We start from the raw sequence: 57,671 nt of genomic DNA on the forward strand, positions 1-57,671 counted from the left end.
CGTCCCCTGCATGGTTTGCGTGACTGATGCATCCCCTTCCTTTATTCTGCGGACTTCTGAACGAAAGGATAGACGGACCGGTGAAAAGTTTTCAATGGTGGTACAGATCAGGACCAAGTCGTCATACCGCGCGGGCGCCACGTAACTGCATGTCAAATCCACTACCGGTAAAAGCATTCCCTGTTCTTCGATTTTTTTGTATGGATAACCGAAAAAACGGATCAGCTCGGTTCGTCCAATCTCCATCCATGTTACATAATTACTATGAAAAACAACGCCCATCTGATCGGTTTCCTGATATCTCACCCGAAGCGGATGCAAATGCCACAGCTTGTCCGGTCGGTTCTCTGTCAATGTAATCATGTAATCACAACCTTTTTTACGTTGTTGAACTGCAAAAGGTAACAATTATCGAATGATCGCTGCAGGCCAAGCATAGGCCCAGTTTAACCTTTCTTCCAGTTAAACAAAAGCGATGGTGCCTGCGCACCATCGCTTTTTCTTTAAGTTCCTATATATAACAGATTTTAAATTTACAGCACCTTCGCCTGACCGGAGTAAATTACGCCTACCTCGGCATAGACGGTTACTTCCATGCCATCATGCAGCGTCTCCAGAGCATTATGGACACCAAGAATTACCGGAAGTCCAAGGTTGAGGGCCACGATGGCCGCATGGCTGGTTACGCCGCCTTGCTCGGTAATGACAGCTGCCGCTTTCTGGATGGCAGGCATATATTCCTTATCCGTCGAAACGGTGACCAAAATGGAGCCTTCTGTCGTTTTGGCGATCGCCTCCTGTGGTGTGCGCGCCGTAACGACTTTACCGGTTGCGCTCTGGCTGCCGATTCCTTGTCCTCTGGCCAGCAGCTCGCCAACCGTATGGATTTTGATCAGGTTCGTGGAGCCGGAACGTCCTACCGGCACACCGGCCGTAATGACGACCGTATCGCCCAGCTTAACCAGCCCGGAATCGATTCCGCCGCGAACGGCGATATCGAACATGCCGTCAGTCGTTGTGGCGGGAGTTCCTTTGACAGGGATGATGCCCCAAGTGAGCGATAAGCGCCTCAGCACCTGCTCAATAGGCGTAACGGCAATAATCGGTGATTTCGGACGATATTTGGATACCATTCTTGCCGTATAGCCGCTCTCCGTCGAGGTAATGATCGCTTTGGCATTCAAGTCCAGCGCCGCATTGGCCACAGCCTGGCTGATCGCCTCTGTAACGGTTGTTTGCTGTGCATTAGCCTGTTTGGTGAACATTTCGCGATGATCCAGCGCCGATTCCGCACGAACGGCAATGCGGGCCATCGTTTGCACCGACTCTACCGGATATTTGCCTGCTGCCGTTTCACCCGAGAGCATGATCGCATCCGTGCCGTCAAAGATCGCATTGGCCACGTCGCTTGCTTCCGCGCGCGTCGGACGCGGATTGCGCTGCATCGAATCCAGCATTTGCGTAGCGGTAATAACCGGTTTGCCTGCGCGGTTGCATTTGAAAATCATATCTTTTTGAACGAGCGGCACTTCTTCAGCCGGAATCTCGACACCAAGGTCTCCACGCGCCACCATCAGGCCGTCGGATACTTCGAGGATCTCGTCCAGGTTGTCAACGCCCTGCTGATTTTCGATTTTGGAAATGATCTGAATATGGCTGGCATTATGGCGCTCCAGCAGCTCGCGAATCTCCAGCACATCGCTTGCTTTACGCACAAATGATGCCGCAATGAAGTCTACATTCTGTTCGATTCCAAAAATGATGTCATTGGCATCTTTCTCCGTTATGCCCGGCAATGAAATGTGAACGCCTGGAACATTGACGCCTTTCTTGCTTTTGATGGAGCCGCTGTTGACAACCCGGCATTGAATCTCCGTGCCATGTACGCCTTCAACCGTCAATCCGATCAAACCGTCATCGATAAGTATTGTCGAGCCTATATGGACATCGGAAGGCAAGTCCGCATAGGTTACGGGAATACGATTGCGGTCGCCTAGAATCTCCTCGGTCGTCAGGGTGATGGTATCATCCTGATTAAGCTCAATCGGTTCCTCTTTCAATTTGCCCAGCCGAATTTCCGGACCTTTCGTGTCCAGCAGAATCGCAACTGTAGCCCCAAGCTCCTGACAAGCCTGGCGGATATTTTTGATACGGTTTCCGTGCTCTTCAAAATCTCCATGGGAGAAATTAAGACGGGCTACGTTCATTCCTGCATTGATAAGCTTCTTGGTGTTTTCCAGTGATTCGCTGGAAGGGCCGATCGTACAAACGATTTTTGTTTTACGCATAAGTAAATTCCATCCTCCGTATAATCCATTTGCTTTATTTTAGAAATATCGGTATCTGACCACCGATGTTATACATAATTTACACATTTTTATTATTAAGCCCCTCAGATCTGGGCAGATTCCACCGTTTCAACCTTTGTTTCCAAGTCCGGTTCGGACGTACGCTCCTGATATTGCCCGATTCTGCGGAATTTCTCATAACGATCATCAATCAGCTGCTCGGCAGTCAAGCTGCTAAGCTCCTGCAAATGCCGCGTAACCGCGTCTTTAATAAATTCGGACTGTGCATGCAGATCACGATGCGCACCGCCCTGCGGCTCAGGGATAATCTCTTCCACAATGCCGAACCCGACCAGGTCATCGGCTGTGATCTTCATCACCGATGCCGCTTCATCCGCTCTCGCCGCATCCTTCCAAAGAATGGATGCGGCGCCGTTAGGCGAGATAACGGAATAAATGGCATTCTCGAGCATCAGCACGCGATTGCCGACTCCCAACGCCAGCGCTCCGCCGCTTCCGCCTTCACCAATCACGACACAAATGATCGGTACGCCGAACGTCGCCATCTCGCGCAGGTTGCGGGCAATCGCTTCGGATTGGCCGCGTTCCTCGGCGGTATTGCCGGGATAAGCGCCCTTCGTATCAATGAAGGTTATGATCGGACGGCGGAATTTGTTGGCCTGCTGCATAAGGCGCAGCGCTTTGCGGAAGCCTTCGGGATGCGGACTGCCAAAGAAACGGGCAATGTTGTCCTTCGTATCCTTGCCGCGCTGGTGGCCGATAACTGTAACCGGTATGCCGCCCAGCTTGGCCAGCCCGCCGACAATAGCCAGATCGTCTGCAAACAGGCGGTCACCGTGAAGCTCCATAAAATCGGTGAAGATCGCCTGTATGTAATCAAGCGACGTCGGGCGCTGATGATGCCGGGCCAGATGCATTTTTTGTGCCGGAGTAAGCTCGCTGTAGAGATCCTCCTGAAGCTTGGCGCAGCGCTCCTCCAGACGGGAGATTTCCTCGCTGAAATCAATTCCCGAATCGATGCCGATTTTCTTCAGCTCATCGATCTTCTTGCGCAGCTCGCTCAGCGGCTTCTCAAATGGCAAATCAACCGCCATGGGTGTCCCCCCCTTTAACAGCATGCATATCAAGCAGCTTGCTCAGCGTCGATTTCATATCCTTGCGGTGCACGACTTTATCGAGCTGACCGTGCTGAAGGTTGAACTCCGCCGTCTGAAAATTATCAGGCAGCTTCTGCCGAATGGTCTGCTCAATGACGACCCGGCCGGCAAATCCGACAAGCGCGCCGGGCTCGGCCAAATTGAAGTCGCCAAGCATGGCAAAGCTTGCAGACACCCCGCCTGTCGTGGGATCGGTCATAACGGAAATATAAAGACCGCCGTCTCCCTGGAATTTGGCCAATGCCGCACTTGTCTTGGCCATCTGCATCAAGCTCAATATGCTCTCCTGCATCCGGGCTCCGCTGGACGTGGAGAAAATGATAACAGGCAGCTTCTTCGCATGGGCTTGTTCGATCGCGCGGGTGATTTTCTCACCGACAACCGAACCCATACTGCCTGCGAAGAAATCAAAGCTCATACAGGCAACGACGACGGGGAATCCGCCAATCGTGCCTTCGCCGGTAACAACGGCATCCCGCAGTCCGGAGCTTTTCTTCTGCGCCTCAAGCTTGCTCGCGTAGCCGGGAAAGCCCAGCGGATCGACCGACTCCAGCTCGGCGTCGAATTCCGTCAGCTTGCCTTCATCCAGCGTGATCGCGATACGCTCCCAGGCGTTCAGGCGGAAATGATGGCCGCAGCTTTGGCATACTTTGAAATTCTTCTCGATTTCTTTATTGAACTGAATGTTTCCGCATTTAGGGCATTTGGACATCAGACCTTCGGGAATGTCCGGTTTGGTACGCTGCCCGCCAGATGGGATTGTTGCATATTTTCTTTTATGAAATAAGTCCTTGAACACAGATTACACCTCTTTGGGGGCGCAGTAGTTTATGTTATCGCTCACGAGTTCAAAATATTGTTTAACATTTCCTGCACTTCTTCCAGTTCTCCGGACGGGACCAAGATTTCGTATTGTTGTTTGGACACGTTAATCGGTCGGATCTTTACGAGAAACCCTTCCTGCGTCAGCCGGTTTTTGATGCTCTCCGCAATTTTTGCCGTAGGCGCGATATAGATAACCGTCCACATGAAGGAACCTCCTGAACTTGGGTAAGAAGAATATCTGGCAACGTTTTCCGGCGATGTCAGGTTTCTTCCCTCAAAAAATCATGGGTTAAGCAAATTTGCAAACTCGAAACCTATTCAATCCGTTAAATCCATCTTCGCCAAAACATGCACCTGCGCAATCCCTGCTCTATTATCCTGCTTCTATACGCTGGCCTAGCGCATCATTCACTTGGTAATACCACGTCACCTGGGCATATGATCTCATAATGATAGCATATGTTTAGTTTTCACCGCAACGGCGCTTCGGGGGAAGCTGTTCCCCCGTGCCTCAATTCCTGTAAATTTCATTGCGGTCATGGAATATCATACCGGTTGGCTTTGGTGTCCTGGTGGGCGATTCGGGCCGATGCAGCCGCAGCCAGGCCAGCGACAAGATCATCGAGAAACACATGAATGCCGTGGCCTTTCTCATTGAGCTTCTTGATAATTCCAGGCTTTACTTTGTCCAGATAGCCAAAGCTGGTCAACCCGATCATCCCGTAAACATTGGTAATGCCAAGAGCCAGCGTTTCGTCAACGCCATAGAGCGATTCATCCGCTTCCATAATGGCCTGCAGCGGCTCCGGCAGGAGACCGCGCTCTGCCAGCTCATCCAATGCAATGCCCGTAAACAGCACATACTGCACCTCGCGCTTGGACAGCACCGTCTCCACGCTTTCTTCGCATTCCTGAATGGTCAGCTGCGGGTTGTACGGACTTTGCAGGGACAGAACAATTTCTGCAATGTCCATTGTGGATACGCCTCGTTTAAGCAGCCATTTTTCCATATCGGATGACATTGATGATCCCCCCGCGGTCAGCTTGTACGAAATGCAGCAACGGCCGCCTGGCCAGAACAGGCGTGTATTCCCTGCGTCGTCAAGCAGCTAAATAGGTGCTTCGCGCCACGGGCATTCATCATGCGTCGAGCAAACCAGCGAAGCTCCATGTCTCCTAAATGTATGCGGGCGGAAAATAACATGTGCATGAATTTCTTAAAGAAGATTGCAGCCCCTTTTACTTCACGACTGCCGAGCCTCTGCCAAAAAGCGATTCAATTTGCGTGAGCAGCTGCGGAGAAGGCTTCACCCGGTAGGAGGCGCTCAAGGCAACCGTCTTCTGCTCGCGTTCATAGAACAGGACGGTTTCGAGCGGTCCCGAACTGCCCGCGAGCAGCGACTTGAGCCGCTCAAGCGCATCGGGCGCCTCGCGTCCTGACGCTATCTTGATATACACCCGCTGCTGCTTCTTCTCAGCAGCCTGCACTGCCGGACGCCCGACGGAACTGCCTGCCGATCCGCCTCTTGCAGAATCCGTCCGCGGTTCCCTGCCAGCGGATGCGCCTGAAGGAGTTGCCGGCTTCGCCGAAGCGAAATTCGCGGACGCCTTCGTCGTGTTCGCCGCGGGTGGCGTCTGGCCCCCCCCGGTTCTCGTCAAGGGTGCAGTGCGCGGCGCCGCATTGGAGTTGCCGCGGGATGATTTGGCGCGCCCCTGGCCCTCCAGCCGCTGGACCTGTCCGGCCAACTCTCCATCCGTATGGCCTTCAAGCGGAATCATATCCTCCACAATCAGCTTAAAATCATCATCCTGATGCTGCACGGTCGCCAGCATAATCACAAGGCCGCCCGGGCTGATTTGCTGGGCATACCGCTTCCACGAGGTGGGGAAGACGACCGCTTCCACCCGCATAATCCGGTCCTCTATTTCCAAAAAAGCCATTGCCTGACCCTTGCGGGTTGTAAACGGCTTGACAGACACAATCATGCCCGCGATCAGGGCGCTTCCGCCTTCGGGGGCTTCCGCAAGCTCCACAAGCCGGTCAAGCGGAAGCGTCGACAGCTGCTGCTCATAATCATCAAGGGGGTGGCCGGACAAATACAGTCCCAGCAGCTCCCGCTCAAAAGCCAGCAGCTGACCGGTTGTAAACGGCTGTACCTGGGGCATTTCCACATCCCAGTTCTGGACCTCGTCAAAGCCGAACAGCTCGATCTGCAGCTCTTCCCGCTCCTTGCGCCATTTGAGCGCCGCCTCAACGGTCTCATCAAGAGCAGCTACCAGCTGCGCTCTATGGTCGGCAAGACTGTCGCAGGCTCCGGCCTGAATCAGAGATTCCAGCACCCGCTTGTTGACGACGCGAAGGTCGACGCGTCGGCAAAGGTCGAGCAGGCTGTCGAAGGGACGGTCGGCACGCTCCTTCAGCAGCGATTCGATCGCCTGCGTTCCGACATTCTTGATCGCGGCAAGACCGAAGCGGATCGCTTGGCCCACCGGCGTGAAGCTGACATGGCTTTCATTGACATCGGGAGTGAGCACCTCGATCCCCATCCGACGGCTCTCATCGACGTATTCCGCCGTTTTCCGCAGATTTCCCGTTACGGAAGCCAGCATGGCCGCCATGAAAATGACCGGGTAGTTGGCTTTCAACCACGCGGTCTGAAAGGCCAGCACGCCATAGGCCGCCGCATGGGCGCGCGGAAATCCATAATCCGCGAAACGGACAATCATATCGTAGACAAGATTCGCTTCTTCAGTCGTATAGCGCTGCTTCAAGCTGCCCTCGACAAAATGCGCCCGCTGTTCGTCCAGCACCTCCCGCTTCTTCTTGGAAACAGCGCGCCGCAGCAGATCGGCTTCTCCAAGGGAAAAACCGGCCATGGATGAGGCGATTTGCATGATTTGCTCCTGATAGACAATAATGCCGTACGTATCGGCCAGTATCGGCTCCAAGTCCGGATGCGGATACTCCACCATAATCGCACCGTGCTTGCCTTGTATATATTTAGGGATAAATTCCATGGGTCCCGGGCGGTAAAGCGCCACAACGGATACAATATCTTCAAATTCCGTCGGTTTCAGATCACGCAGTACACGTCTGACGCCGGAGGACTCCAGTTGAAAGATGCCTGTCGTCTCGCCGCGCGTCAGCATCGCATAGGTAGCAGGATCGTTATCCGGAATAAATCGGAAATCCACCGTAATGCCATGCTGGAGCTTAACCCAATTCAGGGCGCGCTCGAGAATCGACAAGGTACGCAGGCCAAGAAAATCCATTTTCAGCAGGCCGATAGCTTCCAGATGCTCCATCGAATACTGCGTCAGCGCCGCCTGCTCGCTTCCCGCCTGCAGCGGTACATAATGCGTCAGCGGCTCCCCCGATATCACGACCCCTGCCGCATGGGTGGAAGCATGGCGAGGCATGCCTTCGACCTTCATAGCCATCTGCAGCAGCGCCTCCGTCTTGGGCTGCCGCTCGCTGGCTTCCCGCAGCTCGGGGCTGATGCGGAGCGCTTCGGCGAGCGTTACGCCCAACTGATGGGGAATCAGCTTCGCGGCGCGGTCCACCTCGGCGAACGGCACCGCCATCGCGCGTCCGACATCGCGGACCGCCGCCTTCGCGGCCATGGTACCGAAGGTAATAATTTGCGCAACATGATCTTCGCCGTATTTCGCCGACACGTAGCCAATTACTTCATCCCGGCGCTCATCATTGAAATCGATGTCGATGTCGGGCATTGAAATCCGCTCGGGATTGAGAAACCGCTCGAACAGCAGCTTGTATTTCAGCGGATCCACATCCGTAATCCGCAGGGTATAGGCAACCAGACTCCCTGCAGAGGAGCCGCGGCCAGGGCCGGTGCGGATGCCTTGCTCATGGGAAAAGCGGATAAAGTCCCATACGATAAGGAAATAATCGCTGAAGCCCATGCTGTCAATAACGGAGAGCTCATAGGCAAGACGATCTTCCGCCCGCTTCCGGTATTCGGGATCGGTTTCCCACCGGGGCTGCGCATTATAACGCGTTTCCAGACCTTCCGAGCACAGCAGGGACAAGTACGAGGCCGAAGTCATCCCTTCCGGGATGGGACTGAAGGAAGGCAGAAGCGCCCGGCCGAATGTCAGCTCCAGCTTGCATTTATCGGCGATATCCAATGTCCGCGCAACTGCCCCTGGCGCCTGGCGGAACAGAGAATCCATCTCGTCGCCGCTCTTGAGGTACATCTGATTGGTCAGCATTTTCATCCGGTCGGTATCTTCCGTTGTCTTGCCGGTTCCGATGCAAATCAGCACATCCTGAACGGCTGCGTCCTCCGGAAGAATATAATGAACATCATTGGTCGCAACCAGCGGAATGCCTGTTGTCTTCGACAAGGCGAGCATTTCCTGAACCACTTTCTTCTGATCAAGCATGCCGTGATCCTGCAGCTCCAGATAAAAATCATCGCCGAATATATCCCGGTAGCGAAGCGCCGATTTCATCGCCTGCTCCGGACGGTCATGGAGCAAATGCTGCGATACCTCCCCGTTCAGACAGGAGCTCAGACAAACCAGCCCCTGCGAATATTTCGCCAGTGATTCCAGATCCACCCTCGGTTTATAATGAAATCCTTCCAGATGGGCGATCGATGTCAGCTTCATCAAATTGCGGTAGCCTGTTTCATTCTTCGCCAGCAGGATCAGATGGTAGGTCGGATTATCCTTGCGCGCGCCTTTCTCAAAGCGCGAGCCTGTGGTCAGATAGACCTCGCAGCCGATAATGGGCTGAATTCCCTGCTCCCTGCAGGCTTTATAGAATGGAATGGCGCCGTACATGACCCCGTGATCGGTCAATGCCAGCGCCTTCATGCCGAGCTCTTTGGCCCGTCTAACCAGATCCCGAATCCGAGCCGCACCATCCAGAAGGCTGTATTCGCTATGAACGTGTAAATGTACAAAGTTCGTTTCGCCGCTCATCGCCATCTATTCCTTCCCGTTAGTCGATGCATCATTTTATATCATTTTATCATATTGAAGGCGTGCACGCCCATACAATGAAGTAGGGGGGACGAGCGTTCCTCCCGAATCCGCCAGAGGCAGGTGTAACGTCAACGATGAATCCTCTATTAGCGAAAGCCATCATAGATTTCTTTATCGCTTTCGGCGTTGTATTCGGCGGCTCGATGCTGGCGGGCATCGGGTCTGTCTTCGTCCTCATGCCGCCCGCCGCGATCATGCTGAAAACCGCCTCCCAGCTTAAAATATGGGCCCTGGTTGCTGCCGTTGGAGGCTCCATCGATCCGCTCCGTGTAATTGAGAGCAATTTTATGGAGGGCCATCTTTCGCCGGTCGCCCAGCAAATCGCTTTTATTATGTGCGGTTTTCTCGGCGCTCACCTGGGAACCGAGCTTATCAGATGGATGTGCAGAGGGGCGGTCTAAGGCATGAGAGTCCCCCCATTCGAGCGTTATGCCAGATTCTCGCAGGGGGCTGCCCTGCTTGTTGTCGGAGCGATTATCGGAGCGGCCGTATATCAATCGATTTTTTTTACGAGCTTCAATTCTTTAAAGAATGTAACGATGGAGATGGAAGATAAGCTGCAGCAATACGAGGATGATATTAAAAGACTCAATCAATTCAAGGACCAGCATACCGTTATCAAAAGCATTCAGCCCGTTCTCGAGGAAGCGAGGGAAAAGCCGGTTTCCCCGCCGCTGGATGAATTAACGAAAAACGAACTGAAAAAACGGATCAAGGAGGATCTTAGCGTCTTGATCGGACGAAGCATCTATGATATTGACTCCGATGCCAAGCTGGCCCGCCTGCTGCTCGAAAGCAAGGTCTATATGGATGTCCACGGAAGCAATTTTCGGGTTGGGATCAAAACCATGCTCGTTGTCGATAATGTGCTGCGGGTTTGGTTCGTGCCCGTGAAGCTCACACCCGGATAGAATTTCATATGCCCGGAACTTTGTTAAAACTCTTCATCAAATCCGGGGGCTCGCACATTTCGCAAGCACTGTTTGCTTATGATACAATGGGGCTACTATTCTATCGTTTTTAAAAGGAGCTGCTTAAACCCGTTATGGTTGCTACCCTGCATTGGCTGTTGCTTGCTTTGATTGTATTAACCTCCGTGCTTTCCGTCACCTTCAGCTTCAAATCACGCCGGTCAGCCGACCCGCGGACAAGAGGGATGAACGCCGCACGCACCAATATCTGCATGGGGATCATGCTCGTACTGATTGCCTTATTCTTCATGCTGGCTTACAGCGGCTCCACGATCAAGGTGGTGTTCGGCGCGCTGTTTATCGTGCTCGGGCTGTTCAATCTGTTTGCCGGTCTGCGCAATCACAGCGTCTACCGCTCGATGAAGTCCTGACGGATTGAACGGCTTCAACTTAAAAAAGTCCATTCAGTACGGATCAATCAGCTGTACCGTCAGCATAGCCTTTGCGGCCAGACCGCCCGGATCATCCACTTCCACTTCAAGCTTAGCGCTTTTACGGCTTAATTCCAGCAAGCGGGGAACGATCACAACCTCGCTCTCAAGCTGAACCGGACGGACAAAATAGCTCGTCATACTCTCGATCACATGATCATGCTTGCCAAGCTCGCGGATAAGACTGCGGGCCGCCTGCGTCATGAGCGTGACGAGCACGCCTTCGGAAATGGTTCCAAGCGACCCCGACATCTGCGGAGTAATTCTCCCCTTGCAGCTCCAGTCCCCTCCCGGCCCCTTCAGCAGCTTCTCGAACCCGGCGCCGATCAGATCGTCAAAGGTATCTCCAGACTCCTGCTGTTTCCCGGTGTACCTCATGGCCTCCAGCACCTCGCTGCGGCTGATCGCGGCCAGCAGCTTGCGGTTCTTGTCGACTATCGGCAGCAGATCAATGCTCTCCGCCGCCATCGTATGCGCTGCGGATGCGATCGGGATATTCGGCGCGGCCGTTATCGGGCTGCGCGACATCAGCTTGTCCACCAATTGCGTATCCATGGCCCCCTCTGCATCTTTAGCCGTCATCATGCCCACTACGCGACCGCGTTCATCCAGTACGGGAAAACGGGAGCCTCTTGTCCGTTTGGACAGGCGGTAGAAATCCGCAGCCGTTTCGCCAAGGCGCATCGTCACGACCGGCCTGCTGTAGGTGACGATATCCTCGACCAGCATGACTTTCTGCCGGATAAGCCGGTCAAACATCGCCCGATTGATCATGGACGCGACGGTGAACGTATCATGCTTGGAAGAAATGATGGGCAATCCGAGCTTGTTGGCCAGCTGGGTGACTTCATCGCTGGTGCCGAAGCCGCCCGTGATCAGAACGCCGGCGCCCTGCTCCAGAGCGATCCTGTGGGCTCCTTCCCGATTGCCGACGATCAGCAGGCTGCCGGTATCGATATAACGGATCATGGCAGCCAGCTCCATCGCCCCGATGACCAGCTTGTGCAGCGTTTTATCAAGTCCCGCCGCGCCCCCGAACAGCTCGCCTTCCACAATTTCCGCGACTTCGCCAAAGGTGATCCTGTTCTGCGCGCCTCTTCTTTTACGCTCAATCCGAACCGTTCCGATTCTCTCTTTGGTATTGACCAGACCCAGCGTCTCCGCTTCCTTGATCGCTTTGTAGGCTGTACCTTCACTGACAAACAGATCATCCGCCATCCTGCGCACGGATAGCTTGGTACCTACTTTCAATTGTTCAATATAGTGCATAAGCCGCTCATGCTTCGTCGGCGTGTCCTGCCCTTTTTCCCCGGAAGTCACCTGTGCTGCCCCCTCTCCGGTGCTAATATAATAATAGATGTTTCCATTTTAACAAAAAAGCTAGTAAAGTAGAGCATGGATAATCTGCAACTACAGGCAAGGCGAGTCCTGCAGCATGCTGTCACCATCTGATTTATGTAGCGAAGGAGTCTTTCTTATGCCGGTATCTTGGGAACCTATATTGTCCATGCTTGAACAGCTGATTGCCCTCACGATTCCCCAGGCTTTCTTTTATACATGGTTCGGCTTTATGTGGCTTGGCATCATTCCCAGGAACGTTGTGAGACGGCTGCTGCTCTTCAGCATACTGAGCTCGGTATATATCGATGCCGCTTATTATATTTTGCCGAAGTGGGCCAATTTAATTAATACCTCCATCGGTTTTTATTTCTGGTTCTCACTCTTCTACAAGGAAATCAAGACGCGCTCCAAAATCTTGATGCTGGTGATGTTTAATATTGTTGCTTTTTTGCACCAGCTCGTTCTGGTTTGGGTTTCCAGCTACTTTGGCGGCATGGACAGCGTTACCGACAGCTCGTTCGGTTTCATGGTGATGTTCTTCGGCCCTTCCTTTGTCATCCTTGCCCTATTGACAGTTTTGATGCAGAAGAAGCAGATTCACCCGGGAAAGCATCTGCTGCCTTTTCTCATTCACGCCCGGTCCAAGCCTTTTTTGAGTCTGATTGTGCTGTTTATGGTAGAGACATGTTTATTCGGGCTGGTCTTCTTTCCTCCTCTGATGGAAAAAGGAGACATCAAGCAGCATCAAATCTGGGCCTTCCTGGCTTTCCTTGTTTTTTTCGCCATTAATTTTGTGTTGATCAGGCTCTTCGCACGTATCCGGAAAGAAGCCATTCATACGACACAGGAAGCTTACATCGGCGATCTCATCCAAATGTTCACCTCCATCCGCGGCCAGCGCCATGACTTCATCAATCATGTCCAGGTCATGTACGCCATGCTGTCGATGAAGAAATATGACCAGCTGCGAAGCTATATGGAAGACATGGTCAAGGAAATCCAGTCTATGACTCTGGCAACCAACGACCTGCCTTCACCGGCGCTGGCCGCGCTCATTCAAGCCAAGATGACAATTGCAGAGAGCAATCACATTCAATTTTCCTATCAGATTCCCGAAACCCCCTTGACCTTCCGGGCTGTTTCCAGCATTGATTTTGTACGAATTATCGGAAATCTGGTCGATAATGCCTTTGATGAAGTAATGAAGCTGCCGGAAACCGAGCGTGAAGTTATCCTGGAGCTGTTTACCAATGATCAGCAGCTGTATATAACGGTAACCAACCGCAAGCATACCTTGTCGGAGGAAGAGATGAAGCGGATACTGGAGCCGGGCTACACAACAAAAAAAGGAAACCACTCCGGCCTTGGCCTGTCCATTGTCATGGAACGCTGCTCCCATTATAAGGGGAAGCTTTCGGTGGAATCGGATCTTGAACGCGGCGTTGTCTTCACGATCAAGCTGCCGCTTCATAATGTGCGCGCCAGTTGATTTCCACAAGGAAGCCCAAGGAATGACACGTAGCAACAAACATTGAATGCCAGCCTATATGCAAATAAAGCCCGAAATCGGCTTCAATCACCGGCATCGGGCTTTATTGCTGCTTCTATTCCATGATTTCGCGAAGCGATTCTGTAACGATCCTGGTCACATCGTCGAACACAATGCTGAATTGTCTTTCCGCATCAAAGGCGCGCTGCAGCAGCGGGTTTTGCGTAACCACTTCATACAGCTTATCCATCATTTCCACATCTGCGGGCGAAGGCTGTTCACCGGCCGCCATTTTTTGCTGCAATCCTGCCTGCTTCTCGCGAAAATCGTCCATCATCCGCTTGGCATCGGGATTGCTCCGCGCTTCCTTCAGTGCAGCATGCAATTCCTTGGCTTCTTCGCTATCTTTCAACGCCCGTGTAAGCTCATGCGCTTGGTCATATACATTCATGTTACATAACGCCTCCTTCAATATGATTGCTCTTGACAGCATGTTATTGAAACATATCCCTATATCCTATATACCCCGGTACAGGAAGTCAAGTCCCGCCCCTTATCCGGCGCGGATACCAGGAGTCGGCTGCCGCCCAAATATTGGATCTCTGTCCGTCAGAGAGGCTGCCTGACCCCATTCTCATATGCAATCCGCCTGTACCCGCAGGAATCCGGCAATCTTCCTGTGATGTCCGGGCTGTCGTTCATCACGGATCTTACGTATGCCAGTTGTCCATTTTCCCTCAAAAGCCAAGCCGCCGCCGGAAATCTGTTCATGAAGGCTAATCACCAAGGTATAGATGTCCTCATATGATGAATTAATTCGTGCAAAACATCCAAAAACCACTAGCCGCATTCCATCATCCTCCAGCTTGGAAGGAGATCCGCGATGCTGAAATCGAAAGTCGCCGTTCAGGTGATCAGCTCAGGCATCTTGCCGGATGATGCAATCATGCTGGGCGAGACTTATTTGAAACAGTGGAAAATTCCGCATGTCCAGCCGGTTATGCTCAAATTCGGCGCTTTCCGCCAGCCGGTCAAAGTCGTTTCTGTCGAACGGTTTGACGGTATGCGAATTGGGCAAAATCTGGCCAGACGCATGGGAATTCTCGCCAGTACGTCCCTGCGGATTCAATACCGCAGCGAAACCTCTACGCTATCGCTGGGGCCGCTCATCGGCGTACTGATTAGCCGCGACGATCCCACAGCGAGAGACCGGCCATTCGGCTCGATTACATTGTTCTGCAAGGAGCTCGTCGACGCATGCGCCGTTCAAGGTGCCCATGTTTACTTCTTTACCCCAAATCACATTGTCGACAATTCCAGCACCGTCGAGGGCTGGGTCTATGCAGGAGGCTGGAGGAAAATCATCGTTCCCGCTCCGGATGTGGTCAACAATCGGCTTACATCCCGTAAGCTTGAGAACAAATCCAGCGTGCAGCAATTTTTGAGGGAAGTTAAATCCCGCCACAACACGGCTATTTTCAATGAGAAGTTTCTCGATAAGTCGGAGGTTTTTGAAGCGCTGCAGAAGGATACCGCGCTGATCAAATATTTGCCGGAGTCACATGTTTTGCGCAGTCAAAAAATGCTCGTGGCGATGTGCTCAAAGTATTCCACCGTATTTCTGAAGCCGGTGCGCGGAAGTCTGGGCAAGGGCATTATCCGCATATCCCGTCTCGATAAAGATTCGTACCAGGCGCTATATGCAACGGTAGGCGGCACGCGCAGACAGCATTTTGCCAGCCTGCTCAAGCTGTTCAGCTCCATCTCCGGCAAGATGAAGACGGTCCGTTATCAAATCCAGCAGGGATTAAATCTCATTCAAATTGGCGGAAGACCCGTTGATTTTCGTGCTCTCGTCCAGAAGAATGAAACCGGCAAATGGACCATTACCTCCATTGTCGCCCGGACCGCGGGTACGAATCACTTCGTCTCCAATCTGGCGCGGGGCGGTACCCTCAGCACAGCCAGAGAAGCGGTCTCCAAGTCGAATTTAACCGGAACCCAGGCACAGGACGCTCCCGCGCGCCTTCAGCGGGCCGCTCTGGAAATTGCCAAAGGAATCGACACCCACATCCCCGCCCACTTCGGCGAGCTGGGTATAGATTTGGCACTGGATTCGAGCGGACGCGTATGGCTGATCGAGGTCAACTCCAAGCCGTCAAAAAATGATAATACACCTTTGCCTGACCAGAAAATCCGCCCCTCCGTACGCAATATGATCAGATATGCCAGACATTTAGCCGAATTTTAAAGCAAAGGGGGAAGTGGCGATGGCTTACCCGCAAGAATCGATCCATCTTGGAATTATGATAAGCCAGAGGCAGGCTGATGAAGGAGAGTGTGCGGATTCTCCGCCTCTTCAAATGCCGGAGGACCTGTTCTGCCGTCAGTTATGCAAGTTTGGCCGCAAGCTTGGCATCAACGCCTACCTGTTCGACGCCTCATGTCCGCAGCATGCCAGCGCAATTTCCGGCTATACCCTGAATCATGGCGTATGGGAACGGGTAAGCATGCCGCTTCCGGATATTGTCTACGACCGCACCATGTGCAGAACCGCCCGGCAGATTGAGCTGCGCTCCAGGACGCTTGCCGCATTAAAGCAAAAAAAATCATTCATTCTGATGAATGGCTCGCTGCCTGACAAATGGAATGTGCATACTCTGCTGCAGCAGGATGAAGAAATGCAGCCGTGGCTTGTGCCCAGCGCCCGTTACGAGGGATCCGGTCAGCTCATTATGCTTGAGAAGCAGCATCCTTACGGATTGTTCCTCAAACCCTCCGCCGGAACCCACGGCAAGGGAGCTCTTCATGTATTCCGTTCCGGCGGAAAATACCGCATTGAAGGCCGGGACCGGCATAACGGCATCATTGCTTGCGAATTCAATCATTTGTGGGAAGCTGCAGACTGGATCCAGCGCTTCGCCTCCGGTACCTATCTCGTTCAACCGTACCTGCGGTTAAGCGGGGATAATGACCGCCCGTTTGATGTAAGAGCCTTGATTCAGAAAAATAACCGTGGACACTGGTCCTTCACCGGGGCTGCGCTTCGCGAAGGCGAGCGCGGAAGCGTCACCTCCAATCTGCATGGAGGCGGAAAAGCTGTGGGGGCCAGCGAATCGTTAACTCGCCGTTTTGGCGGGGATACCGCAGCCAGGCTGCTTGCGGATATCCGCCGGATAAGTCAGCGCGCCGCCGTTCGGCTGGAAGAAAGCTGCGGACGTCTGGCCGAGATCGGCTTTGACTTTGGCATTGAGCCGGATGGCCGGCTGTGGCTGCTCGAAGCAAATGCCAAGCCAGGCCGCGCAGCTTTTGCCGGCGACAAACAAACGGAAAGAAGCGCTGTGCTTCAGCCTCTTCACTATGCCGTATGGCTGGCAAACTGCCAGAATCCTTTTTTCAAACCGACAACCAGAGCGCGCTTCATGCGCCGTGACACTGATCCTATGATTACCGTTGATGCAATCCAAAGGAGATACGTCCAGGAGGTTCATCCATGAGTTTGACTTCGTGCCATGTACATTTCTCACCGCAAAGCGAGAGAATCGTCTACTTGTCGAGCTCGCTCCTTAAATCGCTGAAGCTGGCCGGCAAAAAGTCGGTTCATCTGAAGCTTGGAAAACAAACGATTACCGCAGCTATCAGAACCATAAACCGGCAGGGATCCCACTTATATTTATCAGCCGGTGTCCGAAATTCGATTCGCGTCCCGAAAGCCGGAACGATCTCACTTTTGCAGGATGAGGATAACGAGGTGCAGATCGGGCCGCTGATCGGCGTTTTGACCGACTCCGGGCTCGGCTCCACCGGCTCGCCGTTTGGTTCCCGGACCGGATATATCCGCCAATTGCTGCGAATGGGGGAGCGAAAGGCTTATTTCTTCGCTTTTACCCCGCGCGATATTGACTGGCAGCAGGAGAAGGTCAACGGCTATTTTCTGAACAGCCAAGGCGGGTGGTACCGTAAAACGGTATCGCTCCCGGATGTGGTTTATAACCGTCTGCCAAGCAGGAGGGCAGAAACCACATCGACGATTACTTCGCTGCGCGAGCGCTTTATCCGCAAGCAAATCCCGTTTTTCAACTGGAGCTTCTTTAATAAATCCGATGTATACAAACTGCTTGACCAGGATGTGGAAGCTTTGGTTCATATGCCGGAATCCGCGAACAATCCGCGTCCGGAAAAAATAAAGGAAATGCTGGAAAAACATCAGTTCATTTATTACAAACCAACCGCAGGCAGCCTGGGTATCGGGATCTACAGGCTCACTTATAATCCGAAGCGCGGTTATTTCGCCAGATACCGCCGGAACAATACAAACGTTCTGCTCCGTTTTACAAGCTTCAACTCCCTGATGCGCATGCTGCAGGCACGTCATGGGAACAGCGGTCTGGAGCGTTACGTCTGCCAGCAGGGCGTGCGTCTGATTGAAATCGACGGCTGCCCGATCGACTTCCGGTTTCATATGCACAAGAATGGCGACAATGAGTGGGTCCCTGTAGGCATCGGCGCCAAAAAGGCCGGCCGCGGCAGTGTTACCACCCACATCAAGAACGGCGGATCGCTGCTGACACCGAAGCAGGCGCTTAGCAAAACCTTTGGTGACCAGGATGAAGAAATCCTGGAAAAAGCCAAAAAGGTATCGATTAAGCTGTCGGAGGCCATTGAGCGCAACTTCCCTCATACACTTGGAGAGCTGGGTCTTGATCTGGGCATCGACAAGGACGGCGAGGTCTGGATGTTCGAAGCGAACGCAAAGCCGGGCCGATCGATCTTCAGTCACCCGGCGCTGCGTTCTGAAGGCCGCGCTTCATTGAGCCACATTCTGGATCACTGCATGTACCTCAGCAATTTCCGCAGGGGGAATGACTGATGGACGGCGTTCACCATGAGCTTGCATCGGTCGTTGACATTCAAACCAAACGGCCGGTTCTGGCTATTCTTACGATCGATGATGAGATTCAGCTGTTTCGGGGCAACCGCAACAATTTTGCCGATCTCATTACGGCAGGACGCGAGCAGGGCTTCATCGTCTATGTACTGACGGTGAGCCAGCTCAAGCTAACGCGCAATTCATTGGATGGTTTTATCTATGAGGAGGGGACGGACAGCTGGATTCAGCAGAAGCTGCCGTTCCCCGATCTGATTTATAATCGGATTCCGCTGCGGGAGGATGAGCTGCTTCCGGAGGTAAAGCGCAAAATTGCCGCCTGCTTGCGAAATCCGCGCGTCATCCTGTTCAACCCTGCTTTTTTTAATAAATGGAGTCTTTTCAAATGGCTGCGGAAGACACCTCACACAAGGCCCTTTATTCCGGCAACAAGGCGTTTGCTCAGCCAGGAGGTTCTGGGCAATATGATGCTTAAGTATAAATTTCTGTACTTGAAGCCGGTAAGCGGCAAAGCAGGCAAGGGCATTATGACCATTCTGCTCCAGCCGGAGAAGACATTCCCCTACCGGCTGAGAATCCAGACGGATAAGAAGAGCATCACCTATAACTGCGGATCGCTGCGCAAGCTTTGGCTGCGGGTCAGAAAGGAGTGTTCCGGTGAACGCTACATCGTCCAGCAGGGCATTAAACTGGCCGCCATCAACGACCGTTCCTTTGATCTGCGGGCGCTTGTTCAAAAAAACCAACGGGGCCAATGGGACATCTCCGGCATTGGCGCCCGGGTAGCCGGATCGCTCAGTATTACGACGCATGTGCCCCGCGGCGGCAGCATCGATGATCCGGAAAGACTGCTCGTCAGCGCATTTGGCCAAGAAGAGGCGCGTAAGATTCTAAATAAGACCCGCACCACTGCGCTGCTTATTGCCCGGCAGATCGAACGGGGGGCCCGCCATCGTCTGGTCGAAATGTCGATGGATCTGGGAATTGACCATTCCGGCGGCATTTGGTTCTTCGAAGCCAACTCCAAGCCGATGAAGTTCGACGAGCCCGATATCCGCAAGCAGTCGCTCGATCGTATTTTTCAATACAGCCAGTTTTTACTGCGGAAAAAAGCGGGTAAAAAGGCGGCTCCCGGCTAAAGCCGGAAGCCGCTTAAGCTTTCGAAGCGAGTTTCCATTGGAGCTTTCGAAGACAAGTTTTCCTCCGGAAAACTTAAGCTTATGCTTTCGAAGCAAGTTTTCCTCCGGAAAACTTTAGGAGGTGCAAATCATACAAATCAAACGGCTTTCGCCTGATGAATGGGGCAGAGTCAGGATGAAAATTATCGACTTCGCTTCCCGCTTCGGCGGCAATCGGCTGTCTGCCGCGGGCCTGAGCGAGCTGCGAAGACTCCCTGCCGAATCCCTGGCAGGGCTTGAACACGAACACCGCCTACCCCTGTCTGCAACCGTTCCTGCTGCACTCAAGCTTGATTACAGCGATTCTGACGGAATGGTGTACACCGCCGGGAGCAGTATGGGCCCTTCAGCCCCTGCTGAGGCATTGTCAGCTACAGCGGCGCATTTGAGAGCAGATGTGCCGCCTGCGGCTGTCGCCATCGCCCTGGAGGGCGGCAAACTGGCCGCCATCGCTTTTGCTGCTGATGCCGGCAAGCGGGCTTGCCTGGTGGTCGTTCATCCCGGACATCGCGGCCGCAGGATCGGAAGTGCGCTGCTGTCAGAGCTGCGCGGCCACTTTGGCGGTCTTATGTGCAGCGTTGCCGCAGACAATCCCGCAAGTATGCAGATGTGTTTCCATGCCGGAATGAAAGCAGTCGAACTGTTTACAGGTCCCACCGGCAAACCAACGCTTCGATTTGAATGCTAGGAGGAGTCCGCATGGGCCAGCCCGTGCTTGGCATATTAACGCTTTATTTGAATGAGAATGGATTGCTTGAAGAAAAAGCTGTCTATCAGAGAATGACGGCTGCAGGCCGTCAGCTGGATCTGGATGTGTTCGTCTTTACACCGCAGGATGTCAATTACAAGCAGAACCGGATTTTTGCGCATATATTCGATCCCGGCAAAAAAACCTGGACCCGCAAATGGCGTTCATTTCCCCATATGATTTATGACAGATGCCGCATCCAGAAAAGCCACAGATTCGAACAGTTGGGCCGGTTCCGCAAGCAGTATGGCCACCTGACCTTCCTCAACCGGGTGCTGCGCAACAAATGGACGGTATACAAGACCATGCGCATGGAGGAACGCTTCCGGCCCCATCTGCCGCTTACCCGCTTATATGAAAACCCTGGCGATCTAACGGAAATGGTCAATAAATATCCGCTGATTTATTTAAAGCCTGTCAACGGCACCGGCGGACGCGGGATTCTGCGCATTGAGAAGCAGCAGGGAGGAACTTATCTCATTCAAGGCCGTGATCAATCGCGGCGCATCATCACTCCACAGCGTGTACCTCTCTCCGGTTTGCACGGCAAGCTTGCCGGATGGAATCTGAAGGGGAACCGTTATCTGGTCCAGCAGGGCATACAGCTGAAGCTGCCGAATGGGCGGGTTCATGACTACCGGATGCTCGTGCAGAAGAATAGCAGCGGGAACTGGGAAGTCACCGGCTGTGCCGGGAGAATCGGGGCATCCCGCAGCATCACCTCCAATCTGCATGGAGGCGGGCATGCCATTACCATGCAGAAGCTGCTGAAGCAGTGGATCCAAAACGAGGAGACCGTCCAGCAGATTACCGACAAAGCCGGTGAGCTGGGCGTACAGATGGCGGCGTTTCTGGAGGAATCCTACGGCAGATTATGCGAGCTCGCGCTTGATCTGGCCATTGACCGGAAGGGACAAATCTGGCTGCTGGAGGTGAATCCCAAACCCGCCAGAGAAGTATTCCTGCAGGCCGGAGAACGGGAAACATACCGCCGCGCGATTACCAGACCTCTGGAGTATGCGGTATGGCTGCATGAACAGAAAAAGCGGCGGAAGGACAATTCGACCTATCAACCAGCAAATCCCGGAACCTGATAACAGTTCCGGGATTTTCTTTGAACTTTTGATTGTATCATACCAGGCCACCAGAGTCAGAGCGTATCGCTCCCGCTTCTAGGCCCCCGCTTCGGCGGTACGGGATTCCGCATTGCCTACGAGCTCCAGCAGCTGGCGGAAATCTCCGATCAGCGCATCCGCCCCGCTCAACTCGTCCTGGCGGCCGTACACGGCATAAGCGCAGCCAACCACTCCCAGCCCGTTGCCTCTGCCCGCTTCCACATCGGAGGAGCGGTCGCCAATCATCCAGGCATAATCAAGACCATGATCCTCCATAAGGCGGGCAACCAGATCAACCTTCGTTGACGTCTGATATTCGCCAGCGCTGTACAAGCCGTCGAACAGCTCAGTTAGCGATTTTAGCCGGACAATTTCCCTGACATACCGTTCAAGCCCGTTGCTGGCAACAAACAGCTTGTATCCATTGGCCCTCAGCTGCCGCAAGGTGGTCTCCACATGCGGATAGAGTGAACCCTCGCCTGCTTCCAGACCTTCCACTTCATACTGCAGCAGCAGCACATCCGCACGTTTTCTGGCCGCTTCCGAGCTGCCCGGCATAACCGATTTCCATATATCCTCCAGCAGCATTCCCAGACAGCCAAGCAGCCGCTCCACCGGAGGCGTGGGCTCGTGGAACAACCCTTCCTCCCGCAAAGTCTGGAAAATCCGTTCATGAACGCCCAGAAGCAGCGTGTCCGTCTCGAACAAAGTACCATCCATATCAAATATAAGCGCCTGCGGCTTCATCAATCTGCTTTCGTTTGGCAAGTTCCTTCGCTCTCCTTCCAAGTCTCCCATAATGATAATGGAAAAGAGCAGAATCGTGCAAGCTCGAAACCAAGTTGTCCTTCCCGGTCTACCACTTGGCCGGGTCGATATCCTCTGGTCCTAATCCATTCCAAATATTAGGGATATCTACCTGCTCGGGGTGATCAAAGACCAGAAATGCCGTCGGCAGATACCGCTCGCCATGCTCGGAGGAAGGCTTGTTCAGGATTTGATTGTCCTTCACGAGCACTGTCGAGGAGCCTCCGTCCAAATTTGCGGCTATGACCGCGCCATGCTTCAGCATGATTTGCTGCACATCGTACAGATTCGCGCCAATGCTGTGGCCTGGCTGCCTTCCGTCAATCACGACAAACATTATGGCTCCGTCCGCACGCTGCCCCATCGCCGTGCGCGGCGCGATTCCCCAGCCGTCCTTGGCATTCTTGATCAAGCCCTTGCCATTGACGATGATCCGCGGCTGGAACGTAACGGCTTCTTTGACTCCCATAGATTGAATTTCAGCAAGCGAATATTTGCCGGCTATCATCTTGCCCTTCCCGTCAATGCCGACGATCTGCGTCGATTTCTTGCCGCCCAAATCCTCGTAGTACACCTTCCCCTGCGAAATCACAAGCCCGATCGGCTGGAATCCGTTTCCTTGCCAGTTGGGATCGGCAAATCCGCCGCCGTTCACACCGGCGATTGCCCCGGTCCGCTTCACCATGCTGGATACTTTCTCCCCCTTGCCGGCCTTTTCCGGTACGCCGAGACGGATTTTGGTGGGATCATTTACGATCATCAAATACCCTTTGTAGCTCGGACCGGAAATGGTTTCAATTTGAACCAGCGGTTTCTGCTCCGCCTGTCCGGATTGATCCCCTGTGCCTGCCGGAAGCTGAATAGTATGGCTGTCGCGTTCCTCTCCCATTTGGTTAAACCGGTTCTGGTAATCCTGAACCCTCTGATCCAGAGCCTTCTGACCGATTATATATTTGGCCCAATGCCGATGCTGCGTAGTGATTAACGTATCGGCTACCAAGTAGCGAAAATTATTGCCCGATTCCGTGAAGAACATCCAGCCAAGTCCGGTGATCCCTGCCAGAAACGCAGTTAGCAGCAAATATCCCGCTATCCGCGCAAAGCGGGATTTACGCTTCCTGGCACGCTTTCGCGAAGGTGCAGCAGAGCGCGTGGGTGATGTTTTTCTATTGGATGATGCTCTTGAAGTTGAAATCTTCGTATTCATTTGCGTTTAATCGCCTCTTTTCTGCTGTTGCCGCACTTCATACTTGACGAAGCGGGAGAGGCAAAAGTTTCGATCATCGACTTCACATGCCAATAACAGTGGTATTCCAACAGCACTCGATCTCGATAATGCAGGCGTCAGCAGTCATCTATCGACCCCCTTGACCATCGCAAAAAGAACCCCGCCCAAGTAGGCAGGATTCTCCGGTTGCAAAACTTTTCAGTGCGCGCAGCCTGGTCTTATTAAATTTAATAGACCTTCTTCGTATCCCTGTCCATCTTGATGATTTCCACCGCTTCCCTGAAGCGCAAAGAATGAATGATTTCCCGTTCTCTCAGGAATTTCAGGCTGTCCTGCAGATCCACATCGTCAGTCATATCGATAATCCACTGATAAGTAGCCCTGGCCTTCTCCTCGGCTGCGATATCCTCATACAAATCCGCAAGGGGATCACCCTTGGCAGCAATATAGGCAGCAGTCCAAGGCACCCCCGATGCATTGTTATAGAACAGCGCGCTGTCATGATTGGCAAAATGCTCCCCTAACCCTGCTGCCTCCAGCTGCGCAGGAGTAGCATCCTTCGTGAGCTTATAGATCATTGTGGCAATCATTTCCAGATGGGCAAATTCCTCGGTTCCTATGTCCGTTAATAATCCGACTACCTTATCCGGTATCGTATACCTTTGATTTAAGTATCGCAGCGCTGCCGACAACTCCCCATCCGCGCCCCCATATTGCTCGACAAGATATTTCGCCACCCTCGGGTCGCATTTACTGACCCGCACCGGGTATTGGAGCTTTTTATCATAAATCCACATTCCATACATCCCTCCTGACCGGTTAAACGCTTTTGAGGTGCTTTTACACGCAATGGGCGAGATGGATCACACCTGCCAAGGCCATGGAGTCTCAATCCATTGCCATGGATATTTGGAATAACTGTGGCCAAACTGGAGCAAAGGCCCATACTGCATCTCAAACTCATGGGCGCAGTGCTGCCTCTGCTGGACAAGCTGGTTAAACTGCTGCAAAATCTGCATATCATTGGGATGGGTATCCAAATAAAGTGTTAATTCGACCAGAGCAAAATCCAGCTGCTGAAGCTCGAGCAGCTTGCGGTAATAATTCTCATCCGGTTTATTCATGGCTTCTGCTAGGCCCCCTTCCCGCATCTGGATTCATAGGGACTGAAGAAAGCAGGCCACAGCGTTCCCACCTTCAATGCCTCGGACAATGAAAATTGCGGTAAATTCATGGGCTGGTAGGTAAAATACTGATTAGGGGGCACGACATAGGTTTTCACATATTTTGGGGGACAGGGATCAAACGGGCCGACAAACGGATACCATTCTCGGGTTTGCTTCAAATTCACCTTGGCTCCTCCTTCTTTCTGCCTTCGGATTCGTCCTTCGAGAGCCCATATTTCAGGCATTCCTTTAGTAAGCATATGACAAGAGCCCAGATTTTGTTCTCATTCATGAAGATTAATTCTGTTTTTTCACCAAAAATTTGCATAAGTTGTCCATTTCTTTCATATCCATCCGCCTTGTTGATTGCCTCCATGAGAGTGAAAACGCAAAAAAAAGCAATCTGCATTTACAATGCAGATTGCTTTTCATTCATGGCGGCGCAGACTGCAACTCAGCAATCACGCTGCCATCTCCATGCTCTTGTAAGAAGAGCAGCCGAGTAAGCCCAGCCCAGCAGGATCATTCTTCACCTGGAGCTTCGATCTCCAGCAGTTCATCCCTTTGTTGACGAAAAATATTGACGCGCAGCACTCTCAGCCGCTCGCTTTCCGCTACTTCAAACACATAGTGCTTATGCTCGACCTTCTTTCCTTTGACGGGGTTGCCCTCAAGACGGGTGAACAACCAGCCTCCTATGGAATCGACATCATCATCCTCGATATCCAGATTAAACATGTCGTTCACATCTTCAATCAGCATCCGGCCATCTACAGAGGTCACATCCCCCTTGACCACAACACTTGGCTGTTCCGTATCGAACTCGTCATGAATCTCCCCGACGATCTCTTCAAGAATCAGTTCAGTCGTGAGCATGCCCGCCGTTCCGCCATATTCATCCACAACAATCGCCAGCTGCGAATGCTTGCGCTGCATCAGCTTCAGCACATGACTGATTTCCATCGATTCGGGAACATTCAGGATGGGACGAAGAAACTTGTGCAGGGTATGCTCCTCATCCGGATCGGCCGTCAGCAAATCCGTAATATGTACAAATCCGATCAGCTGGTCCTTATCCTCGACACAGACCGGGAAACGCGTATGTTTGGTCGCATAGACCGTCTTCATATTCTCGGCAAAATCGATATCGGCATAGAGACAATCCATATCGGTGCGAGGCAGCATCACTTCGCGGGCCAGCCTGTCGGAAAACTCAAAAATATTGTCAAACAGCTTCAGCTCATCCTTGTCGATGATGCCGCTGACCGCGCTTTGATTCATCAGAATACGGATCTCTTCTTCCGTATGGGCCGAATCATGCTCGCTTGCCGGTTTCACGCCAATCAGCCTGAGCAATCGGTTGGCGGAGCCGTTGAGCAGCCAGATTGCCGGGAGAAAAATACGATAAAACAGCAGCAGCGGCATCGATGCCCACAGGGAAGTGGACTCCGACTTCTGAATGGCAAGCGTCTTGGGCGCAAGCTCGCCAAGCACAATATGCAGGAAGGTAATGACAAGAAAACCGATAACGACGGATATCGAGGAAATAACCGTTGAATCGCTCATCCCGAATTCGTGAAGCAGCGGTTCCACAATCAGATCGGATATGGCAGGCTCGCCTACCCAGCCAAGTCCAAGAGAAGCAAGGGTAATCCCGAGCTGCGTTGCCGATAAGTAAGTATCCAGCCTGCTGTTCACCTTCAGGGCATATTTCGCGCGCTTATTCCCCTCATTGGAGAGCTGCGTCAGTCTGGATAACCGGACCTTCACGAGCGAAAACTCCGCTGCCACAAAAAAACCATTCAACAAAACAAGGACAAAAACAATAATTAAATTCCAGACAATCTCGCCTGCGTCAAAATGTCCCAATAGGGTGGTCCGCTCCTCTCATCCAATCTAAAGGATCGCTTTTCGAGCCAGAAAATCCACTTCCCTGTAGTACATGTCTTTAACCAGTAAATTCGGTCCGCAGCAGGCTGCAGCCGGGCAGTGGCAGTTAACGCTGCCCGCCAGCGGATGGGCAAGCCAGCGCTCGAACAATTCATCGAGCCGGTCTGTGCGGATGTTGCCGAAAGCCGGCACATCAGAGAAATCTGTCACGAATACATCTCCCGTGAACAGATTCACGTTGAGACGGTTCCGCCCGTCCGGATCATTGCGAACCGTTACGTTCGGTTCCGCCGCAAGTCTTGCCAGCAGATTGCGGTCCTCGGCCTCCTCACTGCAGTGAAAGAACGGCAGGGTACCAAACAGCATCCACAGGGAAGAATCCCGATGATCCAGCAGGTGCAGGATAGCTCTGCGCATCTCCTCTTTATTTATAACCGGTAAATCGGAAGCGAAAGCACTTGGGTACATCGGATGTACCTCATGACGCTGGCAGCCCATCTGCACAATAAGCTGATGAATCTCGGCCATTTTCTCATGCGTCCGGAAATTGATCATGGATTCTGCGGAGACGAAGAGACCGCCCTTGCTTAATTTGCTTGCATTGCTGAGCATTCGCTCATACATCCGGGCAGCCGTTTCACGGGCAACGGGATGACCGCTTTTGGCAAAACCGACTTCGTGAAAATCGTCGGCGTTGGTGTAATTGAAAGAAATATGCATCACATCCAGGAACGGGGCAATCTCCTCGTACCGGCTGTAATCCAATGTGATGTTGGAGTTGATTTGCGATCGGATCCCCCGGCTGCGAGCGTATTTGAGCAGTGGAATCAGATATTCCTTCACTGTTTTGCCGGAAAATGTGGGCTCGCCACCGGTAATGCTGATCGTCTGCAAATGCTCGATTTCATCCAGCCTGCGCAGCATCATCTCCAGAGGCAGCTTGCCTGGCTCAGCCATAACGAGCGTATCCCCCACCGCGCAATGCTCGCATCGCATATTGCATAGATTGGAAATTGTCATCTCCACGCTTGTCAGACGATGCCTTCCAAACTGGCGCAGCGAAACGATCGGATCCCACGGATCATCCGCAGGCGAAGCGGGTCGAACACCCTGTGTACGATCTGTATGTATAACATTTTGCATAGTTTCAGCACCTGACTTTATCATTCGTATTTCCATCATTGTAATATTCGCCGCGTATTGTTGCAAATAATTAACAACGATTCAGCAAATTTCGTCATTTCGAAAGATGGATAATTATAAGAAAAAAATAACTCACGGTCCTCTGGCGGGTAAAGTTGTTTAAAAAAAGAGCCCTATCGGCTCTTTTTCCCAGCTATTGTCCCTCCCGGGTCCTAAGCCCCGGTTACTTCCGCCAGCTGGGGATCCTCATTGACTCCGGTAATCATCATGGTCAGCTTGGTTGACAAATCAACTTCGTACGGCGCCTTTAGCTCCGTGCCGTGCTCGTCTTCCAGGACGCGCACAACGGGCCGATGCGGACAGGAAGCGTTAATGTCCACCACAACACCGGTCTCACCGGTCTGGAGCTTTACGGTAACGCCAATAGGGTAAATCGCGACCTTGTCCCGGAACGTCTGAAGCATGCTTTGCTCATACAACGTTCCCGTACCGGTATAGAGCGCCTCCACCGCTTGGTGGGGAAGCATCGGAGATTTGTAAATGCGGGTTGAGGTCATAGCATCGTAAGAGTCCACGAGTCCAATCCACTTGGCGTATTCGTGAATTTGATCTCCTTTGATTCCCCTCGGATAGCCGCTGCCATCCAGTCTCTCATGGTGCTGATAGGCACAGTGGGCGACCAGCAGCGGGATATTCGGCTCATCCTTCAGCAGATAATACCCGCGTTCAGCGTGGCGCTTCATTTCCTCGTATTCATCACGGGTCAGAGAACCCGATTTTTTCAATACATTGGTTCTGATTTGGGTTTTGCCGATATCATGAAGCATCGCACCAAGACCAATGTTCATTAATTCGTCGCGCGAATAATCGCTGGCAATGCCTAGTATCGTGGAATAGACACAGACATTAAGCGAATGCTGAAACAGATAATCGTCTACGATCCCCATGTTCATCAGCATCAGCATGGCATCCTTCTGGCTGGTGAGATCGTCGATCACCATATTCATAACCTGCCGGAAGGGCTTCGCTATGTATGGGTAGGTAACCCCGGATTTGCGATTGGGCTTGTCCATCATAGCACGGAAATTAGTCCGGATTTCATGAAGTGCCCGGTGTCTGGTCGCATCGCTGATCAGATCGGGAACAACTATATCAGCCGTTTTGGGATCATGAATATAAACAAAGTTGATGCCGCATTCCCGCAGTCTGGATATCAGCTTGTCGGTCAGCTCGACTTGCTCGGCAAGCAGGACGAGACCTTCCTCTGAGTAGATCTTTTTGGCTAGTTTCATGCCTGCTCGGCATAGATGTATGGGCAATAATCGCATCGGATCGACCCCTGCTTGCTTCAATTTTCCTAATCATGAGGGCATGTCAATCGACCTCGTAATTTTAATGTAAGTTATTTTGGAAAAAAGAGCAATAACTGATTCGCCAATTATCGACAAAAATCATCTTTTTCATGGAATGATAAAAGTCAAGCAGGAAGAAACAACTGTTTTTCCCGCTTATCGCATAATGAAGAACCAGAACAGAGCTGCCAGTATAAACCGGTAGATAGCAAAATGAGTCAGCTTCACCTTTTGAATATGCTTCAGGAACAATACGATTACGAGCCATGCCACCACGAAGGATACAATAAATCCGGTAATAAAGAACGGCAGGTTGTCCCCTTCAATAAACTTGTAATTGTCCAGCAGCTCGTAGCCTGTCGCCACCGCCATGATTGGAATCGCCATCAGGAAAGAGAAATCGGCAGCAGCCTTGTAGCTGGTCCCCACCAGCATCCCGCCGGCAATCGTTGAGCCTGAGCGCGAATAGCCCGGCCATAATGACAAGCATTGCAGAATTCCGATCATAAACGCCTGCTTATAGGAAATATCGTCAATGGTCTCCGATACGACGCGAATCCGTCTCGTACTTGAGAGCCACTCAGCTATAATCATGTAGACGCCGCCCACCACGAGCGCATAGAGGACAGGGGTCTGGTTAAATCCTTCCCCCTTGATAACATCCCTCAGGAAGAATGCGGACAGCATTGCGGGCACAATGCCAAGTGCGATATGAATAAGATTAAGTTTGCGTCTTGCTCTGGGGTAAGCGGAAATTCTTCCCAGACTTTCCGTCTGCCGGGACAGGCCGAACAGATTGGCGATACGCTTGCGGTAAATCAGGGCAATTGCCAGAATGGCAGCCAGTTGGATGACGATTTCGAACGTAACGATCATCTGATTATCCGAGGCGTAACCAAGCAGCTTATTGGTCAAAATCATGTGTCCGGACGAAGATACCGGCAAAAATTCAGTCAGCCCTTCAACAATTCCTAAAATAACAGCATTAATAATATCTCCCATAAAGGCCTGGTTCTCCCTCCTTCATCTCTGGCAGTTGTCAACCGGTCGTTCCATGATTTGTACCCGTCATGGTCCAGCGGGTCTTTCTGCAATCCAAGAGAGCTTGTGTATGCTGCAATTCCAAAGCCAGCACATCCCGAATGAACTCGGGCAAAAAGTACTGAATGTCCTTGCCGTTTTTGATTGTCTCATAACCTACACCGAACGTAAACATGTCTATCGTCCCTACCACGTATTCACGATCAGGGTCAAAGTCCTGCCCGTTTACCGTCAGGGAATGGATCTTGCCATAGGGAGGCGCCTCCGGGTCCCAGCTTATTTCGAGACCGTCAACGGCCAAGGTGCCAAGAACATAGCCCCGGAATCCGAACCCGCGGATCGGCTTATCGATGAATTCCCCAAGAAGGGCTTCTTCCAATGCGCGCAGGAGATCCGGACCGGCCAATCTCATCCGGCAGGGGTTGATGGGAGAAGGACACAGCGCGTGCAGCTCACCCGCCGTTACGTCTCCTTCGGCGAGTCCGCCCAGAAGCTGTCCCGTGTTGACGATGCCAATCTCCGAGTCCGTCCAGCGCCTCAGACCGGCAGCCAGCAAATTGCAAAGCGGCGATTCCTGCTCGACTCTTGCCGGCAGCGGTTCGGACAATCTTGTAATGACTCTGCTGAGACGACGCTGCCCCGCCGCTTTGAAGCCGCCGATTATGGCGGCGGCTTCGGGTTTCTCTTCGTATGCGGCCATCGGTATGCATTCAACATGGAAGGATAGACGTTTAAGGACAGGATCCAGACCAATCTCAATGCGCCCTATATAGTCGCCGAACTTGCCGGCGGCACAAATATAGGTCCTGCCGATCACTTCCGGCTCCTCGAGCAGATGATGCGTATGTCCGCCAAGAATCAAATCGAGACCTTCGACTTTCTGCGCCATCTGCCGGTCAAAGGCCAAGCCCAGATGCGACATGACGACCAGCACATCGACGCGCCCTCTCAGGGCGGCTGCCTGCTCCGCTACCGCGTCAATGGGATCGCCGGCATTCCAGTCCAGCAGATCATAAAAATCGGCAAAGGCAGCCGTAACCCCAATAATTCCAATCCGGAGACGTCCTTTTTGGATAATCGTGGAAGGCTGCAGCCATGAAGGCCTCTCGCCGCTTGATTTTTGGTGCATATTGGCACAGATCGTCTGAAAGCGCGCATGTTCGCGGTAAGCGTCATCCAATTGCTCATGCGTAAAGGTTAAACCCTCATTGTTTCCGAGAGTTACCGCCTCATAGCCCGCCTCATTCAAAAGCTCTATATTCACAAGGCCGTCACTGGCCTCCGTCTCAATTCTCATGCGGTCCATATGATCGCCGATATCCAGAGCGAGCACGTGGTCGCTTCCATATGTACGCCTTGTTTCTGCAATGTAAGTGGACATTTTTGCCGCCAGTTCCAAGCGGCTGTGAACGTCGTTGCTGTGCAACAGAACGACTTCAGGCGCACCAGTCGATGTTTCTTTCATGCCTGCCTCCCGGGTTATAAGGGATTACCGCTTTATTCGCATATCTTGCGGAGAAAACGTGCTTTTGAATCCATACGAGACTTCCCCCCTGCTTGCTTCCTCATGCAGAAAACGGCACATGACCACGCTTTTTACGTTCAGACATGCGCTTGAGCCGTTTGGAACATAGAGCCGGATAGGCCCGCCCTTCTGCAGCGGCTGCCCCTCTATCGCATATTGAACGGCAGCTTCCGCAAGCTGTTCCCAAGGAATAACCGCTTCAAAGGAATCCGCACCTTCCACTTTAAGGTGACTGGGCTCCGGAGTCTGCTGCCCGATTCCCTGCAAGGTGCGCCAGGCGGCATACCAGGCTGCAAAATCAAAGGCATCTCCCCCTGCTTCCGGCACACGCTCCGTCAAGGCAAAAACATTCCCCGCAAGCAAAGCCATCTGCTCCGGGGATGTTTCACGCAGCGGTTGTCCGAAATGGTCAATCATTATCGTACGGGAAATACTCATTTATTATTCCTCCAGCTATTGTCCGTACTCTACTTTCGCAATGTGAGATCCTAACCGCCGATTTGGGACATTCTCCTTGCGGTAGGCTCGTGGCTTTGGGCTTCGTCAGACAGCTTGGCTGCCATCTCATGATTAAGCGGCTTGATATCCATCGCCCGCATATATACGGCACGCAGCGCCTCCGGATTTCCAAGCGCGGGCTTCACGCTAAGCTCATCCACCCAGTACAGGCAGGGCTTAATGCTCCCATCCGCCGTCAATCTCAGACGGTTGCATCTTTGGCAGAAGTGATCGCTGACGGGATGAATCAGGCCAAACGAGCCCAGTCCGCCTGCAATGCGATAATCCTCGGAAGGGCCGTTCCCGATAATAGAGTCCAGGCGTTCTATATCAAGTTTGCGTTCCCGGGCAATTTCCAGGACACGCGTTAAAGGCAAATAATGGTTTTTCCAATTTTCGTCGGCGTGTCCGATCGGCATGTACTCAATAAAGCGGACATGCAGCGGATGCTCATAAGCCATCTGAAGAAAATCACCGATTTCATCCTCGTTAACGCCCTTAAGCAGCACGCAATTGAGCTTTATCGGGCTGAAACCCACTTTCGCCGAGGCTTCAATTCCGGCCATGACCCTTTTCAAATCCCCTCGTCTGGCAATAAACTGAAACCGTGCCGGATCGAGCGTATCCAGACTGATATTTACCCGGTTGACTCCGGCTTCTCTCAGCGCCCCGGCTTGATCTGCCAGCAGAACACCGTTGGTTGTCAGCGATATATCGCGAATACCGGGAATTGCCGCCAACCGGCGCACCAGTCCGTCCAGGCCCGGACGCACAAGCGGCTCGCCTCCTGTAATGCGCAGCTTTGAAATACCGAGGCTCGCGCCCACCTCAACAACCTCAACTATATGATCATAAGACAGCAAATCGGAGGAAGGAGCAAATTCAACGCCTTCTTCCGGCATGCAGTATAAACAGCGTAAGTTACAACGGTCCGTCACGGATATTCGCAAATAATCATGAACACGTTCGAACCGATCCGTTAACCCCGGCATAGTCCGCACTCCCCTTCATGTAGCTGCTTCTAGCATAACATTTTTCAAATGATTATGGTATGCTGTAGAGATCATTAACGAAGATACGAGAGGTAAAAAACATGAGCAATCAATGGAACATTCAGTTGTTCGCCGGCCTGGCTGAGCGATTGGCGGAACCGGCAATCCGTCTGCAGCTTGATGAAGACCAAATGCCTGTCAGTGCGTTGAAACAAGCTCTGATTGTCCGATATCCCGCACATGAATCGTTAATAACAGCCTCATTCATGGCCTCCAACCAGTCATATGCCGCTGATGACGATATTGTGAAATGCACGAACGAGCTTGCTCTGCTCCCTCCCGTCTCCGGCGGAGAGCCGCTGCCTGCCGCAGACGCGGACAATGGTTTGTTTGCCGTCACGGAGCAGCCGCTGTCTGTTGAGGCGATCACGGCTAAAGTCATCGCGCCCGAGAATGGCGCCACCCTGACGTTTACGGGCACCACAAGAGAATGGACCGCAGGGCAGCGGACGGTCCGTTTGGAGTATGAGGCTTATATCCCCATGGCGCTCAAAATGCTTCGGCAAATCGGCGATGAAGTGTCGCAGAAATGGCCGGGCGCGCGTTGTGCAATCGGGCATCGCATCGGTGTAGTCGACATTGCCGAGATCAGCGTTGTCATCGCGATCTCGACACCCCATCGGGATGCCTGCTATGAAGCAAGCAGATACGCCATTGAACGGCTTAAGGAAATAGTGCCGATATGGAAACGGGAGATATGGGAAGACGGCTCGGAATGGAAAGGCCACCAGCAGGGCCCCTGGAATCCCATCGCCCCGCCATTATAAAGCAGCTGCGGCTAAAAACCAGCTTTGGATCCGATGAAGTTGTTCTGTCTGTCGGAGATGCTGTATCGGCAGTGTAGTGAAAAAACGCAGTCCATGATACCGAAACCGTTTTTCTGCTTTGTCAGGGAAACTGTTTCGGGCAGCGAGCAGAAAAACTTTAGGAGGCTCCGCATGACTTTTCACGATAAGGACAGCACAGATTACAATTCCAGGTCAGCGGAGCACCCCCCCGCTTCTGCTGATCGCTACTCCAGACAGATCCGCTTCGCTCCTATTGGAGCAGCGGGGCAGCGAAGCATCGGTGAGAGCAGCGCAGCCGTAGTCGGCATGGGCGCGCTCGGAAGCGTTGCAGCCCAGCATCTTGTACGGTCAGGTATTGGCCGAATCCGCATCATTGACCGCGATGTAGTGGAATGGAGCAACCTGCAGCGGCAGATGCTGTACACAGAAGAGGATGTGCAGCGCATGCTGCCCAAGGCGGCCGCGGCGGCTGAGCGGCTGAGAAGCATCAACAGCTCTGTACGCATCGAACCGATGATCCTTGATCTGACAAGCGCAAACGCGGAAGAAATGCTGGACGGGGTCGATCTTATTATAGACGGATCCGATAATTTCTCCGTTCGTTATTTGATTAACGATATCAGTTTGAAGCTGGAGATTCCCTGGATCTACGGAGGAGTCGTCGGCGCATCCGGCATGACGATGTCCTTCATTCCGGGACAGACGCCATGCTTCCGCTGTCTGTTCCCTGTACCGCCTGCTGCAGGCTCTGTAGACACGTGCGAAACGGCGGGCGTTATTTCCCCGGCCGTCGATCTGATCGCTTCCATGCAGGCAGCGGAAGCGCTCAAGTGGCTTAGCGGCAATGCTGCGGCCATGCACGGCACTTTGTTCCAGGCAGATCTGTGGCAGCACCGCTACACCCCGCTGAATGTCTCCAAATCCAAGCGCAGCGACTGCCCGGCTTGCTCCCGGCATCAATACAGCTATCTGGATGACAACGAGCTGGAATCGGCAGCTGTATCGCTGTGCGGTCGCAACACGATGCAGATTTCGCCGCGACAAAACAGCAAAATCAATATGGATGCGTTAGCCGCAAGGCTCAGGCAGGCTGGTAAGGTCGAGCAAAATCCGTTTCTCATCCGTTATCGGCGGGATGAGCAAATAACAGCCGTTTTGTTCCCGGATGGAAGAGCCCTCATTCAAGGGACAGAGGACCTTGTCGTCGCCAAACGCATTTACAATGAAATATATGGAATATAAAGATTCAGTCTGCTCCCGGTCCCGCAATCAAAAATAATCTGATTTACCTATATATTTGCTCATATATTCATATAAATTTTTATAATTCGATTTGCTGTTATTGCCAATTCCACTTTTTGTTGCTACCATAGACATAACAATTGATTGGACAACTGTTACTTGAGGTGGAGCATGAGAGTACATCTGACGGAGCTAAAAGAGGGAGATCGGTTAACCCATGATACGTTCAACTCCTACGGGCTGAATGTGCTTTCCAAAGGGACCGAGCTGAACGCCAGGGAAATATCCAGGCTGTTCCAGCACCAGCTTGATTATGTCGAGATCGAAAGACGCATCACTGAACATCCACCGGAAAGAACGATCGAATCCAGCATCAACCCCAGGTGGCTGCCAACAGTTGAACCCGTCTATCAGGAAGTTGTAAACGGTTGCGAGCAGTTATTCATGGATGCTTTTCAGAACGGAAAAATAGCTGAAGAGGACGTTGTCGAGACCTTTCAGCCGCTTGTAGACAATTTCAAAACAGAACGCGATGTCGTGTCCATGCTGCTGCTGCTCAACACGAAGGATGATTACACTTACCAGCATTCCGTTCAGGTGGGCATGCTGTCCTACTATTTGTCCTCCTGGCTCGGCTATGATGAGCAGCAGGCGGTGAAAGTCGGCCAAGCCGGATTTCTTCATGATATCGGCAAGTCCCGGATTGAGGCAAAAATCCTGAATAAGCCTGATCGTCTGACCGAGCAGGAATTTGAAGAAATCAAACAGCACACCATTTACGGCAATCAAATTATTTTAAAATCCTTTGGCCAATCTGTATCGGCAATCGTAGCGCTTGAGCATCATGAACGTATCGACGGTTCAGGCTATCCCTACCGCATTACCGGCGATAAAATGCATCCCGTCTCCAAAATCGTAGCTGTCTCCGATGTCTACAGTGCGATGATTTCTTCTCGCGTCTATCAGAAAAAACGCGATCTGCTGTTTGTTCTGAAAGAGCTGTACCGTATGAGCTTCGCTGAATTGGATCCCTTCACAACCCATACCTTTATCAAACATATGATACCCAACTTCATCGGCAAGCGGATCGAGCTTGTGAGCGGCGAATACGGAACGATTGTGATGACACATCCATCCGAATTCTTCCGTCCTCTTATCCAGATCAATGATCAGTTTATTGATCTCACCGTAGACCGCTCCCTTGAAGTAAAGCAAGTTTTCATGTAAAAAGAAGCCGGCATCGTCTTTACAGACCATGCCGGCTTCTTTTTTTGTTTCAATCGATTAACCGATACTGCCTTCCATCTCGAACTTGATGAGACGGTTCATTTCAACAGCGTATTCCATCGGCAGTTCTTTGGTGAACGGCTCGATGAAGCCCATGACGATCATTTGCGTCGCTTCCGCTTCGGTCAGTCCGCGGCTCATCAGATAGAAGAGCTGATCCTCGGATACTTTGGATACCGTTGCTTCATGCTCAAGTGTAATGTTGTCGTTCATAATTTCGTTATAGGGAATCGTGTCTGAAGTCGATTCATTATCAAGGATGAGCGTATCGCATTTGATGTTTGCCTTGGAGCCCTCGGAGTTGCGTCCGAATGAAGCCAAACCGCGATAGGTTACTTTACCGCCATGCTTGCTGATCGATTTGGATACGATTGTCGATGTGGTATCCGGTGCCAGATGAGTCATCTTGGCGCCGGCATCCTGATGCTGCCCTTTACCGGCAACGGCGATGGAGAGGACCATGCCTTTGGCGCCGCGGCCTTTAAGAACAACAGCCGGATATTTCATTGTCAGCTTGGAACCGATATTTCCATCGACCCATTCCATGGTTGCATTTTCTTCGGCAACGGCACGTTTGGTCACAAGGTTATAAATATTCGGCGCCCAGTTTTGAATCGTCGTGTAGCGGACACGGGCGTCCTTGAGAACAAGAATTTCAACCACTGCGCTATGCAGAGAGTTCGTGCTGTAGATTGGAGCCGTACAGCCCTCTACATAGTGAACCATGCTGCCTTCATCGGCTACGATGAGAGTACGCTCGAATTGGCCCATGTTCTCCGAATTGATACGGAAGTATGCCTGCAGCGGAACTTCGCATTGCACACCCTTTGGAACATAGATAAAGCTCCCGCCTGACCATACTGCACTGTTGAGAGCGGCGAATTTGTTATCCGCCGGAGGAATGATCGTACCGAAGTATTTGCGGAAAATCTCTGGATATTCACGAAGCGCGGTGTCGGTATCGGTGAAAATAACACCCTGCTTCTCCAGATCCTCCTGCATGCTGTGGTAAACAACCTCGGATTCGTATTGAGCGGATACGCCTGCAAGGAATTTCTGCTCCGCTTCGGGAATACCAAGCTTATCAAAGGTTTCTTTGATTTCGGTCGGAACTTCCTCCCACGTTTTCCCTTGTTTGTCCGATGCTCTCACATAGTACTGAATATCATTGAAATCAAGGTCATCCATGTTGCCGCCCCAACGGGGCATCGGCATTTTGTTAAACTGCTCCAGCGACTTCAAACGGAATTCCAGCATCCATTCCGGTTCGTTCTTGATCTCCGAAATTGTACGCACAACTTCGGGTGTCAAACCTTTACCGGATTCAAAAATCGCCTTATGCTCGTCACGAAAACCGTATTTGTAATCTTCCAAATCGGGCATTTGCTTAGCCATTGTAAAGGCCTCCCATCTCTCAGACGCGCATTAAAGCGCGCTTATTGTCGTTTCTCCAACTCAATTCCTTTGCGCAGCGCATTCCAGGAAAGTGTCGCGCACTTGATGCGCGCCGGGAATTTGCTCACGCCCGCCAGCGACTCAATATCTTCAAGCTCATCAAACTCCGTTGGTTCGCCCTTGATAAAACTGGAAAACTTCTCAGCCAGCGCAAGAGCTTCATCAAGCGATTTGCCTTGGACCGCTTCGGTCATCATGGAAGCGGAAGACATGCTGATCGAACAGCCTTCGCCGGTGAATTTGGCTTGTTTTACAATCCCGTCCTGAATTTCCATCTGCAGCGTAATCCGGTCACCGCAGGTCGGATTATTCAGGTTGACCGTCACGGCATCTTCATCCAGCGTACCGCGGTTGCGCGGGTTTTTGTAATGATCCATAATGACTCTGCGATACAAATCATCCAATTGCATAACCGAAGAACTCCTTTGTCTGGTGGAGGGCGTCAATCAACCGGTCAACGTCCTCTTCGGTGTTGTATAAATAAAAGCTTGCTCTGGCCGTAGAAGAAACATTCAACCAGCGCATAAGCGGCTGGCAGCAATGATGTCCGGCACGGATGGCAATCCCTTTGGTATCCAATACAGTTGCTAAATCATGCGGATGAACCTCATCGAGATTGAAGGTGACAAGACCAGCCCGATTCTTCTCGGGACCATATATCGTTATGTCATCCATTGCACGAAGCCGGTCATACGCATATGCAGAAAGCTTTTGTCCATGCTGCTCGATCGCATCCATGCCAATTTCCTGAAGAAAATCGATTGCCGCACCAAGCCCGACAGCTCCGGCGATTATCGGCGTTCCTCCTTCAAACTTGTAAGGCAGCTCTTTCCATGTCGATTCATACAAATCAACGTGATCGATCATTTCACCGCCGAATTCGATCGGTTCCATGGCTTCGAGCAGAGCCTTCTTGCCATATAATGCTCCAATTCCCGTAGGACCACACATCTTATGTCCGGAGAAAGCATAGAAATCACAATTCAAATCCTGAACATCCACCCGCATATGCGGCGTACTTTGTGCGCCGTCTACTACCATTATAGCATGATTGCGATGTGCAATTTCGGCAATTTCTTTAATTGGATTAATGACTGCCAGCACATTGGATACATGGGAGATAGAAACAACCTTGGTACGGCTCGTAATCGTCTTCTCCGCATCCGCAAGGCTAATGGAGCCATCCGGCTGGAGCGGAATATATTTCAGCGTGGCTCCGGTCGCTTTGGCGGCCTGCTGCCACGGTATTAAATTGGAGTGATGCTCCATAGGCGTTATCACGATTTCGTCGCCTTCGCCGCATGCCGTACGGGCATAACCGGAGGCAACCAGATTAAGCGCTGTGGTCGTCCCGCGGGTAAAGATGATTTCCTGGGGGCTGGCTGCATGGAGAAATGCCGCCGTCTTCTCGCGGGCGCCTTCATAAGCGTCTGTTGCACGCGAGCCGAGCGTATGAACGCCGCGGTGAACATTGGCATTGTCCATTTCATAATACCGAACCATGGCATCAATGACGGAACGCGGCTTCTGTGAAGACGCCGCGTTGTCCAGATATACGAGCGGGTGCCCGTTTACCTCTTGATGCAGGATCGGAAATTGTTCCCGAATCGCCTGCACATTCATCCTTCCAGCTTCCTTTCAAGAAGACGCTTGAGCTGTTCACGAACAGCCTCGATCGGAATCTCCGAAACCACCGGGGCCAGGAATCCGTGAATAATGAGCCGCTCTGCGTCCTTTTTTGAGATGCCTCGCGACATCAGGTAGTACACCTGTTCTGGATTTACTTGTCCAACGCTGGCCGCATGACCAGCTTTAACATCATCTTCATCGATCAGCAGAATCGGATTGGCGTCGCCGCGGGCTTTGGGACTGAGCATCAACACCTTCTCGGTCTGTACGCCATTGGCCTTGGTTGCGCCCTTCTCGATCTTCGTGATGCCGTTGATGATGGCTCTTGATGAGTCTTTCATAACAGCCCTCGTAACCATGTTGCTCTCGGAGCTGCGCCCGATATGAACGGCTCCCGTCGTCAAGCTCATTTGCTGCGAGTTCTTGCCGATACTGATGACCTTCGCATCCGATGAAGAGCCATTGCCCTTCAGCACAGATTGCGTATCCGACAAAATATGTCCGTCATGCAAATCACCGATTACCCATTCAATACGGGCATCATTCTCAATGATCGCACGGCGTATCGTCAGATCGATGATACTGTCAGCCATATGATTAACCGTTGCTACCCTTACATGAGCGCCCGGATTTACAAACACCTCAACTACGGCCTGCTTGGTTAGCGCCTGCTGCTCCGCAGTATAGGCGGAAACCACATTATCTACATAAGTAACACGGCTGTTGTTATCCGCAACGATTAGAATATGGGGCGCAAAAGTCGCTTCAGCATCGTCGCTGTAGAACAAAGCCTGCAGCGGCAGCTCGATTTCTGTATTCTTGGGCACGTATAAAAATACACCGCCGTTCCATATTGCCGAATGCAGGGCAGTCAGCTTGCTCTCATCCTGCTTTACGGCCTGGAACAGATATTTCTGCACCAGATCGGCGTGATCCCGCGCTGCCGTTTCCAGATCGGTAAAGATAACTCCTTTTGCCTGAAGCTCAGGAGAAAGCTGCTTGAACACGCTGCTCGAGTTGCGTTGAACAACGAGTCCTGACGGAGCATTACCCGAAAGCTCCTTCAATGACTCAGGCAACTCGTCTGCCGAGCGAAGCTCAGCCTCCGGTTTGTAACTGCCCAGCGCTGTCAATTCCCAGCGGTCAATACGCGTTTTTTCCGGTTTCGGCCATTCCAGCGTTTCCGCAAGCTCAGCGCCCTTGATGCGCAGCGCTTCAAGCCAGGCCGGCTCGCCTTTGGTTCGTGATAACGCTTCGGCAGACTGGCGGTTCACCGGAGTAGTTAGTTGTGTACTCATATTGCTTTTCCTCCTCCACTAAACCTGTCCGACCGTTTCGTCCACGATGCCCAGTTCTTCTTTGACCCAATCGTAACCTTCGCTCTCCAAACGCGCCGCAAGCTCCGGTCCGCCTGATTTCACGATTCGGCCCTGCATCATAACATGAACAAAATCCGGTGTAATATAGTTCAGGAGCCGTTGATAGTGAGTGATGATCAGAAAGCCGCGATCCTCGGAGCGCATGGCGTTGACGCCGTTGGCTACGATTTTGAGCGCATCGATATCAAGTCCGGAATCAATTTCGTCCAGAATGACAATTTTGGGCTCGATCAGCATCATTTGCAGAATCTCATTCCGTTTCTTTTCTCCGCCCGAGAAGCCTTCATTCAAATAACGGTGGGCAAATTCGGGATTCATCTCCAGATCCTTCATCTTGCCTTCCATCAGACGGATAAAACGAATCAGTGAAATCTCTTTTCCTTCTTCCCTGCGGGCATTGATGGCGCTGCGCAGAAAATCGGAATTGGTAACGCCGGTAATTTCGCTTGGATACTGCATGCCGAGAAACAGACCGGCGCGGGCGCGCTCGTCTACGGCCATATCAAGCAGATCCTCACCATCAAGCGTGGCGGCGCCTTCCGTCACTTCATATTTAGGATGCCCCATAAGCGCCGATGCCAGCGTACTTTTTCCTGTACCGTTCGGTCCCATGATGGCATGAATTTCGCCACCCTTGATCTCAATGTTGATACCTTTCAGTATTTCCTTGCCTTCGATCTCAGCCTTCAAGCCGTCGATCTTGAAATGTGTTGCCATTTAAACTACCCCTTCCAAAGTTCGATGTTCCTATATTTGTTAGAAACATGGTCTTCATTTGTAATGATTCTAAAATGATTCTCATTGATTCTCAATAATCATTTTAGTCTAAGTTTCGTTATAAATCAACAATGCCGCCCTCACGGCCCAACCGCTCCGGTTCTTAAAGATTTAGTAAATGATGAATCCTGGAAGCCTGCTCCTGGAAAGCAGCATCAGAAAGTACAGGCGAGATATTGTTCTCCTGAAGTCCGTCCTCCAAAGTAACCCATGACTTGCAGCCCGTGTAAGCATCCCGCATTGGGATGTCAACAGGATGCTCGAGCCGGCCGATGCGCAGTATAAGCAGATGAAGCGGCTTCTTCTTTTTCCACTTCAGGCGCTCCTCTGCAAAAGAATCCGTCCATATATGGCATTCCCGGACCTTGTCCAGAGTCTCCATATCGTAGATTTCAATATCCTCCACAACTTCGGCGCAAACAGAGATTCGAACGCGATCCGGACTCGCTTCCTTCAGCGTATCCTTTAAACGGTCCTGATAATCATCCTTCAGAAGCTCCATTCTTTGATGCTCGTAAGCAGGGAGCAGATAGAATCTGCGGCTGACGAGTTGAAAATCCCTTGTTTCCTCAGCGATACCGCCTTTGCGAAGCACAATGATCTGTCTGCCTTCAGCAAGTGCTTTAACCGCAACGGCCCATTCCTTGAGCGCTACGGGCTGCGGATTATTAATGTCGTTCAATGTTTACACCTCCTAAAATTCTTGCCTTCGCCGCTGCTGCCAGCCAGGCAGGCTGCATCCACTCTTATGTCCTTGAAGGTGCTTGATAACGTGAGTCTTTCTATATAGTAGTTCCTCACTTGAACGGTTGCAAAAATCGACCGGGTTCAATACCTTTTGCTACTATTATAACAAAGGTGCTATTCCAACGCGAAAAAATATTCGTTATACTTATTTGGATGCCAATCGTTCTACTGATTTTACTAAGCCGGCCAACGGCGATATAATAAACTATCATTTCCATTATCACAGTCGAAAGGTGGACAAGAGATGTCTGCTTATCATCCATTGAACGAACAAGAAGCTATTGAAATTGCCCGTGGCCTGGAGAGTATCTTCACACCGGGAGCCCATCTTGTCAGCCGGGAAATCGGCGATGGCAATTTGAATCTGGTGTTTCATATCTCGGACCCCAAGGAAGGATCAAGCCTGATTCTGAAGCAGGCCCTGCCTTATGCCAAAGTGGTGGGCGAATCCTGGCCGCTGACGCTTGACCGTGCCCGGATCGAGAGCGAGGCGCTGATCCAGCAGGGAAAATTGGCTCCGGGACTCGTTCCGACCGTTTACAAATACGACCCTGAGCTTGCTTTGACAATTATGCAGGATCTCAGCGATCATGTGATCATGCGCCGCGGACTGATCGAGAGCGGACGATATCCGCTTTTTGCCGAGCATATTTCAACCTTTCTCGCCAATACGCTGTTCTTCACATCCGATCTCGGAATGAATCAGCAAAGCAAGAAGCTGCGTGTTCGCGAGTTTATCAATCCGGAGCTGTGCAAAATAACGGAGGATCTCATATTCGATCATCCCTACACGGATGCCGACACCAACAGCTTCGACGAAGCGATCCGCGATGAAGCAGAGGCGCTGTGGAACGACGGCGAGCTTCATCTTGAGGTCGCCCTGCTGCGCGAGAAATTCCTGACGCAGGCACAAGCGCTGCTGCACGGCGACTTGCATACCGGAAGTATTTTTATCAAGCCGGATTCGACGCAGGTAATCGATCCCGAGTTTGCCTATTACGGGCCAATGGGCTTTGATATCGGAGCTGTCATTGCGAACCTGCTGCTGAATTTTGCCGCACGCGGTCATTGGGATTCCGATGAGACGGCACGGCAGGAGTACCGCTCCTACCTGATTGAAACCATTCGCGAGATATGGATCAAGTTCGACGCCAAATTCCGCTCCTTGTGGGAGAAGAACGGTGTTGACCGGATCAGCATGACCGCTCCGGGCTACAAGGACAATTATATGAACCGCCTGCTTCAGGATACGGTGGGGTATGCAGGAAGCAAGATGGTCCGCCGGATTGTAGGTCTTGCCCACGTAGCAGATATTGACCAAATACCCGATCCTGCCGCCAGGGAGCATGCGCAGCGCCTCGCGCTGTCAATCGGGAAGGAACTAATCAAACGGAACCGTAAAACAGCCGCTATCGAGGATCTGATTGAGGTCGCCCAATCAGCGGCTGCATCGGTAAAGGCCTAAAGAAAGGAACAATCATTCATGGAAAATTATAAAGGACTTCAATCCGTTGTCTGGGCGGGAGATCATCTTGATCTGCTGGACCAGCGCTTGCTGCCTGAGGAGGTTGTTCATCTGCCGCTCACAACCGGCCAGGATGTGTGGGAAGCCATTCGTCATCTCAAGGTGCGCGGAGCCCCGGCGATCGGAATAGCCGCCGCCTACGGCGTATTTCTTGGCAGCCGGTCGGAGTCAACTAAAGCGGAGTGGCTGGATGCGGTAAATCAGGTATCTGCCCACCTGGCTACGTCCCGGCCGACTGCAGTCAATTTATTCTGGGCACTTGACCGCATGAGGGCCCGGGCCAAAGAGCTCGAAGCAAGCGGGCTTAATCTGGAGGCTTGCAAAGAGGCGCTGCTGGATGAAGCAAAAGCGATTCAAAGCGAGGATGAGGAAACATGCCGGATGATCGGCGAACATGCGCTTGGCTTGTTTGAGGATGGCATGGGCGTTCTCACCCACTGCAATGCCGGCAGCCTGGCTACGGCCAAGTACGGCACGGCTTTAGCTCCCTTCTATCTTGCGCTGGAACAAGGCATCAAGCTGCGCGTCTTCGCGGATGAAACGCGGCCTGTCCTGCAGGGCGCCAGACTGACGGCCTTCGAACTGCAGCAGGCGGGTGTCGACGTCACGCTGATCTGCGACAACATGGCCGGCATGATCATGAATAAAGGCTGGATCGATGCCGTTATTGTCGGAACAGACCGCGTTGCGGCAAACGGTGACGTTGCCAACAAGATCGGGACATACAGCGTTGCGGTTCTCGCCAAAGCGCATAATATTCCGTTTTATGTTGCTTGTCCGCTCTCCACCGTTGATTTGAATACGGCAAGCGGAGAGCTTATTCCCATTGAGGAGCGGGACGCGGAGGAAATTACGGAGGGCTTCGGCAAGCGTACCGCCCCAAGAGGCATCAAGGTATATAATCCGGCCTTCGATGTTACGCCACACGATTATGTAACAGCCATTATTACGGAGAAGGGTGTCATTAAACCTCCGTATGACGTCAATTTGAAGAAACTGTTTGAAACGCTGTGAGCGGAATTCATTAAACGAATAGATCAGCAAAATATAACAGAGGATTGTCTATTGAAGCATTACGCGCTTGAGGCGGATGCCGGACAAGCCTCTGTTATTTTGTAATCTACAGCATCAGCCGAATGGCGTCTGAACCCTTCATTCCGGGAACAATGCCAAGAGTTTCTGCAGCTTCGGTAACGGACTCAAGCGGAGCATCCATCAGCTCTTCCAGCGTCCGCACGCCAACCGCCCGGCCAGCGATAATTCCCCGATCCTTCAGCCTTTCATTTAACAGCGCCACATCAAGAGCGCCGCACATAATGTAGCCCGTGTCTGTCGTTACTGCAAGCAGGGTCGTTTTGGGCAGCTTCACTTCCACACCAATCACGTGAATGCCGCCATCCAGCGAAATCGGAACCATGCGCATCATTCAATACCGCCTCCTTAATAAGGAACCATTGGCTTATTTACTATATGTCTGCCGAAGCCATCCGGAATAGGACATATGACTCAAGTTTATTGACGAATTTCATCCAGATAACAAGTGAAAATAGGACTACATTTATTGGTCCTTTAGTGGTATAGTGATTCTACTTATGTTAGTCATGGAGGCATTATGGATACTAAAGGTAAAACAAGCAGCATAGAACAGTCCGCCTACTTGTTTAATGTAGATATATTGGTAGAAGGCAATACGAATGCGCTCGCAGCAGAGCGTCTCCTGCATCTGCTTAATCAATGCGGATTTGCTGACTATCGCATTAAATCAGGAATCGAACTGGGCAGGCTTATTGAAGCGCTGGAATCCGCCGTATCGGGGAAACCCGCAATTGGCAGCCCTTACATCGCTGAACCGCCAGCGGGCGGCAATCCTGCGGGACTTCAGGAGCATCGTACTGAAGCAGCGACGGCCACTATCGAAGAAGTGCCTCAAATTATTGACCGGGTACGCACCAGTATTTCCGAGAACCGGCTGATCCGCCTCTCGGTGAATAAGGGATTTGGCGTACGCCTGAACATTCCATGCCGAATAATCAAGCTTGATGAGAGCAGCCAAATGCTCACTGTCTATCATGTGGATGAGAAGCAGGTATACACGTTTACATTGAATGAGATCGATGATTTTGTGATTTGACACGGAACAAACGATTGACTGCCAAGCAAGCGAAGGGAGCCTCCCCGATAAGGAAGGCTCCCTTTTTTTTATTTGAAGCTCATGGTATGCAGCATTTCTGTAATCTCATAGCCGGTAACAGGCGGGCTCCATAGAAAGCCCTGCATCTCATCGCAAAGATGCTTTTGCAGAAATTTCATTTGGACTTCAGTCTCGACGCCTTCGGCGATTACTTGAAGCTGCAAACTATGCGCCATTGCAATAATCGCAGCGACTATGGCCGCATCCCCGGGATCATGCTCGATATCGCTCACGAATGACCGGTCAATCTTCAAACGGCCGATCGGCAGATTCTTCAAATAATGAAAGGAGCTGTACCCGGTTCCAAAATCATCAATGCTGATATGCACGCCAAGCTTGGTAAGCTCCAGCAAACAGCTGGAGGCATGCGTGACATCCATCGTCATCGTTTCCGTAATCTCCAGATCGAGGTATTGGGCTTCCAGCCCCGTCCGGTCCAGAATCTCCGCTACTCTTTCTGTTAAATTCTGCTGCAGGAACTGTCTGATCGACAGGTTCACGGAGACCGGGATGGGAGGAAGCCCCGCAGCCTGCCAGGCTTTATTTTGCCGGCATGCCTCCTCCAGCACCCAATCGCCAATTTGCACAATGAGCCCGCTCTCCTCTGCCAGAGGTATAAATTGCCCCGGTCCCACAATTCCCCGCTCAGGATGCTCCCAGCGGATCAAAGCCTCCACGCCCACAATTTCACCCGTAACCAAATGATACTGAGGCTGATAATATAAAATAAATTCCTTCCGCTGAACCGCCCGCTTCAGCTCGTGCTGAAGCGTCAGACGCGCAAGGGAACTGTTATCCCATTCCTCAGAATAAATGAAACAGTTATTCTTCCCGCTGTCCTTCACCCGGGCAAGCGCCATGTCCGCTTTCCTGAGCAGCACGCTTGCATCATCGTCGTCAAGATTGTTTGTGGCGATGCCGATGCTCACTGTTACATGCAGCGGGACTCCCTGCAGCTCAAAGGGCTCCTCGATCAGGTGCAGCACTGCTTTGGCTTTACAGAGCAGCTCGTCCTCCGTACCTGCGTCTGTATATAGAATGGCGAACTCATCGCCTTCCATGCGTGCCGCAAGATCAGGCTCGGGCAGACCGCGGTTGAGCCGTTCAGCCATCTGCATCAGCAGCATATCCCCGAAATCTCTTCCGAACGAAGCGTTAATCAGCTTGAAGCGGTCGACATCCAGATACAGAATCGCCAGCCGCTTCCCCGAGGCTTTGGCTCCACTCAGGCACTCGTTCAACTGCATCATAAAGGATCTTCTGTTCGGGAGGCCCGTCATGTCATCATAATAGGCCATATAACGGATTCGCTCGAGATTCCGCTTGCGGTCGCTGAGATCCGTGCTGATTATCACGGTTCCGATAATCCGGCCGTTGTTCAGCACCGGTGCCGTTTTCACATGAATATCAAAGAAATGTCCGCGGCTGTGAATCGTGCTGACCGTCATTTCCTTGACTTTCCCTCGCAGCGTCTGCCTGAAATTATCTACAATCTGCCGACGGTGAGCCGGATCAACATAAGGCAAGAACATCCTGCCCAAAAGCTCCTCTTTCTTGTATCCGAGAAGCTCGCTGGTGGATTCGTTCAGCTCGACAATCCGCCCTGATCTGTCAAGCACCATCAGTGCAACCGCATCGAAGGTAAGCAAGGACTCCGCAATCCGGGTATAAAAATCATTCGTTCCCGGTAATTGATTACGTCTGATCAAAGGAATGATCAATCCATAGATCATTCCACCCGCAGCCGCCGTTACCGCCAGCGTGCTCCACCAATAATCAAAAGAAGACAGCCACCAAAAGCTAGCCGCCATCCAAACCAGTGCAGCCATACCGACGCCAAACGTTGCTGCCCAATAAATGCGAACGCTTACAATTCGATGGTTGGCGTTCTTTCCTGAGGTCTCCGCCGCATCATTGGACACGAATATCTTCCTTTCTGATTCTGAGTCTTATCTGAAGCCTATTATAAACGATAATGGTCATATATGGATACTCCCTGTGGAGGATTTATCCAATTAAACGACAACAGCCGACTTCTTTCACGGATTGTGAAAGAAGCCGGCAGTCGAATAAAGGCGATTATTCGCTCTTGGCCTTCCAGAGGGCATAAGCTGCCAATCCCCAGGATATAATGAAGGCCAACCCGCCAAGCGGCGTTATGGCCCCAAGCCACTTGACATCGCTGAGACTGAGCGCGTACAAACTTCCCGAGAACAAAAAGATGCCTATATGCATAAAGCGGGCAGCCCAGCGCATGGCGGCAATATGAGAGCCAAGCCGCGTCGAGGCCAAAGCGAGCAGAAACAGCCCGATCGCATGATACATATGGTACCGGACGCCAGTCTCGAAGACATTTAGCATCTCCGCCGTGAGGCGGCTTTTCAGGCCATGCGCCGCAAAAGCGCCGAGGGCTACCGCAAGCAGCGCATGCATCGCGCCAAACGCTCCGTATTTGTTAAACAAATCCAATCACAACCTTTCCAAATATGTGAAAAATCAGTTACAATGAACGAAAATCAATTGGAGTGGAGGAGTATGTACCCGTATGAATGATAACGAAGAACAGAGTTATCACCTGAAGGATACATTTAATCCGGAACCGGCCTTTGAACCCGAGCCGGTCAGGAGCCAATCGAAGCTTGGAATCGCTTCTTTTATCATTGGCCTCGCAAGTATTGTCGGCTTCATTATTTGTTCCATCATCGCAGCTTCGTCTATTATGGACTACATCACGGCTGACGGCAAGACTGTTCAAAATATTGAAAAATTCTCGGAAGAAATCGCGAAGGACGCCCCTCTTCTGCTATCCATTTTATTTATGATTGTCAGCATTGGCCTGAGCTTGATCGGACTTATTCTGGGCATCGTCGGAGCTTGCATGAGAAATACCCGCAAAGCGTTCTCCATTATCGGAATCGTACTGAACGGCCTTCTCTCCTTTGGCTTTGCCGCCTTGTTCGCTGCTGCTTTGATTACGCAGATGAGCGCCTGACCAGATACGAATCTCAAAGACTGCAGTTGCCATGAAGGGGCATTTGCAGTTTTTTTTGCAAATATAAGAAAGTATAAAATTTCATCATACTTTGCTTATATTTCTGAGGAAAGAAATTAACTTTGCCGCCAAAGGACGGCACAGCCGTTTCTTCTTGTTTGCGCGGTTTCAAGATTAATAGGATTGGATTTATTTTGCTTCACATAACCTCCCCGGACTTGAATACAATGAATAACAACAAGCAAGAGAGGGTTGGAGGTGTAAGACTTGGAGGCTATGAATGGACCGTTGTTTATTGTTTCGCGCGAGGATTGGTCCCTGCACCGCAAAGGACATGAGGACCAGGCCAGACATCAAGAGAAGGTTCGGGAGGCCATTAAGCAGAACCTTCCCGATATCGTAACCGACGAGAGCATAGTGCTCTCCAACGGCAAGCAAACGGTGAAGATCCCCATCAAAAGCATCGACGAATCTCATTTTGTCTACAACTACAACAAAAAGCAGCATGTGGGACAAGGTGACGGCGATTCCCAGGTTGGAGATGTGCTTGGCACCGATCCGCAATCCGCCCAGGGCCCCGGCAAAGGCCAGGGGGCTGGTGATCAGGCAGGCGAGGATTACGTCGAAGCGGAGATTACCATCGATCAGCTCGAGGATATGCTGTTTGAAGAACTGGAGCTGCCCAATCTGGAGCAGAAGCAAAAGGATGTCCTGGAAACGACGGATGTTGTCTTTCAGGATATCCGCAAGAAAGGCATCATGTCCAACGTCGACAAGAAGCGGACCTTGATTGAAAATATAAAACGCAACGCCAATGCCGGCAAATCCGGGATCGGCGGCATCTCCCCGGACGACCTGCGTTTTAAAACCTGGAACGAGGTCATCAAGCCCCAGTCCAACGCTGTTGTGCTGGCGCTTATGGATACATCCGGCAGCATGGGCTCCTTTGAGAAATACTGCGCACGCAGCTTTTTCTTCTGGATGACCCGCTTTCTCCGGCGAAAATACGAGCATGTGGAAATCGTCTTTATCGCCCATCATACGGAAGCCAAAGAAGTGACAGAGGAGGAATTCTTCACCCGCGGCGAAAGCGGAGGAACGATCTGCTCTTCCGCCTACAGAAAGGCATTGGATATTATCGATCAAAGATATCCCACATCGAACTGGAACATCTATCCGTTTCATTTCTCCGATGGCGACAATCTGACCTCTGATAACGAAAAATGCGTGAAGCTGATCGAACAGTTGCTCGAGCGGACCAATCTCTTCGGATATGGGGAGGTCAACCAGTACAACCGCAGCAGCACGCTGATGTCAGCCTATAAGAACATCGCCAATAAGAAGTTCATGTATTCCATAATCAAGGACAAAGGAGAAGTATACAAGGCGCTCAAAACCTTCTTCTCCAATCCGGCTGCAAGCAGCAGCTGATGCACCCATCCCGCTTGTCTTCCCGGACGAGCGGGACTTTTTTCATGTTTTCCATAAAATGGCCGGCAGGGATACTATTCTCTTATCTCAGAGGGGAAATTTCCATGATCGGCCTTTTCCGTGTGTTTGTTCGCGCAGAATCATATAAAATATAGTTAACGCTTACATTTCAGATAATTCGCCTGTTTGCTGAGCAAATGGAAGGATTTGCTTATCTAAGACCCCTCTAATTCGACGGATTTCATGTCATATTTAATGACATTACCTTGTTTTTATTCATTCCATTTTCCTTTATACTGAGTATAAACAAGACTTATGAGTTATATAAAATAACATATTGAGTAACAAGGAGTGAACATCGATGTACAAGGTGATTCTGGTTGACGATGAAGCGGTCGTCCGGCACGGCTTGAAGCATACCATCGACTGGGCTCGCCACGGGTTTGAATTAATAGGCGATTACCCCAACGGACGCGAGGCGTGGGAGGCTGTCGAGGAGCATAAGCCGGACCTCATCATTTCCGATATATGCATGCCTTTCATGGATGGCCTCGAGCTTGCCGGCGCCGTCGCCAGCACTTATCCTTACATCAAAATGATCATTCTAACCGGCTTCGATGAATTTCAATACGCCCAGCAGGCTATCCGCTTGAAGGTGTCCGATTTCGTGTTGAAGCCCATTACCGCTCAGGAAATACGGGATTTGCTAGATAAAGCCAGAAATGAAATGGATGATGAAAGGAAACGTCTGGAGGATCTCGGCAGACTGCAGGCGCAGCTGACTCAAAGCCTGCCGCTGCTGAAGGAGCGTTTTCTTGAAAGGCTTGTTATTTCCGGCCTGGAGGAAACGGAAATCGCAGAGCGCTTCGCGTACTTCGGGCTGCCGCCGATGCCGCCGCTGTATTTGGTCATGGTTGTCGATATCGACGATTTCGGCAGCGGGCAGAGCACTGAGTCCCATAATTACGATGAAGAAATTCTCCGGCTTGCGGCCTTCGACATGGTAAATGAGACGATAAGCGACGGGTTTGGCTTGCTGCTTCGCACCCGGGAGGAACGGATGGTCGTCATCGCTTTTGGCCGGCAGGATGAGAGCGCCCTCTATGAGCAGACTTTCCGCCTCGCCGAGGAAGCCAGACATCGGATTGAGAAATTTCTTAAATTCACGGTGACGGTCGGAATCGGCCGCGTCTGCTCATCCGCATCCGGGCTCCCCGGCTCCTATAGCGGCGCACTGTCCGCGCTTGAATATCGTTTCCTGCTGGGCAAGAACCGGATTCACAGCATTCTTGATATGGAAGGCAAGCCCTCCTTCCCTCTGCAGCCCGCTCTCGATTGGGACCGCAAGCTTGTCGCGGCAGTCAGGATGAACTCCTGCCAGGAGGCTCAGCAGCTGGTCACCTGCCGGGTCAATGACCTGCGCGCCTCGCATGCCCCTATGGAAGCGTGCGTGCTGGAAATACACAAGGTGGTGCTTTCCCTGCTCAATACCGTTCAAGAGCTTGGATCTCCCCCTCAAACCACAGCGCTGTATAATCAAATCAATGAGCTGTACCGCTACAAAACGCTCGATGATATAGAGGCGTGGTTCAAACAGCTTGTCCAATCGATTATGACGGCAATCACCGAAAACCGTGCCCAGTTTACCAATATGCAGATTATGCGGGCAGTCGAATACATCGACACCAATTATGCCAATGAGAAAATATCTCTGCAGGAGCTGTGCCGCCACGTTCTGATGAGCACCAGCTATTTCAGCCTTGTCTTCAAGCAGCATACAGGCGAAACCTTCGTGGAGTATCTCACCAGAGTCCGCATGGAGAAAGCCAGGGAGCTGCTCCAGTTCACTTCTCTTAAATTCTATGAGATTGCTGACCGGATCGGATACGGGGATCCCAATTATTTCAGTATTTTATTCAAGAAGCATGCCGGCGTATCGCCGCGGGAGTACCGCGACCGCTTGGCAAAGGAGCGGGCAGGCTGACATGTTCAGACAGCGGAGGCCCTTCTTCCCGATTCTCCCTTTCAAAAGCATACAATCCAGCATATCGCTCGCCTTCTCATTGCTCATTCTTGCAACCATTGCCGTGACCAGTCTGATCAGCTACCGCCTTTCCGTCCGTTCTGTGGAAATCAATTCCCAGAGCTACATCGAAGAGGTCATCAAGCAGGTCAACGGCAATATTCAATCCTATATTGACAACATGGAAAATATTTCGCTGCTCGCCATGACCAATAAAGATGTGAAATACTACATTTCCAGCAACAGCTTCATCAGTGACGAGGACCGCAGGCCTTACGAGAAACGGATTTCGGATTTGTTCCAGGCCATTCTGTACACCCGCAAGGACATCGCCTCCATCATGGTCTTCGGCTATAACGGCCGTTATGTATCGGACAGACGAATTACAACGCTTGATCCGGGCGTCAAGCCTCAGACCCAGGACTGGTATGTCAACGCCCAGAAGCAGGGCGGGCAGTCCGTTATCTCCGCCCCGCATGTGCAAAATCTGCTCCTGAACGAATCCCGTTCGGTCGTCTCCTTGAGCAGGGAATTGAAAAGCACGGACGGCATCACAGCCGAAGGCATCTTTCTGGTTGATTTGAACCTCAGCGTAATCAACGATATATGCAGCACCATCAATTTGGGCAAGCAGGGTTATGTGTTTATCGTGGATAACGGCAGCAGCATCGTTTATCATCCGGAGCGGCAGAGCGCAAGCCCGCAGCTGGTCGAGCCTATCCGTCAGGTGCTCGCCACTGCAAGCGGCGGCTCCTTCATGGTGGATGATAACGAAGGCAACCGCATGTACACCGTGCAGGATACCAACTTTGGCTGGAAAATCGTCGGCGTCGCGTATACGGACGATCTGATCGCCAACAAAGGAACGATCCGCAATTCGATTGTGCTTTACTCTGTTTTTGGCCTCGCGATCTGCCTCCTGCTCTCCCTCCTGCTCTCGCACAGGCTCTCCAGGCCGATCAAGAATCTGCAGCGGGATATGAAGAAGGTGGAGAAAGGAAATTTCGAGATCCAGACGGAAATCGGAGCGATGAACGAAATCGGCCAGCTCGGACGGACCTTCAATATGATGGTGGGGCAAACCCGGAATTTGATGCAGGAAATGCTGCAAACCCAGGAAAACAAGCGCAAAAGCGAGCTGCAGCTGCTGCAGGCCCAGATTAATCCGCATTTTCTGTACAATACCCTCGACTCCATCGTCTGGATGGCCGAGCAGAAGCAGCACGAGGAGGTAGTGCTGATGACCTCCGCATTAGCCAAGCTTTTTCGCGCCAGCATCACCAAGGATAAGGAACTGGTGCCTATCGGCGTGGAAATCGAGCATATTACCAATTATTTGCTTATCCAGAAGATGAGATACGACAATCAGCTTGACTATGTCATTGAGGTGCCGGAAACGCTGCTGGATTATCTTTCACTGAAAATCCTGCTGCAGCCGTTTGTTGAAAATGCGATTTATCACGGCATCCGCCATTTGCCGGATATCGGCCTCATTACCATTCGCGGAAAGGAAATGGAGGACCGGATTGTATTTGAGGTGGAGGACAATGGAAACGGCATGACGCCGCAGCAGCTGGAGCAGCTTTGGGCAGGCGGCCCCGACCGGGGAGATAACGGCATCGGGATCAGCAATGTGAATGAACGCATCAAGCTCTATTTCGGGGACGGGTACGGCGTTCATATCCGCAGTGAGCTGGAAGAAGGAACCTGCGTTATGATTACGATTCCCAAAATGGTCTAGGAAGGAGAAGGCCCATGCGTATTCGGCAAACCGCATCAAGCCCCATGAGGCAGTCACTGCGTTGGTGTCTGTCTGTCACGCTCCTGATCATGCCGCTGCTGCTCAATGCCTGCACGCCATCCGTACAAACCTTGTCTGTTCAAGTCCCTGAAAAACGCTCATTAATCCGCTTTGTCGCTTCTGAATACAGCTCGGAGACCCGGCCCCTGCTGGAGAAGCTGGTCAAACAATTCACCGCTATGCACCCTGATATCGACATCGAGCTTCAGGTTGCCAACTGGGACATTCTGGATGGCATCTATACAGCTATGATCAGTCAGGGCCAGCCCCCGGATCTGCTCAATACGAATGTATATGCCCATTTTGCCAAGGATGGTCTGCTGAATGATTTCAATGAACTGCTGTCCCCGGAGCTGAAGGCCAAATTCTACCCGAACCTTCTCGGTATGGATGAAATGGACGAACATCAATACGCGCTCCCTTATGTCACGACAAACCGCAACCTGTACTATAACCGGGAATTATTTCAGAGCGCCGGCATCGCCTCTCCTCCGGCAACATGGGAGGAGCTCCGGAAAGATGCCCTGCTAATCAAGAAAACGGGACTTGCGCACGGGTTCGGCGTCGATCTGACCGACAATGAAATACAAGCCTACCTCTCCTATTTCTTCTTCGGGGCAGGCGGCGGCTGGATCAAGGACGGGAAATGGACGATCAATTCGCCGGAGAATATCGCAGGGCTCAGCTTTATGAAGGAGTTATTCGATCAGGGGCTGACGGATCCGGAACCGACGATCACCACACGCGACGAAAAGCAGCGGATACTTGGCGACGGCAAGCTCGCGATGATGATATCCGGCAACTATTTCAGCTCGGTAATGCCCCGGGAATTCCCCAAGCTCAAGTGGGGAGTCGGTCCGATCCCCGTCAAGAAAGGAGTTCCCGCCATTTCATTCGGTGTCCAGGATGTGCTGGTCTCTTTCAAAACCGATCATACCGACAAGAAAGCCTTGTCCGCCTTTATCGATTTTCTCTACCAGGACCCTGTGTATGAGGAGATGGTGCTCAAAGAGGGATTCGTCCCCGTTACCCGACCGATCGGCGACAAGCTGTCCCGGACCGACAATGTAATGAAACGGAATCTGGACGCCATGCAGAAGGCCAAATTCTATCCCATCCAGCAGTCCGCCTGGCAGGCGGTTATGGACACTGCGCGCAAAATGGGGGATGCCGTGCTCTATGACCATCTCCTGCCCGAAGCTGCGCTGGATCAGCTGCAGAAATTCGCCGAGGATCGAAGCGGACAATAAGAAAAGAAGATAACAAAGAATTCAGGGAAGATAATCGATAGAGACGAAGGCTTACTCCCTTTATGATGATGTCAGGCGCTAAAGATCCGATGCCGGATCGTCTCCAAGCGACAAACATGACTAGGGAGGGTTTGCTGTATGATTTTCAAGAGAAAAATGGCTGCACTTGGTATTGCCGCTTTACTGGTCGTCCTGCCCCTCGCGGGCTGCGGCTCATCGAATGGGAATGCGACAGGGAACAAGCCTGCGGCGGCGAATGAAACGCCTGCAAACACAAGCACCAATACGGATGCCGGTACAACTGCGGAACCGGATCCAGCTCCGGCTGCGGAAACCAAATTAACCGGCGATTTTGAAATTCAATATTTTGTAGGCGGATATGGCGACAAATGGTGGAAGAAGGTCATTGCCGACTTTCAGGCGGCCAATCCGGATTTGAATATCAAGGAACAGGCCGGTCCCAAAATCAATGATCAGAACAAACCGCGCTGGATCGGCGGCAACCCGCCGGATTTCGTCTACATTGACGGACCGGGTCTGAACGACCGCCAAATGGTCGAAGACGGACAGCTGGAGGATTTGACGGAATGGATCAAGGATGCCAAGAACATCGACGGCGAGCTGATCTCCGATATTTTGGCGCAGCCTCCGCAGCTGTATGACGGCAAAGTCTACAACATTCCGCTCGTGCTCAATTCATGGGGCGTGTTCTGGGATAAAGCGCTGTTCACGGAGAAAGGCTGGGCTGAGCCAACGGATTTTGACTCGTTCCTCGCAGTCAGCGACCAAATCAAGGCAGCCGGCGTGACGCCTTTCATTCATACCGGCAAATATCCGTATTACATTAATGGCGCTATTCTTTATCCCGCTATCGTATCAGCCAACAATAATGACTATAAAATTCTTCAGGATATGGCCGCCAACAAGGTCGAAGCCTTCCAAAGCCCGGCCGTTCTGACGGCTCTGAACAAAATCGTGCAGCTGCGCGACAAAGGCTTTATCGACAAAGCATCGATTCAAATCAATCATACCGATTCGCAAATGCTGTTCCTGCAGCACAAGGACGCGTTCATCCCGAACGGTCTGTGGCTGCCCAATGAAATGGCCAAGGATATTCCAGGCGGCTTCAGCTTCGGCTTTATCCCTTCGGTCACGCAGGACAAAGGCGGCAAAGTCGTCGCCAATACGTCAACGTCAACCGTGGCCATTGCCAAAAACGCCAAAAACAAAGAAGCGGCCAAAGCGTTCCTGCAGTTCGTCTTTTCCAAAGCGCAGGCTTCGCAGTGGGCAGAGCTCAGCGGTGCGCCTTCCAACATCAAAGGCGACATCAGCAGCTCGAATGCGCCAAGCTTCGTTAAGGATGCAGCCAAATATTTGACCTCGCCCGATACGATCGTCATTCCGACCATCACGTTCAACGCCGATGTGGATAAAGCGATGCAGGATGCAACCGATGCGCTTACGATCAGCACGATTACGCCTGAAGAATGGGTAACCCGCGTAACCGATGCCGTGAAAAAAGCAGCCAAATAAACCGGTGAGGCATCAACATTCGGGGAATGGGAATGACAGGCAGGGGCCAGCCTTGCCTCCTCATTCCCCGTTAACTTTATTCCATCAGGACGGTGAATGCTTATGAATTCCGGAACGGCAAAGCGGCAGCGCAATCTGTTTATCGCTGCCTTCATCCTCCCTACTTTCCTGTTCTTCTGTCTATTCATGATCTATCCGGTCATCCAGGCGCTGTATTATTCCTTCTTCGACTGGTCCGGCATGTCGCAGAACAAAACCTTTATCGGATTGGACAATTTCAAGGAGATGTTCCGGGACCCCATCATATGGCGGTCAATCGGAAACGATTATTTTCTGGTTATCGGCAAAATCATCGGCATTATGATCATCGCCACCTTCTTCGCCGTGGCGCTTACCCGGTTTAATTTTAAGCTTGCCGCTTTCTTCCGCTCGATTTTTTTCATACCGAATG

General features: G+C 51.8%; 53 protein-coding genes (2 of these 53 cut by a window edge). 23 read left to right on the forward strand and 30 right to left on the reverse strand.

Features of this window, described 5'->3' with window-relative positions:
* The 7 genes from ACFOLF_RS09115 to ACFOLF_RS09145 form a co-directional block, all read right to left on the reverse strand.
* Nucleotides 1-360, reverse strand: the 5' portion of a protein-coding gene (locus ACFOLF_RS09115; RefSeq protein WP_379114101.1) for an acyl-CoA thioesterase. Its footprint begins 156 nt before the window's first position; only the first 360 of its 516 coding nucleotides appear in the window; the start codon lies at nt 358-360; its stop codon lies off the left edge, out of view.
* Nucleotides 361-533: 173 nt separating this feature from the next.
* Nucleotides 534-2,288 (reverse strand): pyruvate kinase, encoded by a 1,755-nt coding sequence (gene pyk / locus ACFOLF_RS09120; RefSeq protein ID WP_210038531.1) that lies wholly within the window; start codon nt 2,286-2,288, stop codon nt 534-536.
* Nucleotides 2,289-2,392: 104 nt separating this feature from the next.
* Entirely contained in the window at nt 2,393-3,403 is a 1,011-nt protein-coding gene (locus tag ACFOLF_RS09125; RefSeq protein WP_210038530.1) for an acetyl-CoA carboxylase carboxyltransferase subunit alpha, read from the reverse strand.
* On the reverse strand, nt 3,393-4,265 hold the full coding sequence (gene accD / locus ACFOLF_RS09130; protein WP_210038529.1) for an acetyl-CoA carboxylase, carboxyltransferase subunit beta: 873 nt from the start codon (nt 4,263-4,265) through the stop codon (nt 3,393-3,395). Before accD ends, ACFOLF_RS09125 begins: the two co-directional genes overlap by 11 nt.
* Nucleotides 4,266-4,306: 41 nt before the next feature.
* Nucleotides 4,307-4,495, reverse strand: a complete 189-nt coding sequence (locus tag ACFOLF_RS09135) for a glutamate decarboxylase (protein ID WP_188993185.1) — start codon at nt 4,493-4,495, stop codon at nt 4,307-4,309.
* A gap of 332 nt (nt 4,496-4,827) precedes the next feature.
* The gene (locus ACFOLF_RS09140) at nt 4,828-5,313 is read right to left on the reverse strand and encodes a phosphatidylglycerophosphatase A family protein (RefSeq protein WP_210038528.1); all 486 of its coding nucleotides are present in this window, start codon (nt 5,311-5,313) and stop codon (nt 4,828-4,830) included.
* A 217-nt stretch (nt 5,314-5,530) separates the two neighbouring features.
* Nucleotides 5,531-9,244, reverse strand: coding sequence for a DNA polymerase III subunit alpha (locus tag ACFOLF_RS09145; protein WP_210038527.1), 3,714 nt, complete (start codon nt 9,242-9,244; stop codon nt 5,531-5,533).
* Nucleotides 9,245-9,381: 137 nt separating this feature from the next.
* Between ACFOLF_RS09145 and ACFOLF_RS09150 the strand changes: the two genes are divergently transcribed.
* The 3 genes from ACFOLF_RS09150 to ACFOLF_RS09160 all read left to right on the forward strand — a co-directional run bounded on the left by ACFOLF_RS09150 (nt 9,382) and on the right by ACFOLF_RS09160 (nt 10,649).
* The gene (locus ACFOLF_RS09150) at nt 9,382-9,708 is read left to right on the forward strand and encodes a YtrH family sporulation protein (protein ID WP_210038526.1); all 327 of its coding nucleotides are present in this window, start codon (nt 9,382-9,384) and stop codon (nt 9,706-9,708) included.
* Nucleotides 9,709-9,711: 3 nt separating this feature from the next.
* Nucleotides 9,712-10,218 (forward strand): hypothetical protein, encoded by a 507-nt coding sequence (locus ACFOLF_RS09155; protein WP_210038525.1) that lies wholly within the window; start codon nt 9,712-9,714, stop codon nt 10,216-10,218.
* A 134-nt stretch (nt 10,219-10,352) separates the two neighbouring features.
* The gene (locus ACFOLF_RS09160; protein WP_210038524.1) at nt 10,353-10,649 is read left to right on the forward strand and encodes a YtpI family protein; all 297 of its coding nucleotides are present in this window, start codon (nt 10,353-10,355) and stop codon (nt 10,647-10,649) included.
* A gap of 33 nt (nt 10,650-10,682) precedes the next feature.
* On the opposite strand, the gene ACFOLF_RS09165 is transcribed toward ACFOLF_RS09160, so the two are convergent.
* Nucleotides 10,683-11,978, reverse strand: coding sequence for a DRTGG domain-containing protein (locus tag ACFOLF_RS09165; protein ID WP_210038573.1), 1,296 nt, complete (start codon nt 11,976-11,978; stop codon nt 10,683-10,685).
* 208 nt (nt 11,979-12,186) lie between these two features.
* Here ACFOLF_RS09165 and ACFOLF_RS09170 point away from each other — a divergent pair, with 208 nt between their 5' ends.
* The gene (locus ACFOLF_RS09170) at nt 12,187-13,539 is read left to right on the forward strand and encodes a sensor histidine kinase (protein WP_210038523.1); all 1,353 of its coding nucleotides are present in this window, start codon (nt 12,187-12,189) and stop codon (nt 13,537-13,539) included.
* Between the two features lie 115 nt (nt 13,540-13,654).
* Here the strand turns inward: ACFOLF_RS09170 and ACFOLF_RS09175 are convergent, their stop codons facing one another.
* Nucleotides 13,655-13,990 (reverse strand): YlbF family regulator, encoded by a 336-nt coding sequence (locus tag ACFOLF_RS09175; RefSeq protein ID WP_210038522.1) that lies wholly within the window; start codon nt 13,988-13,990, stop codon nt 13,655-13,657.
* Nucleotides 13,991-14,422: 432 nt separating this feature from the next.
* On the opposite strand from ACFOLF_RS09175, the gene ACFOLF_RS09180 reads away from it, so the two are divergent.
* From ACFOLF_RS09180 to ACFOLF_RS09205, 6 genes are all read left to right on the forward strand, one after another.
* A complete protein-coding gene (locus ACFOLF_RS09180; RefSeq protein WP_210038521.1) occupies nt 14,423-15,790 on the forward strand; it encodes a YheC/YheD family endospore coat-associated protein in 1,368 nt (455 codons plus the stop codon).
* A 19-nt stretch (nt 15,791-15,809) separates the two neighbouring features.
* Nucleotides 15,810-17,036, forward strand: coding sequence for a YheC/YheD family endospore coat-associated protein (locus ACFOLF_RS09185; RefSeq protein WP_210038520.1), 1,227 nt, complete (start codon nt 15,810-15,812; stop codon nt 17,034-17,036).
* A complete protein-coding gene (locus ACFOLF_RS09190; RefSeq protein WP_210038519.1) occupies nt 17,033-18,409 on the forward strand; it encodes a YheC/YheD family endospore coat-associated protein in 1,377 nt (458 codons plus the stop codon). The genes ACFOLF_RS09185 and ACFOLF_RS09190 overlap by 4 nt, the downstream gene beginning before the upstream one ends.
* Nucleotides 18,409-19,566 carry a YheC/YheD family endospore coat-associated protein gene (locus ACFOLF_RS09195; protein WP_210038518.1) on the forward strand — a complete coding sequence of 386 codons (1,158 nt, stop codon included), beginning with the start codon at nt 18,409-18,411 and terminating at the stop codon, nt 19,564-19,566. Before ACFOLF_RS09190 ends, ACFOLF_RS09195 begins: the two co-directional genes overlap by 1 nt.
* 175 nt (nt 19,567-19,741) lie before the next feature.
* Nucleotides 19,742-20,293 (forward strand): GNAT family N-acetyltransferase, encoded by a 552-nt coding sequence (locus tag ACFOLF_RS09200; protein ID WP_379113974.1) that lies wholly within the window; start codon nt 19,742-19,744, stop codon nt 20,291-20,293.
* Between the two features lie 11 nt (nt 20,294-20,304).
* Nucleotides 20,305-21,447 carry a YheC/YheD family endospore coat-associated protein gene (locus ACFOLF_RS09205; RefSeq protein ID WP_210038517.1) on the forward strand — a complete coding sequence of 381 codons (1,143 nt, stop codon included), beginning with the start codon at nt 20,305-20,307 and terminating at the stop codon, nt 21,445-21,447.
* A gap of 78 nt (nt 21,448-21,525) precedes the next feature.
* On the opposite strand, the gene ACFOLF_RS09210 is transcribed toward ACFOLF_RS09205, so the two are convergent.
* The 12 genes from ACFOLF_RS09210 to moaA all read right to left on the reverse strand — a co-directional run bounded on the left by ACFOLF_RS09210 (nt 21,526) and on the right by moaA (nt 33,110).
* Complete coding sequence (locus ACFOLF_RS09210) at nt 21,526-22,236, reverse strand: HAD family hydrolase (protein WP_379113972.1); 711 nt, start codon at nt 22,234-22,236, stop codon at nt 21,526-21,528.
* Between the two features lie 88 nt (nt 22,237-22,324).
* Nucleotides 22,325-23,482: a phosphodiester glycosidase family protein gene (locus ACFOLF_RS09215; protein ID WP_210038515.1), complete on the reverse strand. Its 1,158-nt coding sequence runs from the start codon at nt 23,480-23,482 to the stop codon at nt 22,325-22,327.
* Nucleotides 23,483-23,730: 248 nt separating this feature from the next.
* Nucleotides 23,731-24,300 (reverse strand): manganese catalase family protein, encoded by a 570-nt coding sequence (locus ACFOLF_RS09220; protein WP_210038514.1) that lies wholly within the window; start codon nt 24,298-24,300, stop codon nt 23,731-23,733.
* Between the two features lie 66 nt (nt 24,301-24,366).
* Nucleotides 24,367-24,627 (reverse strand): spore coat protein CotJB, encoded by a 261-nt coding sequence (locus ACFOLF_RS09225; RefSeq protein WP_210038513.1) that lies wholly within the window; start codon nt 24,625-24,627, stop codon nt 24,367-24,369.
* An 8-nt stretch (nt 24,628-24,635) separates the two neighbouring features.
* Nucleotides 24,636-24,854 (reverse strand): spore coat associated protein CotJA, encoded by a 219-nt coding sequence (locus tag ACFOLF_RS09230; protein WP_210038512.1) that lies wholly within the window; start codon nt 24,852-24,854, stop codon nt 24,636-24,638.
* A gap of 337 nt (nt 24,855-25,191) precedes the next feature.
* Entirely contained in the window at nt 25,192-26,538 is a 1,347-nt protein-coding gene (locus ACFOLF_RS09235) for a hemolysin family protein (protein ID WP_210038511.1), read from the reverse strand.
* Between the two features lie 27 nt (nt 26,539-26,565).
* Complete coding sequence (yfkAB, locus tag ACFOLF_RS09240) at nt 26,566-27,702, reverse strand: radical SAM/CxCxxxxC motif protein YfkAB (protein ID WP_210038510.1); 1,137 nt, start codon at nt 27,700-27,702, stop codon at nt 26,566-26,568.
* Between the two features lie 212 nt (nt 27,703-27,914).
* The gene (locus ACFOLF_RS09245) at nt 27,915-29,030 is read right to left on the reverse strand and encodes an HD-GYP domain-containing protein (protein ID WP_210038509.1); all 1,116 of its coding nucleotides are present in this window, start codon (nt 29,028-29,030) and stop codon (nt 27,915-27,917) included.
* A gap of 180 nt (nt 29,031-29,210) precedes the next feature.
* Nucleotides 29,211-30,056: an undecaprenyl-diphosphate phosphatase gene (locus tag ACFOLF_RS09250; RefSeq protein ID WP_210038508.1), complete on the reverse strand. Its 846-nt coding sequence runs from the start codon at nt 30,054-30,056 to the stop codon at nt 29,211-29,213.
* Between the two features lie 37 nt (nt 30,057-30,093).
* Nucleotides 30,094-31,560 carry a bifunctional metallophosphatase/5'-nucleotidase gene (locus tag ACFOLF_RS09255; protein ID WP_210038507.1) on the reverse strand — a complete coding sequence of 489 codons (1,467 nt, stop codon included), beginning with the start codon at nt 31,558-31,560 and terminating at the stop codon, nt 30,094-30,096.
* Between the two features lie 24 nt (nt 31,561-31,584).
* Entirely contained in the window at nt 31,585-32,058 is a 474-nt protein-coding gene (locus ACFOLF_RS09260) for a molybdopterin-dependent oxidoreductase (RefSeq protein ID WP_210038506.1), read from the reverse strand.
* A gap of 50 nt (nt 32,059-32,108) precedes the next feature.
* Entirely contained in the window at nt 32,109-33,110 is a 1,002-nt protein-coding gene (gene moaA, locus ACFOLF_RS09265) for a GTP 3',8-cyclase MoaA (protein ID WP_210038505.1), read from the reverse strand.
* A gap of 101 nt (nt 33,111-33,211) precedes the next feature.
* On the opposite strand from moaA, the gene ACFOLF_RS09270 reads away from it, so the two are divergent.
* The 3 genes from ACFOLF_RS09270 to ACFOLF_RS09280 all read left to right on the forward strand — a co-directional run bounded on the left by ACFOLF_RS09270 (nt 33,212) and on the right by ACFOLF_RS09280 (nt 36,427).
* Nucleotides 33,212-33,937: a molybdenum cofactor biosynthesis protein gene (locus ACFOLF_RS09270; protein ID WP_210038504.1), complete on the forward strand. Its 726-nt coding sequence runs from the start codon at nt 33,212-33,214 to the stop codon at nt 33,935-33,937.
* Nucleotides 33,938-34,108: 171 nt separating this feature from the next.
* Nucleotides 34,109-35,200: a ThiF family adenylyltransferase gene (locus ACFOLF_RS09275; protein WP_210038503.1), complete on the forward strand. Its 1,092-nt coding sequence runs from the start codon at nt 34,109-34,111 to the stop codon at nt 35,198-35,200.
* A 171-nt stretch (nt 35,201-35,371) separates the two neighbouring features.
* Nucleotides 35,372-36,427, forward strand: a complete 1,056-nt coding sequence (locus ACFOLF_RS09280) for an HD-GYP domain-containing protein (RefSeq protein WP_210038502.1) — start codon at nt 35,372-35,374, stop codon at nt 36,425-36,427.
* A 57-nt stretch (nt 36,428-36,484) separates the two neighbouring features.
* Here the strand turns inward: ACFOLF_RS09280 and sufB are convergent, their stop codons facing one another.
* The 6 genes from sufB to ACFOLF_RS09310 form a co-directional block, all read right to left on the reverse strand.
* The gene (sufB, locus tag ACFOLF_RS09285; RefSeq protein ID WP_210038501.1) at nt 36,485-37,882 is read right to left on the reverse strand and encodes a Fe-S cluster assembly protein SufB; all 1,398 of its coding nucleotides are present in this window, start codon (nt 37,880-37,882) and stop codon (nt 36,485-36,487) included.
* Between the two features lie 41 nt (nt 37,883-37,923).
* On the reverse strand, nt 37,924-38,352 hold the full coding sequence (sufU, locus tag ACFOLF_RS09290) for a Fe-S cluster assembly sulfur transfer protein SufU (RefSeq protein WP_210038500.1): 429 nt from the start codon (nt 38,350-38,352) through the stop codon (nt 37,924-37,926).
* A complete protein-coding gene (locus ACFOLF_RS09295) occupies nt 38,339-39,565 on the reverse strand; it encodes a cysteine desulfurase (protein WP_210038499.1) in 1,227 nt (408 codons plus the stop codon). The genes sufU and ACFOLF_RS09295 overlap by 14 nt, the downstream gene beginning before the upstream one ends.
* Nucleotides 39,562-40,869, reverse strand: a complete 1,308-nt coding sequence (gene sufD, locus ACFOLF_RS09300; RefSeq protein ID WP_210038498.1) for a Fe-S cluster assembly protein SufD — start codon at nt 40,867-40,869, stop codon at nt 39,562-39,564. The genes ACFOLF_RS09295 and sufD overlap by 4 nt, the downstream gene beginning before the upstream one ends.
* A gap of 18 nt (nt 40,870-40,887) precedes the next feature.
* Complete coding sequence (gene sufC, locus ACFOLF_RS09305) at nt 40,888-41,667, reverse strand: Fe-S cluster assembly ATPase SufC (protein ID WP_210038497.1); 780 nt, start codon at nt 41,665-41,667, stop codon at nt 40,888-40,890.
* A gap of 163 nt (nt 41,668-41,830) precedes the next feature.
* The gene (locus tag ACFOLF_RS09310) at nt 41,831-42,409 is read right to left on the reverse strand and encodes a DUF1802 family protein (protein WP_379113970.1); all 579 of its coding nucleotides are present in this window, start codon (nt 42,407-42,409) and stop codon (nt 41,831-41,833) included.
* A gap of 309 nt (nt 42,410-42,718) precedes the next feature.
* Here ACFOLF_RS09310 and mtnK point away from each other — a divergent pair, with 309 nt between their 5' ends.
* Both mtnK and mtnA read left to right on the forward strand, forming a co-directional pair.
* Nucleotides 42,719-43,939 (forward strand): S-methyl-5-thioribose kinase, encoded by a 1,221-nt coding sequence (gene mtnK / locus ACFOLF_RS09315; RefSeq protein ID WP_210038496.1) that lies wholly within the window; start codon nt 42,719-42,721, stop codon nt 43,937-43,939.
* Nucleotides 43,940-43,957: 18 nt separating this feature from the next.
* Complete coding sequence (gene mtnA / locus ACFOLF_RS09320) at nt 43,958-45,013, forward strand: S-methyl-5-thioribose-1-phosphate isomerase (protein WP_210038495.1); 1,056 nt, start codon at nt 43,958-43,960, stop codon at nt 45,011-45,013.
* Nucleotides 45,014-45,119: 106 nt separating this feature from the next.
* Here mtnA and ACFOLF_RS09325 read toward each other — a convergent pair whose 3' ends face one another.
* Nucleotides 45,120-45,425: a YunC family protein gene (locus ACFOLF_RS09325; protein ID WP_210038494.1), complete on the reverse strand. Its 306-nt coding sequence runs from the start codon at nt 45,423-45,425 to the stop codon at nt 45,120-45,122.
* A 186-nt stretch (nt 45,426-45,611) separates the two neighbouring features.
* Between ACFOLF_RS09325 and ACFOLF_RS09330 the strand changes: the two genes are divergently transcribed.
* Nucleotides 45,612-46,130 (forward strand): hypothetical protein, encoded by a 519-nt coding sequence (locus ACFOLF_RS09330; protein ID WP_210038493.1) that lies wholly within the window; start codon nt 45,612-45,614, stop codon nt 46,128-46,130.
* 68 nt (nt 46,131-46,198) lie between these two features.
* On the opposite strand, the gene ACFOLF_RS09335 is transcribed toward ACFOLF_RS09330, so the two are convergent.
* Together ACFOLF_RS09335 and ACFOLF_RS09340 are read right to left on the reverse strand one after the other, a co-directional pair.
* A complete protein-coding gene (locus tag ACFOLF_RS09335; protein WP_379113968.1) occupies nt 46,199-48,112 on the reverse strand; it encodes a putative bifunctional diguanylate cyclase/phosphodiesterase in 1,914 nt (637 codons plus the stop codon).
* Nucleotides 48,113-48,269: 157 nt separating this feature from the next.
* Entirely contained in the window at nt 48,270-48,653 is a 384-nt protein-coding gene (locus ACFOLF_RS09340; protein WP_379114099.1) for a DUF423 domain-containing protein, read from the reverse strand.
* A gap of 82 nt (nt 48,654-48,735) precedes the next feature.
* On the opposite strand from ACFOLF_RS09340, the gene ACFOLF_RS09345 reads away from it, so the two are divergent.
* From ACFOLF_RS09345 to ACFOLF_RS09375, 7 genes are all read left to right on the forward strand, one after another.
* On the forward strand, nt 48,736-49,182 hold the full coding sequence (locus ACFOLF_RS09345; protein ID WP_210038492.1) for a hypothetical protein: 447 nt from the start codon (nt 48,736-48,738) through the stop codon (nt 49,180-49,182).
* Between the two features lie 276 nt (nt 49,183-49,458).
* Nucleotides 49,459-50,613, forward strand: a complete 1,155-nt coding sequence (gene yhbH, locus ACFOLF_RS09350) for a sporulation protein YhbH (protein WP_210038568.1) — start codon at nt 49,459-49,461, stop codon at nt 50,611-50,613.
* A 361-nt stretch (nt 50,614-50,974) separates the two neighbouring features.
* Complete coding sequence (locus ACFOLF_RS09355; protein WP_210038491.1) at nt 50,975-52,597, forward strand: response regulator transcription factor; 1,623 nt, start codon at nt 50,975-50,977, stop codon at nt 52,595-52,597.
* 1 nt (nt 52,598) lies between these two features.
* On the forward strand, nt 52,599-54,377 hold the full coding sequence (locus tag ACFOLF_RS09360; protein ID WP_210038490.1) for a cache domain-containing sensor histidine kinase: 1,779 nt from the start codon (nt 52,599-52,601) through the stop codon (nt 54,375-54,377).
* Nucleotides 54,378-54,391: 14 nt separating this feature from the next.
* Nucleotides 54,392-55,687: an extracellular solute-binding protein gene (locus tag ACFOLF_RS09365; protein WP_210038489.1), complete on the forward strand. Its 1,296-nt coding sequence runs from the start codon at nt 54,392-54,394 to the stop codon at nt 55,685-55,687.
* 138 nt (nt 55,688-55,825) lie between these two features.
* Nucleotides 55,826-57,220, forward strand: coding sequence for an ABC transporter substrate-binding protein (locus ACFOLF_RS09370; protein ID WP_210038488.1), 1,395 nt, complete (start codon nt 55,826-55,828; stop codon nt 57,218-57,220).
* Between the two features lie 102 nt (nt 57,221-57,322).
* Nucleotides 57,323-57,671 carry the 5' portion of a carbohydrate ABC transporter permease gene (locus ACFOLF_RS09375; RefSeq protein WP_210038487.1) on the forward strand. 554 nt of this gene lie beyond the right edge of the window, so only the first 349 of its 903 coding nucleotides appear in the window; its start codon is at nt 57,323-57,325; the stop codon falls past the right edge of the window.

It is taken from the genome of Paenibacillus sepulcri (assembly GCF_042647105.1).
Classification (GTDB): domain Bacteria; phylum Bacillota; class Bacilli; order Paenibacillales; family Paenibacillaceae; genus Paenibacillus_Z; species Paenibacillus_Z sepulcri.

Bases quoted from the DNA above. Each gene is read 5' to 3' on its own strand.
- ACFOLF_RS09325 (WP_210038494.1), bottom strand. From the start codon at position 45,425: ATGATGCGCATGGTTCCGATTTCGCTGGATGGCGGCATTCACGTGATT.
- ACFOLF_RS09245 (WP_210038509.1), bottom strand. From the start codon at position 29,030: ATGCGATTATTGCCCATACATCTATGCCGAGCAGGCATGAAACTAGCC.
- yhbH (WP_210038568.1), top strand. From the start codon at position 49,459: ATGAATGGACCGTTGTTTATTGTTTCGCGCGAGGATTGGTCCCTGCAC.
- moaA (WP_210038505.1), bottom strand. From the start codon at position 33,110: ATGCCGGGGTTAACGGATCGGTTCGAACGTGTTCATGATTATTTGCGA.
- ACFOLF_RS09365 (WP_210038489.1), top strand. From the start codon at position 54,392: ATGCGTATTCGGCAAACCGCATCAAGCCCCATGAGGCAGTCACTGCGT.
- sufD (WP_210038498.1), bottom strand. From the start codon at position 40,869: ATGAGTACACAACTAACTACTCCGGTGAACCGCCAGTCTGCCGAAGCG.
- ACFOLF_RS09150 (WP_210038526.1), top strand. From the start codon at position 9,382: ATGAATCCTCTATTAGCGAAAGCCATCATAGATTTCTTTATCGCTTTC.
- ACFOLF_RS09160 (WP_210038524.1), top strand. From the start codon at position 10,353: ATGGTTGCTACCCTGCATTGGCTGTTGCTTGCTTTGATTGTATTAACC.
- mtnK (WP_210038496.1), top strand. From the start codon at position 42,719: ATGTCTGCTTATCATCCATTGAACGAACAAGAAGCTATTGAAATTGCC.
- ACFOLF_RS09270 (WP_210038504.1), top strand. From the start codon at position 33,212: ATGAGCAATCAATGGAACATTCAGTTGTTCGCCGGCCTGGCTGAGCGA.
- ACFOLF_RS09295 (WP_210038499.1), bottom strand. From the start codon at position 39,565: ATGAATGTGCAGGCGATTCGGGAACAATTTCCGATCCTGCATCAAGAG.
- ACFOLF_RS09220 (WP_210038514.1), bottom strand. From the start codon at position 24,300: ATGTGGATTTATGATAAAAAGCTCCAATACCCGGTGCGGGTCAGTAAA.
- ACFOLF_RS09125 (WP_210038530.1), bottom strand. From the start codon at position 3,403: ATGGCGGTTGATTTGCCATTTGAGAAGCCGCTGAGCGAGCTGCGCAAG.
- ACFOLF_RS09145 (WP_210038527.1), bottom strand. From the start codon at position 9,244: ATGAGCGGCGAAACGAACTTTGTACATTTACACGTTCATAGCGAATAC.
- sufC (WP_210038497.1), bottom strand. From the start codon at position 41,667: ATGGCAACACATTTCAAGATCGACGGCTTGAAGGCTGAGATCGAAGGC.
- ACFOLF_RS09345 (WP_210038492.1), top strand. From the start codon at position 48,736: ATGAATGATAACGAAGAACAGAGTTATCACCTGAAGGATACATTTAAT.
- yfkAB (WP_210038510.1), bottom strand. From the start codon at position 27,702: ATGCAAAATGTTATACATACAGATCGTACACAGGGTGTTCGACCCGCT.
- ACFOLF_RS09175 (WP_210038522.1), bottom strand. From the start codon at position 13,990: ATGAATGTATATGACCAAGCGCATGAGCTTACACGGGCGTTGAAAGAT.
- ACFOLF_RS09355 (WP_210038491.1), top strand. From the start codon at position 50,975: ATGTACAAGGTGATTCTGGTTGACGATGAAGCGGTCGTCCGGCACGGC.
- ACFOLF_RS09225 (WP_210038513.1), bottom strand. From the start codon at position 24,627: ATGAATAAACCGGATGAGAATTATTACCGCAAGCTGCTCGAGCTTCAG.
- ACFOLF_RS09195 (WP_210038518.1), top strand. From the start codon at position 18,409: ATGGACGGCGTTCACCATGAGCTTGCATCGGTCGTTGACATTCAAACC.
- ACFOLF_RS09170 (WP_210038523.1), top strand. From the start codon at position 12,187: ATGCCGGTATCTTGGGAACCTATATTGTCCATGCTTGAACAGCTGATT.
- pyk (WP_210038531.1), bottom strand. From the start codon at position 2,288: ATGCGTAAAACAAAAATCGTTTGTACGATCGGCCCTTCCAGCGAATCA.
- sufU (WP_210038500.1), bottom strand. From the start codon at position 38,352: ATGCAATTGGATGATTTGTATCGCAGAGTCATTATGGATCATTACAAA.
- ACFOLF_RS09180 (WP_210038521.1), top strand. From the start codon at position 14,423: ATGCTGAAATCGAAAGTCGCCGTTCAGGTGATCAGCTCAGGCATCTTG.
- ACFOLF_RS09190 (WP_210038519.1), top strand. From the start codon at position 17,033: ATGAGTTTGACTTCGTGCCATGTACATTTCTCACCGCAAAGCGAGAGA.
- mtnA (WP_210038495.1), top strand. From the start codon at position 43,958: ATGGAAAATTATAAAGGACTTCAATCCGTTGTCTGGGCGGGAGATCAT.
- ACFOLF_RS09260 (WP_210038506.1), bottom strand. From the start codon at position 32,058: ATGAGTATTTCCCGTACGATAATGATTGACCATTTCGGACAACCGCTG.
- ACFOLF_RS09360 (WP_210038490.1), top strand. From the start codon at position 52,599: ATGTTCAGACAGCGGAGGCCCTTCTTCCCGATTCTCCCTTTCAAAAGC.
- ACFOLF_RS09370 (WP_210038488.1), top strand. From the start codon at position 55,826: ATGATTTTCAAGAGAAAAATGGCTGCACTTGGTATTGCCGCTTTACTG.
- ACFOLF_RS09140 (WP_210038528.1), bottom strand. From the start codon at position 5,313: ATGTCATCCGATATGGAAAAATGGCTGCTTAAACGAGGCGTATCCACA.
- ACFOLF_RS09185 (WP_210038520.1), top strand. From the start codon at position 15,810: ATGGCTTACCCGCAAGAATCGATCCATCTTGGAATTATGATAAGCCAG.
- ACFOLF_RS09155 (WP_210038525.1), top strand. From the start codon at position 9,712: ATGAGAGTCCCCCCATTCGAGCGTTATGCCAGATTCTCGCAGGGGGCT.
- ACFOLF_RS09200 (WP_379113974.1), top strand. From the start codon at position 19,742: ATGAAAATTATCGACTTCGCTTCCCGCTTCGGCGGCAATCGGCTGTCT.
- ACFOLF_RS09165 (WP_210038573.1), bottom strand. From the start codon at position 11,978: ATGCACTATATTGAACAATTGAAAGTAGGTACCAAGCTATCCGTGCGC.
- ACFOLF_RS09255 (WP_210038507.1), bottom strand. From the start codon at position 31,560: ATGAAAGAAACATCGACTGGTGCGCCTGAAGTCGTTCTGTTGCACAGC.
- ACFOLF_RS09250 (WP_210038508.1), bottom strand. From the start codon at position 30,056: ATGGGAGATATTATTAATGCTGTTATTTTAGGAATTGTTGAAGGGCTG.
- ACFOLF_RS09215 (WP_210038515.1), bottom strand. From the start codon at position 23,482: ATGAATACGAAGATTTCAACTTCAAGAGCATCATCCAATAGAAAAACA.
- ACFOLF_RS09135 (WP_188993185.1), bottom strand. From the start codon at position 4,495: ATGTGGACGGTTATCTATATCGCGCCTACGGCAAAAATTGCGGAGAGC.
- ACFOLF_RS09205 (WP_210038517.1), top strand. From the start codon at position 20,305: ATGGGCCAGCCCGTGCTTGGCATATTAACGCTTTATTTGAATGAGAAT.
- ACFOLF_RS09280 (WP_210038502.1), top strand. From the start codon at position 35,372: ATGAGAGTACATCTGACGGAGCTAAAAGAGGGAGATCGGTTAACCCAT.
- sufB (WP_210038501.1), bottom strand. From the start codon at position 37,882: ATGGCTAAGCAAATGCCCGATTTGGAAGATTACAAATACGGTTTTCGT.
- ACFOLF_RS09275 (WP_210038503.1), top strand. From the start codon at position 34,109: ATGACTTTTCACGATAAGGACAGCACAGATTACAATTCCAGGTCAGCG.
- ACFOLF_RS09330 (WP_210038493.1), top strand. From the start codon at position 45,612: ATGGATACTAAAGGTAAAACAAGCAGCATAGAACAGTCCGCCTACTTG.